The sequence below is a fragment of the Streptomyces sp. NBC_00457 genome (assembly GCF_036014015.1).
Classification (GTDB): Bacteria; Actinomycetota; Actinomycetes; order Streptomycetales; family Streptomycetaceae; genus Streptomyces.
Genome location: NZ_CP107905.1, coordinates 113,093 through 170,103, shown reverse-complemented (window position 1 = coordinate 170,103; position 57,011 = coordinate 113,093). Strand labels below are relative to the sequence as shown.

General features: G+C 68.1%; 51 protein-coding genes and 2 pseudogenes (1 of these 53 cut by a window edge). 30 read left to right on the top strand and 23 right to left on the bottom strand.

Annotated elements, in window-relative coordinates; translation table 11 throughout:
* The 9 genes from OG828_RS00865 to OG828_RS00825 form a co-directional block, all read left to right on the top strand.
* Positions 1 to 846 carry the 3' portion of a carotenoid oxygenase family protein gene (locus tag OG828_RS00865; protein ID WP_328499729.1) on the top strand. The gene continues 495 nt to the left of window position 1, outside the view, so 846 of the gene's 1,341 nt are visible here — the last part of the coding sequence; its start codon lies beyond the left edge, outside the window; its stop codon occupies positions 844 to 846.
* Positions 847 to 952: 106 nt separating this feature from the next.
* Positions 953 to 1,309: a hypothetical protein gene (locus OG828_RS00860; RefSeq protein WP_328499728.1), complete on the top strand. Its 357-nt coding sequence runs from the start codon at positions 953 to 955 to the stop codon at positions 1,307 to 1,309.
* Entirely contained in the window at positions 1,306 to 1,605 is a 300-nt protein-coding gene (locus OG828_RS00855; RefSeq protein WP_328499727.1) for a hypothetical protein, read from the top strand. The genes OG828_RS00860 and OG828_RS00855 overlap by 4 nt, the downstream gene beginning before the upstream one ends.
* A 516-nt stretch (positions 1,606 to 2,121) precedes the next feature.
* The gene (locus OG828_RS00850; protein ID WP_328499726.1) at positions 2,122 to 3,981 is read left to right on the top strand and encodes an NAD(P)/FAD-dependent oxidoreductase; all 1,860 of its coding nucleotides are present in this window, start codon (positions 2,122 to 2,124) and stop codon (positions 3,979 to 3,981) included.
* 155 nt (positions 3,982 to 4,136) lie between these two features.
* Positions 4,137 to 6,119, top strand: a complete 1,983-nt coding sequence (locus tag OG828_RS00845; RefSeq protein WP_328499725.1) for a CRTAC1 family protein — start codon at positions 4,137 to 4,139, stop codon at positions 6,117 to 6,119.
* On the top strand, positions 6,116 to 7,132 hold the full coding sequence (locus OG828_RS00840; RefSeq protein ID WP_328499724.1) for an enediyne biosynthesis protein: 1,017 nt from the start codon (positions 6,116 to 6,118) through the stop codon (positions 7,130 to 7,132). The genes OG828_RS00845 and OG828_RS00840 overlap by 4 nt, the downstream gene beginning before the upstream one ends.
* On the top strand, positions 7,129 to 12,981 hold the full coding sequence (locus OG828_RS00835; RefSeq protein WP_328499723.1) for a type I polyketide synthase: 5,853 nt from the start codon (positions 7,129 to 7,131) through the stop codon (positions 12,979 to 12,981). Before OG828_RS00840 ends, OG828_RS00835 begins: the two co-directional genes overlap by 4 nt.
* Entirely contained in the window at positions 12,978 to 13,460 is a 483-nt protein-coding gene (locus OG828_RS00830) for an acyl-CoA thioesterase (RefSeq protein WP_328499722.1), read from the top strand. The genes OG828_RS00835 and OG828_RS00830 overlap by 4 nt, the downstream gene beginning before the upstream one ends.
* A 106-nt stretch (positions 13,461 to 13,566) precedes the next feature.
* Positions 13,567 to 14,043: a flavin reductase family protein gene (locus tag OG828_RS00825; RefSeq protein ID WP_328499721.1), complete on the top strand. Its 477-nt coding sequence runs from the start codon at positions 13,567 to 13,569 to the stop codon at positions 14,041 to 14,043.
* 360 nt (positions 14,044 to 14,403) lie between these two features.
* On the opposite strand, the gene OG828_RS00820 is transcribed toward OG828_RS00825, so the two are convergent.
* Positions 14,404 to 14,745 carry a histone-like nucleoid-structuring protein Lsr2 gene (locus tag OG828_RS00820; RefSeq protein ID WP_328499720.1) on the bottom strand — a complete coding sequence of 114 codons (342 nt, stop codon included), beginning with the start codon at positions 14,743 to 14,745 and terminating at the stop codon, positions 14,404 to 14,406.
* Between the two features lie 273 nt (positions 14,746 to 15,018).
* Positions 15,019 to 15,474, bottom strand: a complete 456-nt coding sequence (locus OG828_RS00815) for a transposase family protein (RefSeq protein WP_328504773.1) — start codon at positions 15,472 to 15,474, stop codon at positions 15,019 to 15,021.
* Positions 15,475 to 16,017: 543 nt separating this feature from the next.
* On the opposite strand from OG828_RS00815, the gene OG828_RS00810 reads away from it, so the two are divergent.
* Both OG828_RS00810 and OG828_RS00805 read left to right on the top strand, forming a co-directional pair.
* Positions 16,018 to 16,956, top strand: coding sequence for an SDR family oxidoreductase (locus tag OG828_RS00810; RefSeq protein WP_328499719.1), 939 nt, complete (start codon positions 16,018 to 16,020; stop codon positions 16,954 to 16,956).
* A 3-nt stretch (positions 16,957 to 16,959) separates the two neighbouring features.
* Positions 16,960 to 17,533: pseudogene (locus OG828_RS00805) on the top strand (IS110 family transposase); the annotation flags it as partial.
* Between the two features lie 65 nt (positions 17,534 to 17,598).
* Here the strand turns inward: OG828_RS00805 and OG828_RS00800 are convergent.
* From OG828_RS00800 to OG828_RS00780, 5 genes are all read right to left on the bottom strand, one after another.
* Entirely contained in the window at positions 17,599 to 18,888 is a 1,290-nt protein-coding gene (locus OG828_RS00800) for a cation:proton antiporter (protein WP_328499718.1), read from the bottom strand.
* A gap of 366 nt (positions 18,889 to 19,254) precedes the next feature.
* Positions 19,255 to 20,223, bottom strand: a complete 969-nt coding sequence (locus OG828_RS00795) for a hypothetical protein (protein ID WP_328499717.1) — start codon at positions 20,221 to 20,223, stop codon at positions 19,255 to 19,257.
* 589 nt (positions 20,224 to 20,812) lie between these two features.
* Entirely contained in the window at positions 20,813 to 21,352 is a 540-nt protein-coding gene (locus tag OG828_RS00790; RefSeq protein WP_328499716.1) for a carboxymuconolactone decarboxylase family protein, read from the bottom strand.
* A gap of 223 nt (positions 21,353 to 21,575) precedes the next feature.
* Entirely contained in the window at positions 21,576 to 22,421 is an 846-nt protein-coding gene (locus tag OG828_RS00785) for an alpha/beta fold hydrolase (RefSeq protein WP_328499715.1), read from the bottom strand.
* A gap of 552 nt (positions 22,422 to 22,973) precedes the next feature.
* Entirely contained in the window at positions 22,974 to 23,300 is a 327-nt protein-coding gene (locus OG828_RS00780; RefSeq protein ID WP_328499714.1) for a hypothetical protein, read from the bottom strand.
* 292 nt (positions 23,301 to 23,592) lie between these two features.
* Here OG828_RS00780 and OG828_RS00775 point away from each other — a divergent pair, with 292 nt between their 5' ends.
* The 7 genes from OG828_RS00775 to OG828_RS00745 all read left to right on the top strand — a co-directional run bounded on the left by OG828_RS00775 (position 23,593) and on the right by OG828_RS00745 (position 31,833).
* Entirely contained in the window at positions 23,593 to 24,315 is a 723-nt protein-coding gene (locus tag OG828_RS00775; RefSeq protein WP_328499713.1) for an SDR family NAD(P)-dependent oxidoreductase, read from the top strand.
* Positions 24,316 to 25,300: 985 nt separating this feature from the next.
* Positions 25,301 to 26,797: an outer membrane protein assembly factor BamB family protein gene (locus OG828_RS00770; RefSeq protein WP_328499712.1), complete on the top strand. Its 1,497-nt coding sequence runs from the start codon at positions 25,301 to 25,303 to the stop codon at positions 26,795 to 26,797.
* Between the two features lie 809 nt (positions 26,798 to 27,606).
* Entirely contained in the window at positions 27,607 to 28,233 is a 627-nt protein-coding gene (locus tag OG828_RS00765) for a TetR/AcrR family transcriptional regulator (protein WP_328499711.1), read from the top strand.
* Positions 28,234 to 28,435: 202 nt separating this feature from the next.
* The gene (locus OG828_RS00760; RefSeq protein WP_328499710.1) at positions 28,436 to 29,368 is read left to right on the top strand and encodes a hypothetical protein; all 933 of its coding nucleotides are present in this window, start codon (positions 28,436 to 28,438) and stop codon (positions 29,366 to 29,368) included.
* A gap of 541 nt (positions 29,369 to 29,909) precedes the next feature.
* The gene (locus tag OG828_RS00755) at positions 29,910 to 30,128 is read left to right on the top strand and encodes a hypothetical protein (protein WP_328499709.1); all 219 of its coding nucleotides are present in this window, start codon (positions 29,910 to 29,912) and stop codon (positions 30,126 to 30,128) included.
* Positions 30,125 to 31,012: an XRE family transcriptional regulator gene (locus OG828_RS00750; RefSeq protein ID WP_328499708.1), complete on the top strand. Its 888-nt coding sequence runs from the start codon at positions 30,125 to 30,127 to the stop codon at positions 31,010 to 31,012. The genes OG828_RS00755 and OG828_RS00750 overlap by 4 nt, the downstream gene beginning before the upstream one ends.
* An 11-nt stretch (positions 31,013 to 31,023) precedes the next feature.
* Positions 31,024 to 31,833 (top strand): hypothetical protein, encoded by an 810-nt coding sequence (locus tag OG828_RS00745; RefSeq protein WP_328499707.1) that lies wholly within the window; start codon positions 31,024 to 31,026, stop codon positions 31,831 to 31,833.
* 302 nt (positions 31,834 to 32,135) lie between these two features.
* Here the strand turns inward: OG828_RS00745 and OG828_RS00740 are convergent, their stop codons facing one another.
* The 9 genes from OG828_RS00740 to OG828_RS00700 form a co-directional block, all read right to left on the bottom strand.
* Positions 32,136 to 33,386 (bottom strand): MFS transporter, encoded by a 1,251-nt coding sequence (locus OG828_RS00740; protein WP_328499706.1) that lies wholly within the window; start codon positions 33,384 to 33,386, stop codon positions 32,136 to 32,138.
* Positions 33,387 to 33,598: 212 nt separating this feature from the next.
* Positions 33,599 to 34,561, bottom strand: a complete 963-nt coding sequence (locus OG828_RS00735) for a nucleoside hydrolase (protein WP_328499705.1) — start codon at positions 34,559 to 34,561, stop codon at positions 33,599 to 33,601.
* Between the two features lie 67 nt (positions 34,562 to 34,628).
* A complete protein-coding gene (locus OG828_RS00730; protein ID WP_328499704.1) occupies positions 34,629 to 35,189 on the bottom strand; it encodes a non-canonical purine NTP pyrophosphatase in 561 nt (186 codons plus the stop codon).
* Between the two features lie 17 nt (positions 35,190 to 35,206).
* Complete coding sequence (locus tag OG828_RS00725) at positions 35,207 to 36,469, bottom strand: YqcI/YcgG family protein (RefSeq protein WP_328499703.1); 1,263 nt, start codon at positions 36,467 to 36,469, stop codon at positions 35,207 to 35,209.
* A gap of 94 nt (positions 36,470 to 36,563) precedes the next feature.
* A complete protein-coding gene (locus OG828_RS00720; RefSeq protein WP_328499702.1) occupies positions 36,564 to 37,223 on the bottom strand; it encodes an HAD family hydrolase in 660 nt (219 codons plus the stop codon).
* Between the two features lie 102 nt (positions 37,224 to 37,325).
* Positions 37,326 to 38,117 carry an MTAP family purine nucleoside phosphorylase gene (locus tag OG828_RS00715; RefSeq protein WP_328499701.1) on the bottom strand — a complete coding sequence of 264 codons (792 nt, stop codon included), beginning with the start codon at positions 38,115 to 38,117 and terminating at the stop codon, positions 37,326 to 37,328.
* A 1,009-nt stretch (positions 38,118 to 39,126) separates the two neighbouring features.
* Positions 39,127 to 39,756 (bottom strand): hypothetical protein, encoded by a 630-nt coding sequence (locus tag OG828_RS00710; protein ID WP_328499700.1) that lies wholly within the window; start codon positions 39,754 to 39,756, stop codon positions 39,127 to 39,129.
* Between the two features lie 36 nt (positions 39,757 to 39,792).
* The gene (locus OG828_RS00705; protein ID WP_328499699.1) at positions 39,793 to 40,953 is read right to left on the bottom strand and encodes a serine hydrolase domain-containing protein; all 1,161 of its coding nucleotides are present in this window, start codon (positions 40,951 to 40,953) and stop codon (positions 39,793 to 39,795) included.
* A gap of 454 nt (positions 40,954 to 41,407) precedes the next feature.
* A complete protein-coding gene (locus OG828_RS00700) occupies positions 41,408 to 42,091 on the bottom strand; it encodes a hypothetical protein (protein WP_328499698.1) in 684 nt (227 codons plus the stop codon).
* 351 nt (positions 42,092 to 42,442) lie between these two features.
* Between OG828_RS00700 and OG828_RS00695 the strand changes: the two genes are divergently transcribed.
* From OG828_RS00695 to OG828_RS00680, 4 genes are all read left to right on the top strand, one after another.
* A complete protein-coding gene (locus tag OG828_RS00695; RefSeq protein ID WP_328499697.1) occupies positions 42,443 to 42,958 on the top strand; it encodes a 2'-5' RNA ligase family protein in 516 nt (171 codons plus the stop codon).
* Positions 42,955 to 43,257, top strand: coding sequence for a hypothetical protein (locus OG828_RS00690; protein WP_328499696.1), 303 nt, complete (start codon positions 42,955 to 42,957; stop codon positions 43,255 to 43,257). Before OG828_RS00695 ends, OG828_RS00690 begins: the two co-directional genes overlap by 4 nt.
* A 217-nt stretch (positions 43,258 to 43,474) precedes the next feature.
* On the top strand, positions 43,475 to 44,287 hold the full coding sequence (locus tag OG828_RS00685; RefSeq protein WP_328499695.1) for a nucleoside 2-deoxyribosyltransferase domain-containing protein: 813 nt from the start codon (positions 43,475 to 43,477) through the stop codon (positions 44,285 to 44,287).
* A gap of 4 nt (positions 44,288 to 44,291) precedes the next feature.
* Positions 44,292 to 44,420, top strand: coding sequence for a hypothetical protein (locus OG828_RS00680; RefSeq protein WP_328499694.1), 129 nt, complete (start codon positions 44,292 to 44,294; stop codon positions 44,418 to 44,420).
* Between the two features lie 51 nt (positions 44,421 to 44,471).
* Here the strand turns inward: OG828_RS00680 and OG828_RS00675 are convergent, their stop codons facing one another.
* A complete protein-coding gene (locus tag OG828_RS00675; protein ID WP_328499693.1) occupies positions 44,472 to 44,675 on the bottom strand; it encodes a hypothetical protein in 204 nt (67 codons plus the stop codon).
* An 88-nt stretch (positions 44,676 to 44,763) separates the two neighbouring features.
* On the opposite strand from OG828_RS00675, the gene OG828_RS00670 reads away from it, so the two are divergent.
* Positions 44,764 to 47,646 carry an ATP-binding protein gene (locus OG828_RS00670; RefSeq protein ID WP_328499692.1) on the top strand — a complete coding sequence of 961 codons (2,883 nt, stop codon included), beginning with the start codon at positions 44,764 to 44,766 and terminating at the stop codon, positions 47,644 to 47,646.
* A gap of 152 nt (positions 47,647 to 47,798) precedes the next feature.
* Here OG828_RS00670 and OG828_RS00665 read toward each other — a convergent pair whose 3' ends face one another.
* Positions 47,799 to 48,320 (bottom strand): hypothetical protein, encoded by a 522-nt coding sequence (locus tag OG828_RS00665; RefSeq protein ID WP_328499691.1) that lies wholly within the window; start codon positions 48,318 to 48,320, stop codon positions 47,799 to 47,801.
* An 872-nt stretch (positions 48,321 to 49,192) separates the two neighbouring features.
* Between OG828_RS00665 and OG828_RS00660 the strand changes: the two genes are divergently transcribed.
* The 4 genes from OG828_RS00660 to OG828_RS00645 all read left to right on the top strand — a co-directional run bounded on the left by OG828_RS00660 (position 49,193) and on the right by OG828_RS00645 (position 51,693).
* On the top strand, positions 49,193 to 49,885 hold the full coding sequence (locus OG828_RS00660) for a PASTA domain-containing protein (RefSeq protein ID WP_328499690.1): 693 nt from the start codon (positions 49,193 to 49,195) through the stop codon (positions 49,883 to 49,885).
* Between the two features lie 464 nt (positions 49,886 to 50,349).
* A complete protein-coding gene (locus OG828_RS00655) occupies positions 50,350 to 50,565 on the top strand; it encodes a hypothetical protein (RefSeq protein ID WP_328499689.1) in 216 nt (71 codons plus the stop codon).
* Between the two features lie 502 nt (positions 50,566 to 51,067).
* Positions 51,068 to 51,325: a hypothetical protein gene (locus tag OG828_RS00650; protein WP_307841093.1), complete on the top strand. Its 258-nt coding sequence runs from the start codon at positions 51,068 to 51,070 to the stop codon at positions 51,323 to 51,325.
* Positions 51,322 to 51,693, top strand: coding sequence for a fic family toxin-antitoxin system, toxin component (locus tag OG828_RS00645; protein WP_328499688.1), 372 nt, complete (start codon positions 51,322 to 51,324; stop codon positions 51,691 to 51,693). Before OG828_RS00650 ends, OG828_RS00645 begins: the two co-directional genes overlap by 4 nt.
* 129 nt (positions 51,694 to 51,822) lie before the next feature.
* On the opposite strand, the gene OG828_RS00640 is transcribed toward OG828_RS00645, so the two are convergent.
* Positions 51,823 to 52,197 (bottom strand): peptidase inhibitor family I36 protein, encoded by a 375-nt coding sequence (locus tag OG828_RS00640; protein ID WP_328499687.1) that lies wholly within the window; start codon positions 52,195 to 52,197, stop codon positions 51,823 to 51,825.
* A gap of 188 nt (positions 52,198 to 52,385) precedes the next feature.
* A complete protein-coding gene (locus OG828_RS00635; protein ID WP_328499686.1) occupies positions 52,386 to 52,691 on the bottom strand; it encodes a DUF6355 family natural product biosynthesis protein in 306 nt (101 codons plus the stop codon).
* A 290-nt stretch (positions 52,692 to 52,981) separates the two neighbouring features.
* Here OG828_RS00635 and OG828_RS00630 point away from each other — a divergent pair, with 290 nt between their 5' ends.
* Positions 52,982 to 53,926 (top strand): LysR family transcriptional regulator, encoded by a 945-nt coding sequence (locus OG828_RS00630; protein ID WP_328499685.1) that lies wholly within the window; start codon positions 52,982 to 52,984, stop codon positions 53,924 to 53,926.
* 436 nt (positions 53,927 to 54,362) lie between these two features.
* Here the strand turns inward: OG828_RS00630 and OG828_RS00625 are convergent, their stop codons facing one another.
* Positions 54,363 to 54,494 carry a hypothetical protein gene (locus tag OG828_RS00625; protein ID WP_328499684.1) on the bottom strand — a complete coding sequence of 44 codons (132 nt, stop codon included), beginning with the start codon at positions 54,492 to 54,494 and terminating at the stop codon, positions 54,363 to 54,365.
* A 43-nt stretch (positions 54,495 to 54,537) separates the two neighbouring features.
* On the opposite strand from OG828_RS00625, the gene OG828_RS00620 reads away from it, so the two are divergent.
* Positions 54,538 to 54,978: a VOC family protein gene (locus tag OG828_RS00620; RefSeq protein WP_328499683.1), complete on the top strand. Its 441-nt coding sequence runs from the start codon at positions 54,538 to 54,540 to the stop codon at positions 54,976 to 54,978.
* A gap of 17 nt (positions 54,979 to 54,995) precedes the next feature.
* Positions 54,996 to 55,214 (top strand): hypothetical protein, encoded by a 219-nt coding sequence (locus tag OG828_RS00615; RefSeq protein WP_328499682.1) that lies wholly within the window; start codon positions 54,996 to 54,998, stop codon positions 55,212 to 55,214.
* A 6-nt stretch (positions 55,215 to 55,220) separates the two neighbouring features.
* On the opposite strand, the gene OG828_RS00610 is transcribed toward OG828_RS00615, so the two are convergent.
* Both OG828_RS00610 and OG828_RS00605 read right to left on the bottom strand, forming a co-directional pair.
* Positions 55,221 to 55,871 (bottom strand): hypothetical protein, encoded by a 651-nt coding sequence (locus OG828_RS00610; RefSeq protein WP_328504772.1) that lies wholly within the window; start codon positions 55,869 to 55,871, stop codon positions 55,221 to 55,223.
* Between the two features lie 316 nt (positions 55,872 to 56,187).
* Positions 56,188 to 56,310 (bottom strand): annotated as a pseudogene (locus OG828_RS00605) (IS5/IS1182 family transposase); the annotation flags it as partial.
* Positions 56,311 to 57,011: the final 701 nt, after the last annotated feature.

The window sequence follows — 57,011 nt, the reverse complement described above, 5'->3', positions numbered from 1 at the left end:
GCCTACTATCACGAGCCGCCGTACGTCCTCTACCTCGTCATCGGCGCGGACGGCACGGTACGCAGAACGCTGCCGATCGCGGTGAAGAGTCCGCCGATGATGCACGCCTTCTCGCTGACCGAACGCTACGCGATCTTCTACGACCTCCCCGTCGCCTATGATCCGGCCGCCGCAGCCGGCGGCTCGCGCGTCCCGTACAGGTGGCGACCGGATCACGAGGCCAGGATCGGTGTGCTGCCGCGCGAGGCCGATGCGCCCGATGTGCTCTGGATGAATGTCGATCCCTGCTACGTCTTCCATCCGGTCAACGCCTACGAGCGCGCGAACCGGATTGTCATCCACCTCGTCCGCCACGCGCGGGTCTTCGACCGCGAGCCGCTCCGGCCGGGCGAGTCGGCTCCCACGCTCTGGCGGTGGACGGTCGACCCGCGCAGCGGCACGGTCGTCGAGGAACAGCTCGAAGAGTACGTCGAGGAGTTCCCCAGGATCGACGACAGATATAAGGGCTCACACAATCGGTACGGCTTCGCTGTCGCCATGTCCCCGTGCGAGAGCGGCGGGTACCTCGCCGGCCCCGGACTCCTCCGTCACGACCTCATTGGCGGCCGTACGGAGACCCACCGGTTCGGGCCGGGCCACGAAACAGGCGAGGCGGTGTTCGTACCGCGCCGTCCCGACGCCGCCGAGGCGGACGGCTGGCTGCTGAGCTTCGTTTACGACGCGGCGGACGACCGCAGCGAACTGGTGGTTCTGGACACGGCCGACTTCACTGGAGAGCCGGCAGCGGTCGTGCGTCTGCCGGTGCGAGTGCCGCACGGTCTGCACGCGGCGTGGATCGCGGACTGACGGACACCGCGGCTCCTTTTCGCGATCGGGTCAATTTGGAAGAAGGCGCGGGCCGCCGCGGTCCTTAGTCTGCTCAGAAGTGTTCGACTGGCAGTGAGGAATGCTCATGGCGCTGAGGGTGCTCGGGCGTGCCCGGGGGGAGTTCGAGCACCCTGCGGTGTTCTGGTTCGGCGTGCTCGCGTGCACAGCGGGTGCCGCGCTGCACCTGCCGATGAACTTCGGCGCGCGACATGCAGAACCACATGTCCGGGATGCAGCCGGAAACGCCGCCGTGATCACAGAATTGGTGCTCATCGCCGTCGGACTGGTCGCGGTGCTGTACGGCGTGTTGCCCGCGCGGGGACGAGAATCAAGAAGTCGGCGCGGCGTATCCGTGTCACAGCCGTCGACGACGCCCCGATACGCGCTCAACACGTCGCGCCGCTCGTGGTCCGCGCCATCGCGATCACGATCGACGTCATGAAGCCGGCGACGCTGTCATTCGTCGCGCTGCGCTCGCGCGGTTCGGGCCTCGCGGCCAGCATGACCAAACTCGGCGAGGGTGCTGATCATCGCGACCGTCGTTGCCACGACCGTTCCCTCGATCGCGGTGACCGCGGTCGTCGGCGCGGTGCCGCTGCTCCTGGCGGCTGCCTGGTCCTGTGGATGGGACTCGCGACCAAGCGCCGCAGTCTGGAGGAGATCACCGGCGAGCTGCTGGCCACCGACGCCGCTTGGCCCGCTCACCGAAAGCCGGTAGCCGAACGCCCCGACGTCTGAGGGCGCCGGGCCGTTCCGCGTGCCGATCCGTGCCGGCGTGCTACGAGCACAACATCACCCCGGGGCTGTGAAACCGGCGCCCACCCGGCACGAGAGCCGGGCCATCAACCTGCCCACGAGCCGAAATCTCCGCTCTCAACGAAAGGGCTCATCAGCAAACTGACGGGCCCTCATGCATGATCGGGGTTAACGAACGGAGATGTTCCGGGCCGGGAATCACCGAGGGTTCGGTGACGGCATTGGGCATGTGTTCTTCCTGGAACGACGCATAGCGACCGCGCGGCGCGGTCGTCAATGGCGAATATCAAACGCATTCGCAAGGTCTGCTTCTCCGTTCCTGCCCTCGACCGGTTTTGCGAGGCTCGGCATCTTCAGGATTGCGCTGTTTCGGCGCCGGCGGCCTTAGCGACGGCAAGGCAAGAGAAGCCCCCACGCAGGTCCGGGGGCCATCCTGGTGACGGCGGGCAGGCGCTCTCACGGATACTCATCCACGGACACCGCGATTATGGGGAACCCATGGGCACTCAGCGATATGAAGTGGCAATCCTCGGGTCGGGAATCGGCGGCTCGATGCTCGCGTGCATCCTCGCCCGGCACGGAGTCTCGACTCTCCTGCTTGAGGGAGCGAGCCATCCGAGGTTCACCATCGGCGAGTCATTGATTCCGGAGACCGGCCTACGCCTGCGTATCGTCGCCAACAAATACGGCGTCCCGGAGATCGGGTGGATCGGCACGTTCCACAAGCTGCGCAAACACGTGAGCAGTAATTGCGGGGTGAAGCGCTCCTTCGGCTTCATGTATCACCGTGACGGCGAGGAGAACCGCCCCGAGGAGATCAACCAGTTCGGGACGCTGACACCGCCCGTCGGCCCTGACTCGCATCTGTTCCGCCAGGACACCGATGCCTTCCTCGCGGCGCTCTCGGTCAAGTACGGGGCGACGTTCCGCTCCCAGACGCGCATCTCCGACATCACCTTCGGGGACGACGAGGTCGAACTGCGCGCGGCCTCCGGCGAGACGTACCGCGCCAAGCTCCTGATCGACGCCTCGGGCATGCGGTCGATGGTCTCCGACCAGCTCGGCATGCGCGACGAAGTGCCGCGCTTCCGTACTGACACACGCACCATCTACACCCACATGATGGGCGTCAAGAGCGCGGATCTGCTGTTGGACCCCAAGGGTCGGCGCGGCCTGATCTCGCCGCTCGGTCAGTCCACCATGCATCACGTCTTTGACGGCGGCTGGATGTGGGTCATCCCGTTCAGCAACCACCGCGACGCCACTAACCCGCTGACCAGCGTGGGCCTGATGCTCGACCGGCGCAAGCACCCTGAGCCGCAGGGGACGCCGGAGGAGGAGTTCCGCCGGATCATCTCCGCCTACCCGACGATTGCACGGCACTTCGCCGAGGCGAACGCCGCACGGCCGTGGGTCAGGTCGGGCCGCATCCAGTACTCCTCGCCGCACCTGATCGCGCCCCGCCTGATCCAACTCCCGCACGCGGCCGCGTTCATCGACCCGCTCTACTCGAGCGGCATGTCGGTGCTCATCGCTGCGGTCGACCTGATCGCCGAGTCGCTGCTCAAAGCCGTCGAGGAGAACGACTACGCGGTCGAACGGTTCAAGTTCATGGAGGACGTGGTCAACCGCGGGTTCGACCACTACGACACGATCGTGTCAGGGTCGTACGACTCGTTCGCGAGCTACGACACCTGGAACGCGTGGAACCGCAACTGGGTGATGGGGAGCCTCCTCGGCACGTTCGGTCCGCTGTCGCTGCTGATGCGCTACCACAAGACGAAGGACCGCTCGTACCTGGAGAAGACCACCGAGCCGAGCCGCATGGGCGTGCTTGGCAGCCACCTGCCGGGCGTCGTCGACATGGCGCGGGCCTCGCGCGCAGACATGGACGCCGCGATCGCAGGCCAGATCACCCACCGGGAGGCGAGCGAGCGCATCTTCGCCCGGTTCCGCGCGATCGACTTCCTGCCGCCTTACATGGGCTTCGGCGACCCCAAGAAGACCGCCACGGCGACGTTCACGCTGATCCCCGGTGCCCGCCACGTCACGTGGTACCGGATGCACGGCGACCCGGTGTACCGGGACAACTGCACCTTCCCGCTGATGACGTACGCACGTGACGGTGCGGCCTTCGTGCTGGGCGAGGCGCGCGAAGGGTGGCGGCGCAGCTTCTCCGCCCTGCGCGACGTCTTCTTCGCCGACAACAGTGACTGGCGCCACGCCGCGCCGGCACTCGATGCGCACCGAGAGCTCGTGACGCCGGTTCCGGCGCTCGTGCCCTCCGTGGACGAACCGGCCGAGCTCGACGGCGTCGAGGCCCCCCGGAGCGCGGCCTCGCCGACCGGGATCGGCTGAGCGGGCCGTGCCGGGCGTGGACCGCGTGCGACGGAACACATTCGAGGCCTCACACCCAGCCTTATCCGACTGCGTGGTGTTCGGGCCACGTGTCCGGCTGCCCATCCGAGGAGACGCCCCGCACCTTATGACCGTTGTTTCGAGAGGAGAGCGCAGTGAGGCTGAGTAAGCGTCTTCGTCGGCTGGTGCCGGGAGTGCTGGCCTTTGTTGTCGGCGTGTCGCTGTTTTTCGGCGCAAGCAATGCGGTCACGGTGTCCGGCGGTCCGCAGACCGCCGCGCAGTACAAGTTCCAGGAACTGCCCATCGCGCTGCCGCCCGGTTACAACGACCAGCCCATGAACACGATCCGGGAGGTGAACCCGGCGTACCAGAAGATCCGTTCCTGGATCTCGGCGGTCGGGGCGAGCGTCGCTATCAACGACGTCACCGGCCACGGCCGCGCGAACGGCATGTGCATCGTAGACACCCGGACGAACTCGGTGATCGTGACGTACACGCCCACCGCGCCGGCGGCCGACCGGTTCACGCCGTTCACGCTGAACCCGGCGCCGCTGCCGTACGACAACACGATGGCGCCGACCGGCTGCGCGGCCGGCGACTTTACGGGCGACGGCCGTATCGGCTTCCTCGTGACGTACTGGGGACGGACCCCGATCCTGTTCCTGCCGAAGTCGACCGCCACGACGCCCTCGCCGAGCGCGTACGTGCGGCAGGAGCTCGTGCCCTCGCAGTCGTCCGACGGCAAGTACCACGGCCCGCGCTGGAACACCGACGCCGCTTACGTCGCGGACCTCGACGGCAGCGGGCACCCCTCGATCATCATCGGCAACTACTTCCCCGATTCGGACGTGCTGGACCCGAACGGCCTGAAGAACGTTTCGATGACCAACAGCCTCTCGTCCGGGGACAACGCCGGCGGTGACCACGTGCTGCGCTGGAACGGCGCGACCTCGGGCCCCCACCCGACCGTCGACTACGTCAAGGAGGAGGGTGCGATCCCGTTCGAGATATCGACGGGCTGGACGCTCGCGATCTCCGGGGCGGATCTCACCGGTGACGGCCTGCCGGAACCTTATATCGCCAACGACTTTGGCCACGGCCACCTCCTGTACAACGAATCGACCCCGGGCCACATCAAATTCAGCGAGGCCAAGGGCCGGCGCACGGGGACGACTCCCAAGTCGTTCGTGGTCGGAGACGGCTCCTTCAAGGGCATGGGCGTCGACTTCGCCGACTTGAACGGCGATGCCAGGTTCGACTTCTACGTCCCCAACATCAACGTCGCCTGGGGCCTGCAGGAGAGCAACCTGCTCTTCATCAACAAGGCCGCGAACGACGCCGACATGAGGCAGCAGCTCAGCAAGGGCGTCGCCCCGTTCACGCAGGAGGCCCAGCAGCACGGCCTGGCGTGGACCGGCTGGTGCTGGGACGTCAAGACGGGTGACTTCCGAAACGACGGCGAACAGGACGTGATCCAGACAACCGGCTTCATCAAAGGCACCGAGAATCGGTGGAACTGGCTGCAGGAGGCGGCCACCGAGAACGACGTCCTGCTGAGCAACCCGGCGATGTGGCCCAACTTCCAGCCCGGCGACGATGTCTCGGGCCACGAGGCCCTCGCCTTCTACGCCAAGAACTCCAGCGGCACCTACGTGAACATCAGTTCCGAGCTGGGCCTTGCGGTGCCGACCCCGACCCGCGCTGTCGCCACCGGCGACACGACCGGCACCGGCACCCTGGACTTCGCCGTGGCCCGGCAGTGGGGACCGCCGGCGTTCTACGCCAACCGGGCGCCGGAGCGCGGCAACTCGCTCGAGCTCAAGCTCTACCGTCCGTCTACCGATCCGGCCAAGGCCGGCAAGGGCCTCGCGGCCATCGGCACGCCCGCGTACGGCGCCCAGGTCAAGATCACGACGCCGCAGGGCACCCAGATCTCCCAGCTCGACGGCGGCGGCGGCCACGTCGGTTTCCGCAGCTTCGATGTCCACTTCGGGATCGGTTCGTACAGCGGCCCCGTGTCCGTCGACCTCCAGTGGCGTGACGTCGACGGAGGCCTCCACCAGCAGGCGCTGAAGCTCAAGCCCGGCGTCCACACCCTCATGCTCACCGACACCGCCCAGGAGGTTTCGAGCCGATGACCGCTGTCGCGCACCCCTCTCAGGCCGACACCGCTCCGTCGAGCGCGACGGCCAAGCCCGTAAAGCCGAAGCCTGATCCGCGGTATCTCGCGCTGCGCAACTTCGCTATGTCGATCACCGTCTTCAACGTGTTCGGCTACACCCTGCTCGGCTTCGAGCAGCCCTACCTGTGGCCGGTCTTCGCCCTGCTGACGGGCTACGCGACCGAGATCACGTTCGAATTGATCAGCGCGTGGGCGTACCAGCGGCGTCCGCGGTTCCTCGGCGGGGGAGTGCGCGGTCTGTACGAGTTCCTCCTACCGGCGCACATCACCGCCCTCGCCGTCAATATGCTGCTCTACGCCAACAACCAGATCCTGCCTGTCATCTTCGGCGTGTTCGTGGGCGTCGCAGGCAAGCACGCGTTCCAGGCGCCCATCAACGGGCGGATGCGGCACTTCATGAACCCGTCCAACTTCGGCATCACGATGGTCCTGGTCTGCTTCAGCTGGGTCAGCATTGCGCCGCCGTACCAATTCACTGAGAACGCGAACACGTTCTTCCGGGTGATGATCGCGCTCATCATCGCCACGGCCGGCACCGTCCTCAACACCATGCTCACCCGCAAGGTGCCGCTGATCGTCGGCTGGATGGGCGGCTTTGCCATCCAGGCCTTCGTGCGGCACGGCATCTGGGATGTCGCGCTGTTCTCCGCACTGGGCTCGATGACGGGCGTCGCGTTCGTCCTCTTCACCAACTACATGATCACCGACCCGGGCACGACGCCGATGTCAGGGCGCGCCCAGTTCATGTTCGGCGGCTCCGTCGCGTTCGTTTACGGGATCCTGATGGAACTCGACATCACCTACACCCTCTTCATCGCGCTCACGATCGTCTGCGCCGCCCGCGGCCTCGGCTGGTGGGGTGCCTCCTTCGTCCAGCGCCTGCGGTCCAGGCGTAAGCCCGACGCCACGACGGTGAACGGGGAGGTGCCGGCTCGGGTGCCGGAGACGACGGGGGCGATGCGGGCATGAGCGGTCACCGGATTGCCGTGGTCGGCATCGCCTGTAGATACCCCGACGCGGACTCGACCGAGCAGCTCTGGCAGAACGTCCTCGCCGGTCGGCGCGCGTTCCGCCGGCTGCCGGACGAGCGCATGAACCTCGACGACTACTACTCACCCGACCCGGCGGCGCCCGACCGTTTCTACACGCGCAAGGCCGCCGTCCTCGAGGGCTTCGAGTTCGACCGCATCCGGTACCGGGTCGCAGGCAGCACCTTCCGGTCCACGGACATGACCCACTGGCTGGCACTGGACACCGCGGCGCGCGCCCTGCAGGACGCGGGTTTCCCCGGCGCCGAAGGGCTGCCGCGGTCGGCCACCGGCGTCGTGATCGGCAACACCCTGACCGGTGAATTCAGCCGCGCCAACCTCATGCGGCTGCGCTGGCCGTACGTGCGCCGCACGGTCGGCGCCGCCCTGCGCGAGCAGGGCTGGGACGACGCCGCCCTCGGCACGTTCCTGGCCGGGCTCGAAACGCGCTACAAGAGCGCCTTCCCGCCTATCGATGAGGACACCCTGGCTGGCGGCCTCGCCAACACCATCGCGGGACGCGTCTGCAACCACTTTGACCTCCACGGCGGCGGCTTTACCGTCGACGGCGCCTGCTCCTCCTCGCTGCTCTCGGTGGCGACCGCGGCCAACGCCCTGGCGACCGGCCAGCTTGAGGTGGCCATCGCGGGCGGCGTGGACCTGAGTATCGACCCGTTCGAGGTCATCGGCTTCGCCAAGACCGGCGCCCTGGCGACCGGCGAGATGCGCGTGTACGACCGCGCCTCCAACGGGTTCTGGCCCGGCGAGGGCTGCGGCATGCTCGTGCTCATGCGCGACGAGGACGCAGTCGCGCGCGGCCTGCGCCGATACGCCACGCTCGCCGGCTGGGGCTACTCCTCCGACGGCAAGGGCGGCATCACCCGGCCCGAAGCCGCCGGACACCGGCTCGCGCTGCGGCGCGCCTACGACGCCGCCGGATACGGCATCGAGACCGTCGCCTACCTCGAGGGCCACGGCACTGGCACCGCCGTCGGCGACGCGACCGAACTGCGGGCGTTCAGCGAGGCGCGCCGCGCCGCCGACCCCGCGGCGCCGGCGGCGGCGATCAGCACCATCAAGGGGAACATCGGCCACACCAAGGCGGCTGCAGGCGTCGCCGGCCTCATCAAGGCGATCCTCGCCGTGCACCACGAGGTCATCCCGCCGGCCACCGGCCACCTCGACCCCCACCCTGAGCTGACGGGGGAGCGGCCCGCGTTGCGTGTGCCGCTCGAGCCGGAGCCGTGGCCGGTCGGCTACCCCGTCCGCTCCGGCGTCTCGTCGATGGGGTTCGGAGGCATCAACGCACACGTCGTCGTGGAGCACGCCGACCGCGCTCCCGACGCCGGGCTCGGGCCGACGGTCGAGACGCTGACGCGGTCCCGGCAGGACGTCGAGCTGCTCCTGGTCGACGCGGAGAATCTCTCGGCTCTGCGCGGTCGTGTCGCGCAGCTGGCCGAGCTGTGCGGCAGGCTCTCCTTCGCCGAACTCGGCGACCTCGCGGCCACACTCGAGCGCGAGCTGGGCGACCGTCCGCTCCGCGCCGCGATCGTGGCCGGCGATCCCGAGGAGGCAGGCCAGCGCTTCGCCACCCTGCTGACGATGCTCGACAACGGGGCCCGATCCGTCCTCGACGTCACGCGCGGCGTCTTCCTGGGCACCTCCGCGCGGCCGCCGCGGATCGGATTCCTCTTCCCCGGGCAGGGAGCAGGCCGACGCGGAGACGGCGGAGCGCTGCGGCGGCGGTTCGCCGACGTGGACGAGCTCTACCGCACCCTGCCGATGCCCTCCAGCGCCGACCTGGTCGCCACCGAGAACGCCCAGCCGAGGATCGTCACCTCGTCCGTCGCGGGCCTGCGCGTGCTGGCCAGCCTCGGCATCGAGGCCGTCACGGCCGCGGGCCACAGCCTCGGCGAGCTGACCGCACTTCACTGGGCGGGCGCGATGGACGAGGCCGGCCTGCTCCGCGCGGCTGCGGCGCGTGGCCGCATCATGGCGCAGGCGAGCGACGGCGGCGGCGCCATGGCGAGCGTCGTCGCGCCACCGGAGGCGGTCGTCCCACTTCTCATCGGCGAGCCGGTCGTGATCGCCGGTTACAACAGCCCCCGGCAGACGGTCGTCAGCGGACCGGCCGACGCCGTCAAGCGGGTCTGCGAACGCGCCGCCGGCCAGGGCTACTCGGCAACCGGGATTCCGGTCTCCCACGCGTTCCACTCACAGGCCGTCGCCCCGGCGGCCACCGCGTTCCGCGACCATCTGCGGGGCGAGTCCTTCGCACCGCTCGCCCGGACCGTGGTCTCCACGGTCACCGGCGCCGTCCTGCCGGCCGAGACCGAAGTATCCGCCCTGCTGACCCGTCAGGTTCTCGACCCGGTGCGTTTCACTGAAGCGGTCCGGGCGATGGCCGAAGAGGTCGACCTCCTCATCGAGGTCGGGCCCGGCAGGATCCTGCGAAGCCTTGCCGGAGAGATCGCACCCGGTGTGCCCGCGGTGTCGCTGGAGGCCGACAGCATGTCGCTCTCCGGACTGCTGCACGCGGTGGGCATCGCGTATGCGCTCGGCGCGCCCGTCCGCCACCATGTGCTCTTCCGCGACCGCTTCACGCGGCCGTTCCCGCTCGACAAGAAGTTGCGCTTCCTGGCCAGCCCCTGCGAATCGGCGCCGGAGAGCGATCTGCCGGGTCTCGATCTGCCAGTTCTCGCAGCACCTGACGCTGCGCAGGCTCCCGTGGCGCAGGTTCCCGACGCGCCGACAGCGGGAGACGGCGTCGACACGCTGGCCGTCCTGCGGCGACTCGCAGCTGAGCGGGCCGAGCTGCCTCTCGAGGCGGTGAGCGCGCAGAGCAACGCCATCGACGAACTCCACCTCAGCTCGATCACCGTCGGGCAGATCGTCACCCAGGCCTCCCGGGAACTCGGCCTGACGACGCCGCTGGCGACCTCGGCGTTCGCGACGTCGACGCTGGCGCAACTGGCCGAGATGCTCGATGAACTGCGCGAGACCGCGCGCGCCGGAGACGAGCACGCCACGACCGACATCACCGGCGCGGGCCCCTGGGTGCGCGCGTTCTCTGTCGATCTCGTCCCAGCCGAACCCGGGCCGGCGGTCACTGCGCCGGCCGACGGTGACTGGCAGCTGTTCGCCGCCGACAGGCACCCCCTCGCGCCGGCCCTCCACACCGCGCTGCGGCAGGCCAGGCTCGGTGGCGGGGTGCTGCTCTGCCTGCCGTACGGCTGCGACGAAAGCCACGTGCCAGTGATGCTCGCCGCCGCGCGCGGCGCCCTCTCACCCGGCGCGCCGGGACGCTTCGTCATCGTCGGCGACCGGCGGGGCGCGGCCGGTCTCGCCAAGACGCTCCACCTCGAGGCCCCCACCGTCGCCACGACCCTGGTCACCCTGCCCCTGCCGGAGCCGATGCCGGCCGAGCGTGTGGCGCAGATCGTGCCGCGCATCGTCGCCGACATCGCCGCGACCGCGGGCTTCAGCGAGACCGTGTACGACGAGGCCGGAACACGCCGCATCCCGCTGCTCCGCCCACTGCCGGCGCGGCACGGACCCGGCGGGCCGCCCGCCCTCGGCGCGCAGGACGTGCTGCTGGTGACCGGCGGCGGCAAAGGCATCACCGCCGAATGCGCGCTCGACCTGGCGCGTACCACCGGCACGGCGATCGCGCTCATGGGCCGCTCCGCCCCGGAGGCCGACCAGGAGCTCGCAGCGAACCTGGCCCGCATGACCGCCGCAGGCGTGAGTCACCGGTACGTGCGCGCCGACATCACCTCCGCGGACGAGGTCAAGTCAGCGGTCGATGAGGTCCGCCGGACGCTGGGGCCGGTGACGGCGATCCTGCACGGCGCCGGCCGCAACGTGCCACACGCGCTCGCCAACCTCGACGAGTCCTCCTTCCGGCGCACACTCGCGACGAAGATCACAGGGTTGGAAACCGTGCTCGCCGCCACGGACCCGGCCACGCTCCGGCTCCTGGTCACCTTCGGCAGCATCATCGGCCGAGCCGGACTGCGCGGTGAAGCGGACTACGCCACGGCCAACGACTGGCTCACCGACCTCACGTACCGGATCCGCGACGAGTACCCGAACTGCCGCTGCCTCGCACTGGAGTGGTCAGTCTGGTCGGGCACCGGCATGGGCGAGCGCCTCGGCGTGCTGGAGTCACTGATGCGCGAGGGCATCCGGCCGATCCCGCCCGATGAAGGCGTCGCCGTCCTCCGGCGACTGCTCGCCGACCCGCATGCGCCCACCTCGGTCGTGGTCATGGGCCGCGCCGAGAGCCTGCCCACCATCACGCTCGAGCCGCGCGAGCTGCCGCTGCTGCGCTTCGTCGACCGGCCCCGCGTGCACTATCCCGGCGTCGAGCTCGTCGTCGACGCGGACCTCTCCGCCGACGACGACCTCTACCTCGCCGACCACCTGCTCGACGGCGATCTGCTCTTCCCGGCAGTGTTCGGCATGGAGGCCATGGCCGAGGCGGCCGCTGCGCTGACCGGCCGACCCGGCCCCCCGGTGCTCGAGGATGTTGAGTTCCTCCGTCCCATCGTCGTCCCCGTCGACGGGAAAACCACGATCCGGATCGCCGCACTCGTCACCGAGGAGGGCACCGTGCAGGCGGTGATCCGCAGCGACGAGACCACCTTCCAGGCGGATCACTTCCGGGCGACCCTCCGTTTCGACGTGCCAGCACCGGACGACACGGCGCCCCCGGCGGCGCCCGCGGCGGTCCGGGTGCCGCTAGCGCCGATGGAGGATCTCTACGGCCCGGTGCTCTTCCAGGGCGACCGGTTCCAGCGGCTCCTGGGCTACCGAGACCTGGCCGCGAAGCGCTGCGTGGCCGACCTCTCCAACGCGGCGGCCAAGCCGTGGTTCGGCGGGTTCCTGCCGTCCAACCTCGTCCTCGCCGACCCGGGCACACGCGACGCGCTCATGCACGCGATCCAGTGCTGCGTGCCCGACGCGACCTTGCTGCCCGCCGCCATAGAGCGCCTCCACCTCGCCGATCCGGCCCGCATGCGCACGCTCGATCGGGTCACGCTCCACGCCGCCGAACGCTCCCGCGACGGTGACACGTACGTGTACGACCTCGACGTCCGCGACCCGGCGGGCGCGCTCGTCGAACGCTGGGAGGGACTGCGGCTCCAGGCCGTCCGCAAACAGGACGGCGCGGGACCATGGACGCCGGCGCTGCTGGGCCCGTACCTCGAGCGCCGGTCCGCAACGGTGCTGCCGACCGCGCTCCGCACGGCCGTCTGGCCGGACGGCGGCGAGGCCACCGGCGACGTGGCCGGTCGGCGCGGGAGGACCGTACGGGCGCTCGGCCTTGCGCTCGGCCGCGAGCCGTCCCTCAGCTACCGGCCGGACGGCAGGCCCGAGGCCGACGGAGGGATCGAGGTCTCCTCCTCGCACGGTGCGGGCGTGACATTCGCGGTGGCCGCGGAGCGGGTAGTCGGGTGCGACGTCGAGGAGGCCGTGGAGCGGTCGGCGCAGGAGTGGACCGACCTGCTCGGCGCGGAGGGATTCGCCCTGGCCGAACTCGTCGCCAGCGAGCGCGGCGAGGACCTGTCGATCGCCGCCACGCGCATCTGGGGCGCGCAGGAATGCCTGCGCAAGACCGGCCACGTGCGCGCCGGGTTGGTCGAGGTCTCCGAGCCGACGGCGGACCGTTGGGTCGTACTGCGCTCGGGTGCCGCCCGGATCGCGACGTTCCCCACGACGCTGCGCGGGCTCGCCCAACCTGTGGTCTTCACGATGCTGACGGAGTCGAAGGAGAGCGGTAAATGATCACGCGACCGTACTACGAATACCGGCATCTCGTCGGGTTCGAGGAGACCAACCTCGTCGGCAACGTCTACTACGTCAACTACCTGAGCTGGCAGGGGCGGTGCCGCGAGATGTTCCTGCGCGAGCACGCGCCCGACGTGCTCGACGAGATCCGCGACGATCTCAAGCTGTTCACTCTCAAGTGCGAATGCGAGTACCTGGCGGAGATCACCGCATTCGACGAACTGTCGATCCGGATGCGCCTGGAGGACCTCACGCAGACCCAGATCGGGTTCGCCTTCGACTACGTGCGACTGCGCGACGGGCTCGAGGACCTGGTCGCGCGGGGGCGGCAGCGGATCGCGTGCATGCGCGGCCCCAACACCGACACCCGTCCGGCCAAGGTGCCCGCCTCGCTGCGCAAGGCACTGGAGCCCTACAGCGCGGCCGCTCCCGCACCCCGGCCGCTCGTGCTCGCCGACGTCGTGAACAGTGACTGACGCCATGGCCCACTCCGACCAAGCGTCCGTCACGGGACTCGCGACATCTGGCGAACGAGTTCCGAGTGACGGGCTGGACCGGAATACTGAGCTGGATCGAAACGGCATGCGCCGCGTCCTCGGCCGGTTCACAACCGGCGTCACCGTCGTGACGACCGGCGGTGCCACGCCGCACGGCATGACCGCGAACTCGTTCACATCGGTGTCTCTGAACCCGCCGCTCGTGCTGATCTGCGTGCTCCGTGAGGCGGCCATGCACGAGGCCGTCCTCGATCGCAAGTCGTTCGCAGTGTCGGTGCTTTCAACGCACCAGGAGGATCTGGCGCGCTACTTCGCCGACCGCCGCCGCCCTCGCGGCATCCAACAGTTCGCCCCCATCGAATGGTCACCCGGCCGTTTCACCGGATCCCCCGTCGTGGCAGGCTCCCTCGCCTGGCTGGAGTGCTCCCTCACGGCCACTTACGACGGCGGCGATCACGCCATCTTCGTCGGCGAAGTCCTCGACATGGGCGTCCGGGACGAGCACGACGCCCTGCTGTTTTACGACGGCGGCTTCCACGCTCTGCGTACCAAGGAGGCGTGACACGCCGCCGGTCCACCCAGTACGTCGGCGGCGAGGTCGGGCCGCGCGAGTCGAGGACGTGATCGGCGCCCACGGCGCGCACCGTCTCGTGCTTGCCCGGCGAGGCGGTGGCGATCACCGTCGTGCCGTAGTGCTTGGCCATCTTCACCGCTGCCTGGCCAGTCCCGCCGACTGCCTACTGTAACTCCCTATTGCTGCGGTGATATCACGGCCGAGATGCCAGTTCGGACGATGCACGAGATCGCAGGGCAACTTGGTGTGAGCTTCGAGCGGCCCTCGTGTGTGCTACGGGTGCGGTCATTGACCGCGAGATGCCCGGTAGCCCCGCAACAGCGGGGGCCACCATCTACTGGACGAGTGTCAGCGAGCCTTTTCGTAGGCCTCGCGGACGGAGGCCGGAACACGACCGCGATCGCTGACCTCGAAGCCGTTTGCCTTCGCCCAAGCCCGGATCGCCGACGAGTCGTCCCTGCCGCCAGTCGACGCCTTGGACTTCCCTTTCAGCTTCGCGGCACCGCGAATCCTCCGAGCGCCGTCAGCATGGAGAAACGGATTCAAGAGCTCAAGGAGCTTCTCGTAGTTCTCATCCGTGAGGTCGATCTCGACCCCAGCTCCGTCGATGAGGATGCTGTGCGTGGCGATTTCCGACGATTCCTCGCCGGTCAAGTCATCCACATATGTTGTGACTACCTTCTGGGCCATGAAGGGGATCGTAGAGCACGTTCAGCCACATCCGGCAATCACAAGCGGTCGGGCTCCTGTACCGCTATTTCTCCGGACTGACACGAAGTCATCGAGGTGCTCAGGCTGCAGCCCCTCGCGTAACTCGATGATGGTGATCGTGCCGTTGGTTTCGTCGATACAGCGTTGCAAGTAGGGCTGGTACATGTCGAGGCGGCTGGGGCGGGAACTGCGTCCGGTAACCATGTCCTGCCGGCGGGCGGCGCGCGCATACTGCTGGACGGTATGCCGCCCTCAGTCAGGTGGCGGGCGATGACACGGAGCCCCATCCCCTTGCTCAACAGGCCGTGGACCAGGGCATGGTGGGCGCGCATCCGCTCTCCTCGCCGACCGGTAGGCGAGGAGAGCGAGTGCGGCTCGACAGCGAGTGGTGAAGCGCGCGTGCGAAACGGTCAGCTGCGCGAACGGCTCGGCAAAGGTGCGGCGCGAATCAGTTCGCGTCGCCGCAGATGAAGCGCCGGACCCGCAGATGACAACACCCTGCCCACCAAGCGGAAGATCCCTCAACTTGCGTTGGTAGGAGTCATGCACGCGTTCCGAGAACCCACCGCAGTCCGGACAGATTGCGCCCGCCGCCCGGTCTCTCGCTACTGCGTCGACGGCACTGAAGACAGCGTTCACCGCCTCGATGTCCACGTCGTCGATCCCGTCGAACAGCAGCGAGTCCCAGAACGATGAATCGGCCTGCATAACCAGCACAGTCACCGGTCGCAGTCGACGACCGTGAAGGCCCGGAGAGACCTGATGGAGCGTCACTACCGTCTGTCTGATGGCGAAGCGTACGCCGTCTCACGCGAGATCACCCCCTCGCAATCGAACACCGCGATGACCTTCCGTGTCCCCTCCCCAAGATCTGTGCCAGAGCCGGAACTACGACGTCATAGCCGCCCCAGTGGCTGCTCGTCGGCCCAGCCAGCCGGCACCGCCGCGGCTGCAGGCAGCACCATGGAGGGTGCCCGCGGCCGGGTGATATCCCGCCGATTATGGGTCAACGTCGCCGGCGTGGTCTGCTACCGCGCCGGATGCCGCTACCGGTTCTTCTTCAACCTGCATATCTGGCACGGGCGCCGGGACGAGCCGACGGCGTTCTCCCGGGCAAGTACTGCGACATGATCGTCATAAGTTCTCCGCCCGGCTGATTCCGTCGTCCTAATTCGCACACTCCTGTTGCGGATCATTGGTGGAGGGTGGCAGGCTGCAGCGGTCGAGGCAGCCATCACATCGGGGGATTCCATGGCGACGACGCAAAAGCCGTTAGATGACCGCATCAAGGTAGCGCTGATCACCGGCACCAGCAGCGGCTTCGGCTACTTAACCGCGCTCACCCTGGCCCGCGCGGGCCACCGCGTGTTCGCCTCCATGCGCGACACCCGCAACGGCAACGCTGGCCCCGCGCGGGAGCTGCGCACTGCTGCGGCCAAGGAGGACCTCGCCCTCGAGGTGGTCGATATCGACATCCGCGACGACCATTCCGTCGAGCGCGGCGTCCGCGAGGTCCTGCGGCGCGCCGGGAGGATCGACGTCCTCGCCAACAACGCAGGCATCTTCTATCCCGCGATCCTCGAGACGATGACGATCGACGACGTGCGTGCCGTCTTCGACACCAACGTCTTCGGCCAGCTGCGCATGTACCGCGCCGTGCTGCCGGCCATGCGCGCCCAAGGGGAGGGCTTGGTGGTCCAGACGACCTCAGCGCTCGGCCGGATCGTCCTCCCCTTCATCGGCGCCTACGTCGGCACGAAGTGGGCCATGGAGGCGATGGCCGAGACCAGCCGGTACGAGCTGCGCCGGTCCGGCGTGGACCTCGTCATCCTCGAGCCCGGAGCGTACGACACTGACCTCGCCGACCCCAACGGCGTGCGCTACTACCGCCGCTACCGCGACAAGCTCGGGCGAGAGGACGCCCGCCGCCTCGCCGAATACGGCGACCTGGCAGACCGCGCCGAGGGGCACCTCGTCGACGAGCCGGGCCTGCCGGACAACCAACAGGTCGCCGACGCGATAGCCGCCTTGGTCGACACCCCCAGCAGCGAGCGGCCGGTGCGCCTGCCCGTCGCCGGTGCGGCGGACTTCCTCGGCGAACTGCAGCGCGTGCACGCGGACCTCCAGCGCAAGGCGATGGTGAGCAACGGGTACGAGGACCTGCTGTCGGGCGGTACCACGTCCGGGTGACGCCTGGTTCCGTTCGCCCTCAGCCTGGAGCGCGCCCTCGGATCCCTGGCTCGACCATCACGCGTCACCTGGCTGCTGGAACGCTACGGATCCCCGGCCGCGCTGCGAAAAGGTGGCCGCCGCAGGCTCATCGAGGTGATCCGGCCCAAGGCGCCCCGGATGGCGAAGCGGCTGATCGACGACATCTCCGAGGCCCTCGACGAGCAGACCGTCGTCGTTCCGGGCACCGGCACACTCGACATCGTGATCCCCTCGCTGGTCCGCTCGCCCGGCGCGCGGTCCACGAACAGCGAAGGGCGACGGAAGCCCAGATCACAGCCTTGCTCCAACCACGAAGCCGTCGGGCACCTCGATCCACGGCGAACACGCCCCCCGAGGCGGCAACCGGCAACTCAATCGCTCGATGTTGTCCGCGTTCGCCGCTCTGCACGATCCCGCCGCCAGCACCTACTACGACAAGTGCCGGAGCAGAGGAAAGACTCACATACAGGCCAGCCTCCGGCTCGCCCGGCAACCGATCAACGTGCTGTTCGCGACACTCCGCGACAGCACCCGCCACGAACCCAGAACCCCACGCCTCGCTTGGCGAAGACATAGAGGTACCCCTGCTGCACTCTCGCGTCGGGTCCGGCCGATCGGGATTCAGGCAGGTTCGGAGTCAGGGTCGACACTTGGGCGCGGGTCGCGGAACACAGCCAGTGCCCGCCGCCGATCCCTCTCCTCCTCGGTCACCAGGATGTGCGGCATTGCACGGCGCAGGATCGGCGGTGCCATCAGCGAAGTGCTGATCGCCACGAGGATCACGATGGTGTATGTGGTCGTATCGAGGACGCCGACGTTGAGCCCGACCGTGGCCACGACGATCTGGATGACTCCGCGGGCGTTCATCCCGCCAGCGAGGGCCAGCGCCTCCCATCTGGTCAACTTGCTGGACAGCGCACCCAAGTACGCGCCGGCGAACTTGCCAGCCACCGCGATCAACAGCGCGACCACCGCGGCGAGCAGCGGGACCGGACGGGTGAGGATGGTCAGGTCTACCCGGAGGCCGGCGGTGGCGAAGAACAGGGGCGCGAACACCGACACCACCACCGCCCGTAACGGCGCCAGTCGGCCGAGGTCCGCGATCTTCGCCGAGCCGATCAACAGGCCGCCGAGGAAGGCGCCGAACACCGCCTCGAAGCCCATGGCTTGGGTCGCGGCCGCGCTCAGCACAATGACCAGGACGGCGGTCGCGATCGTCGGGCCATTCTCGGGTGAGCGCTGGCACCGTGCGAAGGCACCGCGGACGAGGGGGCGGGCGACGCTCGCGGTCACCAGGACGGCGAGCACGAGCAGGCCCACCGAGGACGCCACCGTCCAACCGCTCACGCCGGTCGTGGCCATCGCGGAGACGATCGAAAGAAGCAACCAGCCGACCACGTCGTCGATCACGCCCGCGGCAATGGTCAACTGCCCAATATTGCGGTGCAGCAGATTCATGTCCGAGAGCGTCTTCGCGATGACCGGCAGGGCACTTACACACATCGCCACGCCGACGAAGAGTGCGAAGGCCTCCCGATTCACCGAGCCGGTCAGCAGCGAACGCGGCGCCGCCAGCCCTGCGATGACTCCGGCGACCAGCGGGATCACCAGTCCGGCGACACCCACCCGGAGCGCGACGCTGCCCTTGCGCCGCACGAGCCGGAAATCGACCTCGATGCCGGTGACGCCGACGAGCAGCACCACACCGATCTGCCCAATCGCGTCCAGGAGGTGGAATTGCGAGGCGGTATGGGGAAGCAGCCACGCGGACACGGACGGCGCGAGATGGCCGAGCACCGTCGGCCCGAAGAACACCCCAGCACACAGCTCGCCCACGACGGCCGGCATGCCAAGGCGGTTGGCCAGTCGGCCGAGCAGCAGCGCGGCCGAGAGCAGCAGCCCGACCTGCAAGAGGAAGACGAGCAGCGCATGCGCGGCGATCGGCGGGGGTGGGGCCACGGTGGTCTCCGTACGCGGCGGGGTTCGGATGAGTGGTTGAAAGTGGTGCCGGGCTTGCTTCCGCGTACGGCGTGCCGGGTCGAGTGCTACATCGTTTCCACCATCCCGGTGCCGGGACCTGAGCCCGCTGCTGGGCCAGGATGTCGGCCCGGCCCGGGGACGGCGGCGGGGAAGCTGGTCGTCGGTCAACTCGCAGCGGAACAGCGTCGCGTCAAGGTCGAACAGGGCAGTCGACAGGGCCGGGACGGGCTGAGGCCACGGAATCGCTCAAAGCCATGTGCGGCTGGTGGTGTTGCCAGCACACCTCAGGTCACACACTTACGCAGCCCACGGAGCGATCGGATACCAAGGGATAATCTCTCGGCGCGCGAGCAAGCGGACGTCCCAATACAAGAACGTGAAGGCACCAGCAACGATAAGGGTGACCGCCATGAACACGGCCGCGCGCCCAGGCTTTGCCATCCACGTCTGCAAGCGGGCGCCTGAGGCCACGGCCAGTACGATGAAAATCACAGCCATGATCGCAATGTTCCCGACCGACTGCAGCATGAACGCCGCTGCGCCGTACAACGGGTTCCCACTCTCGGCTGCGTCCCGAAACAGTTGCCGAAAGAGTGGATAAGGGCGCCCGATGAGGAAGCCACCGATCAATGCGCCCATGAACACTGTCTGCGCATAGGGAAACCGACTGTGCAGGCGCAGGAACGGATCGCGGAGAAACCCAAGCGAGCTCAGCCCCATGTAGAGCATCGCCAATCCAACGATGCCGAACGCCACCATGCTCTGCACCGAACGGCCGGACAGGACTCCCGGCATGTTCTCGGCCTGAGAGAACTGCGGCATCGAAGTACCTACGATCCCGACCACCGCACCGTAGACAGCAGACACCGCGAGCATGCCAAGCGACATCCAGCCCAACGGCTTCAGCGACTGCACCAGACGACCCCACCGGCTACCAGCAGCGCCAAGAAGAGGGGCGACCGCACCGAAAGCTGCGATATTGCAAGCGGTGAACGTGCCAGCGAGTCCCGAAGTGAACGCGAAGACGATACCCGCCATCGCACCGGAGATCGGGGCTTCCGGGTCGTGCCCGAGCACGGTCCTTGCGACATTGCCACCGATCGTCTTGTCCACAAACTCTGCGGACCACACCACCGTCAGTAGAAATCCTGCACCAATGCTGAGTAGCAGGATAAGCCAGCGTTGTTCAATCGCCACTCCACCGACAGGATTTGCCTGCTTTCCAAGATCTTGGTGGGAGACCGATAGCTCTTCACTGCGCGCCACACTAGACTCCCTCGATTTCCGCCGTCAGATGAACGAGTCGCGCACAGGGGCACGTACGTCCCTCGCCCTCGGAGCGTAGGCGGCACCCGGGCAGGAGGTTTCTTTCAACTTGCTGAACCAACGGCAGCATCCATAGTCATTGCGCGATCGCGAGCTGCCTGGTTTGCCGGTCTTGGGTATGCCGTGACGACGATCATCTGCCTCCCCCGAGGCGTGCAGGGCCTACTGAGCGTTTGGTCCTGTGATTGGTGTTTGGTTCCGGATCAGGTTCCGTGCCAGTTGAGGAGGGCAGGTTGCCCTGGGACAGGCTGCTGGAGAAGGGCTCGGATCGGACACCGTCCGCGATGGCCGGCGCCCGTGCAACTCGGAGGCGAGTTGCACGCCGTGCCGGGTAGGGGACCACACCCGCATCGGTCCGGCCTGCGGCAGGGTGATCTGGTCGACCAGCATCTCGTCGTACACGCCCAGCGCCAGCCGGTCTTCGCTGCCCCCACTGATGACCCTCGGCGCCACCGACTTCACCGGTGGCCGGCTGCGGTGCAGCAGGTGCCGGTGCCCCCACGGTTTCGACGCGGCGTGGGCGGGCGTCTCAGGTCTCGGAGGCATACCCCTGGGCGACGATCAGCTTCGCACCCTCCTCGAAGTAGCCCGGATCGTCCGGAAGTTCGGTATCGAGGCAGGTGACGTAGCGGTTGTACATGCAGAACGCGGCGGCGATCAAGACGGTGTCGTGGATCTGCGCGTCGTCGCTGCCGGTCGCCCGCGCGGCGGCGACTGTGTCGGCCGTGAGGGGTCGTACCGGCCCGCATACCTCGGCTGCGATCCGCAACAGTGCCCGCAGTCGCGGTGTGATCGGCGCGGTGTCGGGATTTGCGAGCACGGCGTCGACGAGCTCGTGCCCGCCGTCGAGCTGGGCGGCGGCGAACGCCCCGTGCGAACCGGAGCAGAAGGGCGTGGAGTTGAGGTGGGACGCGTAAGCGGCGATCAACTCCCGCTCCCCGGGCGGAAGCGACAGGGGGGAGCGCAGGAGCGTCTCGGCTAACTGGCTGAGCGGGGCGGCGGTGTCCGGCCGCTGGATCATCAACCCGCGGATCCCGGGCTGATCGTTGTCGATGGCGATGTGCGGCATGGCGGATGTCCTCTCGCGAGCGGAACGGCGTGGCAGTGATATGGGTCCGCTCCATGTTCCGCCTCCGTAGGGGGAGTGGACTACTCCCTGAGTGTTTCGGGCATGTCCACGGGTCCGTGTCGAGGGCGGAGGGCCACAGGTGGGGTCAGGGCAGGCGGGGTGCTGGTGGTTGAGACCGTCGGGAGGAGCGGTCCGGGCGATGCGATGCGGCGAAGAGAGCGGGTCAGTGCCCGGCCGCATGCTGGACGAACTTCGTCACCGCGGCGGCGACGGCCTCTGGTGCGTCCATGAAGGGCCAGTGCCCGCTCTCATCGAGGATCACCAGTTCGGCGTCCGGGAAGGTACGTCGCTGGATCTCGGCCTGCGCGACGGGCAGGTACGGGTCGTGGGCACCCCAGATCACGAGTGCGGGGCGGCGCAACGGCCGCAGCACGGCGGAGAGCGGCCCTGTGGCTGCCGCGGCATCGGTCGCCCGGTAGAGGCGCAGTACGGCGCGGCGCGTGCGGCGGTCAAAGTCGTCGTACATGCGGTCCATGAACTCCCGCGGAAGGCCTCGCGGATTGCCGCGGCGCAAAAGGGCACGGAATGTGGGCCTGGTGGCGGTAGCCATGAAGAGCTCCCCCAACACCGGTGTGCGCCAGATCCGGGCCAGGGCGTGCCAGCGGTAGCCGAAGAGCACACCCGTATCGATCAGCACGGCGCTGGCGAAGCGCTCGGGGTGGGCGGCGGCCCACGTGAGGCCCCAGGGGCCGCCGAAGTCGTGGACGACGAGATGGGCGTGGTCAATGCCGAGGGTGTCGAGGGCCGTGCCAATGAAGGCGGCGTGCCCCTCGACAGCGTGCGGGAAGTCGCTCGGCTTGGCGGCTCGACCGAAGCCGGGGGCGTCCCATGCCACTGCGCGGCACTTGCCGCCGATGCTGTCGAGGAGTCCTATCCAGTCGGCGCTGGAGCCGGGGCTGCCGTGGAGGAAGACGACGGCCTCGCGATCGTCGGCCGGGCCGGACTCGCGCAAGACGGTGCGGATGCCGGCGACGCGGAGCTCACGTTCGCGAATGGACGAGGTCGTCATGGGGCCACCCTTTCGTTCGGTGTGACGGATATTCCCTGCGGGGCGGCTGTCGGCGAGCCTGCGGCGCAGTCGGCTGGGGGCAACCCGCAGCACCATGGCGGGCCGCCGCAGACGCCAAGGCGGATCGACCAGCGCGCCCACCCGCAGAACTGCTCGGTGACCGCGGGATCGTGGGCGCCCGCCGCCTGCAGCTGACCGACGTACGCGTTGACGACCCGCACCCGAGCGGGCGCGGCCCCGCCACCTCGGGCAGCGACAGGTCACCGCCCACGGCGAGCTGCCAGGCCACGGTGGTATTCCTGACGGCGATCCGGAAGAAGCGCCGGGCGAGGTTGGCGCCGCCGCGGCGAGGCATCGGCTCAGGGCTCGCGCCTCGAGCGCCTCAACCGATACGCCCTGCGTGGAGAGGGGGTTGAAGCTAGCTGCACAGCGCTTCCCCGGTGACCAGTAGGCGCGTGGGGGAGCCACCACCGTGTGGTCGCGCACTCTCCGCATCTCACACCTCCGACGCCGGATTCAGAGCGCGGGTCCTCCTGGGACTCAGCATCGCGCTCATATGCGCCCCAGGTGCCCGCCACCCCTGAACTTCCGCCATTTTTCCGTGTGTTGAGATGCCGACCGGGCCTGAGCAGTCGGGCGCCCTTGGCCTCCAGTGGTCCCCGGCCGAAGAACTGACGCCCAGTCGGATGCCGGGCTGCCTGCGTGACCGGCCACCGGGACGGCGAGCGCGAGCAGGCCCACCGAGGACGCCACCGTCCAACCGCTCACGCCGGTCGTGGCCATCGCGGAGACGATCGAAAGAAGCAACCATCCGACCACGTCGTCGATCACGCCCGCGGCAATGGTCAACTGCCCGATATTTCGGTGCAGCAGATTCATGTCCGAGGGGGCGTCTTGGCAATAGCCGGCAAGGGACTCATGCACATCGCCACACCGACGAAGAGTGCGAAGGCTCCCGATCGTTCCGCGCACATTCTTTGTCGATCGAACAAGATCTCCTTGACCCGCGCCAGAACGCCATGGGACGATTTGTTCGTCGATCGACAAAGAAAGTTGGCCCGGTCATACAGAACTCGCCTGCACGGCCATGTCGGCGAGCGGGTGCAGGACCAGGGGCCCTCAGGCCAGGCCCCACCACCGCACGCCACGGCATCTGACAGGGGAGAAGAGCATGGGCATCGAAGGCAAGACTGTGTTGGTGACAGGGGCCAATCGCGGCATCGGAAAGGCGCTGGTCGCCGAGGCCCTCGCTCGGGGGGCGGCACGGGTCTACGCCGGCACGCGCCAGCCCTTGGCCGACGCCGACGCGCGGGTGACGCCCCTGACGCTGGACATCACCGACGCCGCACAGATCCAGGCGGCCGCCGGACAGGTCGAGTCGCTCGACATCCTCATCAACAACGCCGGCATCATGCTTCCCGACATCCCGTTCGACCCCGCCATTCTCGAACGCCATATGGCGGTCAACTTTCACGGCACCAACGCCGTGACCCAGGCGTTCCAGCCCGCCCTGGTCCGTTCCGGCGGCGCCATCATCACCATGAACTCGGCGGCCGCGCTCTCACCCCTGCCGCCTTTCCCGTCCTACTCGATCTCGAAGTCGGCCCTGTTCTCCCTGACGAGGACGATGCGCGCGTTCCTGGCCGGGCAGGGCGTCAGTGTCCACGCGGTCCTGGCCGGCCCCATCGACACTGACATGACGCGCCAACTCCCCATCCCCAAGTCGTCCCCCGAATCTGCCGCCCAGGCCATCTTCGACGCGGTGGACAAGGGGGAGGAGGACATCTTCCCCGACGCCACGATGGCGCCCATGACCGACATGTGGCGCAACGGCCCGGACAAGATCCTTGAGCGCCAGTTCGCCGAACTCGCGCAGGGAGCGCCCCCGGCGTGAGCTGGGCAACAACGGCAGGGGGAAGCAGAGAGTCGTAACAACCGGACCGCCCCACCCCCCCCGGGGGGCGGTCCGCCCATCCCGGGCAAGCACGGGGTACGAACGAAGGATCTCCCGCGGGTGCCTGCGCCCGCCGGGCTGTGCCGGGCGTGGAGCAAGCAAGGGCACCGGTACCCGGTTGCGACGTCCCGGTCACCGGATGCGCCGTGGCCGTGAGCGGTCGCCAGCGATGATCGTGCAGCGTCCCGGTGTGGCGCCGGGCCGGCGGCACGGTGCGCTCCCTGGTCGGCTGCGAACCTCCCGGCTCCCCGCCGCTGCCGCTCCGAGGACCTGGGCATCACCTGTCAGCCCGATGAGACCGCTGCGGCCATATTTGGAAGCAACCATCGCCTCACCTGAGGCGATCGCGGCGATGAGCGCTCTTCCCGACCGTGGGGAAGAACGCGTCCGCTGCGTCTTGACGGCCCTCGGCGGGAAAGCAGGCCTGGGCTGCGGGTGCTCCCGCACCTCACCCAGCTTCCGACGCCGACCGGTCAACCGCCGAACTCCGGCGCGCACCGCGCCGTTGGCACCCGCCATCGGCACCGCCCGCAACTGCTCCTTCAGCCGAGCCCGCGTTCACATCACCTCAGCCCGCTCGGCGGGCTCCATCGGTTCTGCCGCGCCGCGCACCAGGCCACGCGGTCCACGTGCGCGGCGTCCGCCTGTAGTGGCCTGAAACCGCGAAACCGCTCCCGCACATGCACCTCTCACCAGCGACGGCATCTGCCGACACAACAACAAGCAACTCAGCAAAACGGGGGGATGGAACATGACAGACCGACCTGCATCGGCGACGAGAAGGTACGACACGCAACCACGATGGTGGCGCCGTCGAACTGGGATCTTCCTCGCGGTACTGGCCCTGGCGGCAGCGACGGTGTATAGCCTCCCGAAGACCACAGCGGACGCGGCCACCGCGGTGACAAAGGCCCAAGAATGGCCGATGTTCGGCCAAAATCCCAACAACACGGCGAGCGTCCCGGTCGATCAGCACAGCCAGATCACGACGACCAACGCAGGCACCCTCGCAAAGAAGTGGACGTTCACGACCGGCGGCGATGTGTCGGCGCGTGCCGCCGTGACCCGTGGCTCCGTGTACTTCCCCGACTGGTCCGGGCACCTGTACGCGGTCAAGGCCAACAGCGGCCGGCTCATCTGGTCCCGGGACATCCTGACGGACTATCTGCCGGGCGTTTTCCCCAATCCGCCCGCCAAGGTGGTCTCCCGCACCACGCCCTACGTCGACCCGAGCACCAACACGATGTACATCGGCACCCAGCAAGGCGCCTGGCTCCTCGCCATCGACATCACCACCGGTGCCCTCCGTTGGAAGACCCAACTCGACACCCATCCATACGCGATCGACACCGCATCACCGATCGTCTACCAGGGCGTGCTCTACGTCGGGGTCTCCTCGACCGAAGAGACCGCGGCCGACAACCCCAGCTACCCCTGCTGCAGCTTCCGCGGCAGCGTGGTCGCGCTGAACGCGAGCACGGGAGCCCTGAAGTGGAAGACCTCCACGGTACCGACCGGATACACCGGTGGCGCCGTCTGGAGCAGCACCGTCGTCCCGGACCCGGCCAGGGGTGTCGTGTACACCACCACCGGCAACAACTACAGCACGCCGACTGCGCCTGCCTACACGTCCTGCATCAGCAGCGGCGGCACTCAGGAATCGTGCCTGTCCCCGGACGACCATTTCGACTCAATCGTCGCCTTGCATATGACGGACGGGTCGGTCGCGTGGTCACAACGCCTGTCCAACGGTGACGACTGGAATCTGGCGTGCCTGTCCGGGCCCCCCGGACCGAACTGCCCTCAGCCGACAGGCTCCGACTACGACTTCGGCAGCGGCGTCAACCTCTTCACCATCCAAACGGCCAGCGGCCCCAAGACTGTCCTCGGCGCTGGCCAAAAGAGCGGCCTCTATGCCGCCTTCGACCCCGACCGCAACGGTGCGGTCCTGTGGGCCACCCAGGTTGGGCCAGGCGGGCCACTCGGCGGGATCCAGTGGGGTTCCGCTACGGACGGCAACCGGATCTACGTAGCCATATCCAACTACCAGGGCCAGACCTACACCCTCCAGCCATCGGGTCAGACAACCAGTCACGGCTCATGGAGCGCACTGGACCCGGCGACCGGGAGAATCCTCTGGCAGACCCCGGACCCGGGCGGAGCCTCGGATCAGGGGCCGCTGGCCGTGACTAACGGCGTCGTGTTCGCCCCCTCGATGGCCGGTGCCGGCAACAACATGTTCGCGCTCAACGCCGCCACCGGCACCATCCTCTGGAGCTTCGCCTCCGGCGGATCTGTGCTCGCGGGAGCCGCGATCGCCAACGGCACCGTCTTCTGGGGTTCCGGCTACAGCAACATCCCCGGATTCACCGGCAACAACAAGTTCTACGCATTTAAGACGTGTGCCGCGCGGCGGTGTTGACGGCGTCAGCCCGTCGAGGCCTCTGCGCGGCCGCCGACGCCATCACACCACCGGGGAAGGGCATGGAGAAAATCGTCCCCCTCGGGCGGGTCGCCTGGCACTCGGCTGACACCGACGCCCGCCGCACGAGCGGCTCCCGACGTCAGTGACGAAGGCGGCTCCAGGTCCGCAGGCGCCCACGCGCCGGCACCCGGAGCCGCCCTCCGCAGTCTTTGACCAGGTCGCCAGTCGAACGTTCCACATCCGGCCGAACCAGCTCTCACGGACCGCCGCAGTGCCCGCCACCGCTGCACGCTCGCCGCAGCTGCGACACGTGATGGCCGCCACCGGCCTCGACGGGGGCCGGTGGGCCGGAGCGACCGCTGGCGTGGATGAGCCCGTGGCGACGGGGGCGCGCCACGGGCAATGACGTAATCGTCGCATCTGCGGCACGGGCCGACACGCAGCCTGAGGCACCGGGCTAGATGGCAGCCTTGTCGCGAACCTGGCGAGCGCCTCAGGATGATCCCCGCGTATTGAGCTGGTGGGCACATGTCGAGGGACCCGGCGTTGGATGTCGGCGAAGTTGACGCCGGATGCGGTGGCCCGGATCAGGACCTCTCCCGGGCCTGGGCTCAGTACTGGCGCGTCGGCGATCAGGCGCAGGTCCTGCGGGCCGCTCAGCGACGTCTGCCGCACGCATGATCGTGGGAATGTTCATGATGATCGCCTCTGTTTTGTTTATCGAACGACCAGCCATGCGCTCATAGCCCCCGAAGCAGGTCAAGGTAAACTTGATCGAACGACAAAAATGAGGAAAAGGCATTCTGATGGCCACTCGCGGCAGGCCGCGCACATTCGACCCGGACACCGCCCTGCACCAGGCGCTGGAGCTGTTCTGGGAACGGGGCTACGAGGGCACCTCGCTCAACGACCTGGCCCAGGCCATGGGAATCGCCTCGGCCAGCATCTACGCGTGCTTCGGAAGCAAGGAGGACCTGTTCCGGCAGGTCATGGCGCTCTACGGCACGACCTCAGGTGAGCGGCCCAGGCGCGCGCTGCGCGAACAGCCGACCGCGCGCGCCGCGTTCCACGCCATGCTGCGCGCCGCCGCCGATGAGATCACCCGTCCGGACGCGCCGCCCGGCTGCATGCTCATCCTGGCCGCGCCCACCGGCGCCGTTGAGAACCACGCGGTCCGGGAGTTCCTGGCCGACCTCCGGCGCGACATGCTCAGCACCAACAAAGACCGGCTCGCCCGCGGCGTCACCGACGGCGACCTCGCCGTGCCGCCCGCCAGCCTCGACGCCATCGCCCGCTACTACACCACCGTGGTGCAAGGCCTATCCGTACAAGCCCGTGACGGCGCCACTCGCGCCGAGCTGGAAACGGTCATCACCTGCGCGATGGCCGCTTGGGACACGCTCACCTCCGCGCCGTCACACCCAGCGAGCTAGATATAACCACCGGCAAGCCGGACGACGTTGGCCCAGGCGGCTTGAGGCGGCCCCACTCTGTCCCCCGAGCCGGTCACGGACGGGGCCGACTGAAGACGCCTCGGAGCCGGCTTCACAAACCGGGGCCCGCTGGAGTCGCCTTGGTGGGGCCGGACGGATGAAGGCGCCGTAGCCACCCGCAGCGGCCGTCTACGCTCTCGGCATGCAGCGCAGCGATGTCACGCGGGACGGCGGCACGTGGATCGGCCTGTCCCTGGACATAGAGGACCGCCACCCGCCGGGGCTGTGCGTGTTCAGTGCCGGGCTGCGACTGCTGGTCTCCCAACTGTCGCAGCCTGTACTGCTCGCCATTGTCGACGAACACCTCCAGGGCGTGGACTTCTGGCGCACGGATGAGTACCGCTCCTTCGTCCCGCCGTTGCGTGCGGATGTGGGGCGCGCTCTGGCGGGCAGCCCGGAACGGTGGGCTCACCGATTCGCGCAGTACCTCATCGACTCGCCGGACAGCCCGTTGCACGAGGGCCGATGGCTGCTCTCGTGTGAGAGTCCGCTCCGGCGCTGGCGCCACGCTGACGCTTCCCATGCTGAGTACTGGAGCGCGATGCTCGTCGATGGCCATCCGGACGGATACATCGACTGGTTTCTTCATTCCCATTCATGGGAGGTCCTTCCGCTGCGCCCGATGCCCGGTCCCGGCGACAGCCGGGTCAAGGCGTACCGCAAACAGGCCCGTGAAGGGACGCTCCCGCCCGTCCTGTTGTGGTGGGTCAGCGGCCTTGACTGCCATCTGATCCTCGACGGTCACGCGCGGCTTGCAGCGGCGATCGCCGAGTCCGTCGAGCCTCCGCTGCTGCAGTTGCACCGCACGGTGCCGCGCGATGACCTGGCCGCGCGCATCGATGAATCCGTGGGCTTCTACGAGGACGAACTTGCACGCTTCGCCGAACTCCGAGCCGTCCACGGTCCCGCCGTCCCGGATGGCGCCGCCACCGCCGGCCCACAGCTCGTGCGCCTCCTCCACGACCTGAACACCGCGGAACAGCCCACCTGGGCCTGGCCCCTGCCCGGCCGGGAGGGCCAGTGGCGTCGCATCGCACGCGAGGTCACCGCCGGCCAGGACTGGCCTCGTATCTGAGCCCTGCCGAATCCTTCCCGCCAACCGTCACGTCCGGGCGTACCGCCGTACCGCCAGACCCGTGCACACCGCCACGAAGGGCCGCCTCGCCCAGGCAAGCCTCGTCCGTCACCAGAGCCATGACACCGATCGCATCGCCCGCGTCTGCGTCGGTGAGGGCCGTTGTCCGGGCGTGTGCTCGCAGGAGCGCGGGGTTTGAGGGAGGCGCCGTGCGGTCCCCTCTTGGGTCCTTCTTCAGCACAGGGGACCGCACGGTGGTGCGGCGTCGAGTGGCGCCCCAGGTTTCCATGATGCGGCATGCGCGACGGGGCGTGGGCAGAAGTGACGTTTCACCCTCAAAGGGTTGAAATATCTGTCGTTCTTGCCCGCGGGGTGAGGGTAGCGGGGCCCGGCTCTTTCCCTGCATTGTTCCGTAAGTCCATGATCACGTGGCGGGGTGCGGGGCGGGCACGTAATGCTGGCGTCGCCTTCCTGACGGCGCTTCAGCACCGCTGTCGGGGAGGGCTGTTGATGTGAACCCCGCTCACAGAAATCCGATGCGATGTCGAGTAAGAAGGTGGTGACCGTTGCTGTTCTGGTGGCGGTCCTCACGTGGAGCACGGTGATGACCGTGCTGGGACAGGTCGCGGCCGTGGCCGCTCTGCTCCCGTCCTTGGGCCTGCTCGTGCAGCAGATCGTTCAGGCCCTGACCGCGCCTGACGGGTCCGGGTCTCCCGCAGGGCCCGCCGCAGCAGGCGGCGGACAGGAGCCGCCCCGATGATCTGGTCCCCCGACGCCGGCGAGCCGCCCCCGCCGGAGGCCTACGGCAAGCGGGGCCGCAAGCCGGCCCCGATCTCCGAGGATGCGGGTCTGTCGCACCGGGCCTGGCTCGAGCCGGTGCGTGGCTTCCTCTTTGCCAGTGGCCTGACCCTGGGCGACCTGGTCGACCGCTCCGGCTATTCCAAGACCCGTATCAGCGAACTGCTGCGCGGCAACGGCTACTACCCTGCCTGGGAGATCACTTTCAGTGTGATCCGCGCGTTGGGGCTGCCTGTGCAGCCGATGCGCCGGCTGTGGAGCGCGGCGGCACGCGAGGCGGAGAAGCCGCCCGGCTGGATCGCACAGTGCATCGAGCAGGTCGCTGTGCAGCCGGAGGCCCCGCCGATAGCCCACCAGGCGTTCACCGAGGCGGTGGCCGACACCTACACCGCCTACGCGCGCGCCTTCCTGCTCACCGAACACCGCGCCCGCTGGGTGGTGGCGGAGACCTTCGACATCCTGTGGCTGTGCTGGAGTCAGGCCGCCACCAGCGAGAACATCAACCGCTACGCCTGGCACCTGCTGCGCTCACGCGTCATGGCGCGCGCCCACCGTCGCCCCGACGGCGCCCCCGACCTGCGCACCGCGGTCTTCTCCACCGCCGAGGTCCACGACGCGGCGCCCGACCACCTGGTCGTCCTGAGCGAACTTGTCGATCTCTTCGATGCGATCGGCCGGCTCCCGCACGACCAGATGGACGTGGCGGTGCTGCGCTACCTGTGCGAGATGCCCGACCACCAGATCCCCGACATCCTCGGCCTGAGCCCCGCCATCGCCCGCGCCGTGGACCACCACGCCCGCGCCGCCCTCGAATGCCTGCTCAGCCCACCCAGCACCCGGGAGTGAACCCAGCCGCCATGACCCCCGTCGACGCCCTCCTCGCCCGCGCCCGCCTCCACCACCACCCCCGCGTCCCCGCCGACACCGTCGCCTACGAGGACACCCCGTATCTCGATCCCGACCCCGAACAAGCCCCGCTGCCCGAGGACGCGGCCGGCGACCACGCCGCCACCCGGCATCTTGATGACCTCTGCGAAATCGTCGTCACCACCGTCGCCCCCGGCGCGCTGGAGTTCCTCACCGACCAGCTCCCCGAACCCTCCGGCGCCTGGCTGCTGGGCTGCGCACTCCACCTCGCCGGCGTCGACGACGGGGCCCGATTCTGGTGGCAGTACGCCGCCGGCGCCGGCAACACCCCCGCCGCTTACTGCCTCTCCCTGCACCACCACGCCCGCGGCGAAGCTCACGCCGCTGCCTTCTGGTACGACCAGACCGGCCTCGACGCGGCCACCGACTCCGACACCCTCACCGTCACCGGAGTCCCGCCCCTGCACCACTTCACCTTCGACGCCAGCGTCCACACCGTCCTGCGCATACTCAGTCACCTCACCGCCCCCGGCGAGCGCCGCCGCACCCACCGCGCCGACGCCATCACCAACTACGTCGCCCAAGCCGTCACCCGTGGCCAGCGCCGCCACCCCGGCGTCGAAATCCCCGTCCCCGAGCCCCGCTTCGCCGACCGCGTCACCTTCATCCTCGACGCCACCCCGCCCTGGACCCGCCGCGCCGCCCCCGTCTTCAACCCCGCTCTGCCCAGCCGGAGAGAGCACCACCGCACCGCCGGCATCCGCGCCCGCGATGCCGCTGTGGAAGGCGCCAAGGGATGAGTGCAGCCGCACACCAACAGCGGCTGTCGTGGCGGATGGATACGGTGAAGGTGCCTGGTGCCGGTGGTGCTTTTAGGCTGAGTGTAGGATCTCGCAACTCGCGTCCGATGCGTGTTCCCGTGACCTGCTACTTCAAGCGGTGTCTCACGCTGGGTCAAGCCCGCCAGTCTCAGGCGCGTGTCCAATTCCCCGGACCTCGAGTCACCCCCCCCGTGAAGGTGGGAAGCCCGCAAGGGCGCATGCGGTCGGCATAGATTCGCCGACCGCATGCACCACGGCACTTGAGAGGTGTCACCCGGCGCTCAATGGGCGTTCTGCGGCTGTTCGGAAGATTCTTGAGCCACCAGGTTCTTCGCGGGGATAGCGTCGATGATCCAGATGTTGCGCTGGCGGTCGGCCAGGAATGCCGCAAGTGCGAGTAGGAGTGCTCCCGTTGCGACGATGAGAACGACCAGGAGGGCACCTTCGACGCCGTGAGTTTCTGCAAGGCCGCCGGAGACGGCTTGTCCGGCGGCTGTGCCGAGGGGGCCTCCGGCGCACAGGATGGTCATGGCGACCGCGGCCCGTTCTGCGGGGGCGAGCCGTTCGGTCAACGCGTACAGGCTGATCATGTAGGGAGCGACGGTGAAGCTCGCCAACGCGACGGCTGCGGGCAGGGAGGCCAGTTGCGTGCCGAAGAAGAGGACCATCATGCCGACGAAGAGTGCCGCGGCGAAGCAGACGTAGCGGGCGCGCAGGGAGAACCGCTGCGGGAGCCAGGCGCAGGCGAAGCCGGCCAGGGCGCTGCCGATGCCGAACTCGGCGTACAGGAGACCCGCGGCGCCGGGCTCGTCGGTCGTGTCGGCGTACACGGTGACGGCCGTCTGGACGGCGCCGAAGATCGCTCCCATGGCGACCATCGCCAGGAACATGACGGCCAGCGGACGGCGTGGCAGGTGCGGCTTGTCCTGCTGTCCCGAGGGCTGCTGGTGGGTGGTGCGGTGGGCGTAGATCAGGGCGAAGGGGAGGGTGCTCGTTGCGATCAGAGCCATCGTCACGATGGCGGGTGCGAGGGGGCTGACCGCTGCGAGCAGCCCGACGAACGCGGGGCCGGCGACGAAGCTCAGTTCATCGGCGGATGCCTCGTAGGACAGAGCCGCGGACAACAGGTGGTGCTTGTTGCGGGACTGCACCAGTCGTGACCAGTGCACCCGGACGAGGGGGCCGACCTGAGGCTGGGTCAGGCCGACGAGAGCGGCCGCGGCGAACATGCTTTCCCGGCTGCCGTGGGTCGCGGCCAGTAGGGCGGCCCAGGCGGCGAAGTTGGCGATCGCGGCCACAGCTCCGACGGTCCGGTGACCGTACCGGTCGGCGAGGGCCCCGACGAGCGGGCCGCCGATGGCGATGGCGATGCTCTGGGCCGCGCTGGCGAGTCCGGCGAAGGCGTAGCTGTGGGTTGCTGCCTGGAGCAGGATGAGGGTGGAAAGGGCTGATGTCGCGTACGGCAGGCGGGCTAGGAATCCCAGGGGGAAGAAGCCGACGCCTGCTACACGCAGCAGAGAGCGGTAGGACACTGATGTCTCCATCGGGCACGTCGAGGAGACGCGCCACCCAGCCACCAACGCGTCGACGAGCCCGATTCTGATCATCAACGTAGCGGAGGCGGCTGAGGGCTGTACAGGTGCCTCGACCGAAGCGATTGGAACGATGCGGGCCGACAGTGGCCGCGTGGGGCCACAGCCAGGTGGGTGTCCCTGGATAGCCGGGTCAGTGCGTGTGTGGGCGGTTAGGAAAGGCCGCCGCTCAGCTTGTCGAGGAGGAGGTCGCGAAGTGTGTCGATGTCGGCGTCGAGCGCCACATCGATCTCGCGTCCGGTCCGTTCGTTGTCGTATCCGGAGCGGGTGTCGATGACGGTAGCGCCGCGTGCAGCCGGGGAGTTGCACACGACATCGACCGCCAGCCGTCGGCACTTCAGCGTGCCGGGCCAGATCGCCTCGGCTACGGCGACTGCATCATGCAGCACGAGGCCGTCCACACCGAGTTCCCGCTGGTAGTGGGTGCGGTAGGGGGTGGAGACGGAGACCAGGGAGGCACCGGCGGGGCCGGAAGCGGCGAGAGTCTTGAGCCAGCGGTCGTCCACCCAGGCCCGGTGTGTCAGGTCGATGGGCACCAGGGTCGTCGGCACGTCCGATTCGACCAGGACGCGTCGGGCTGCCTCGGGGTCGCTCCACACGTTGAATTCGGCTGTCGCGGTGACGTTGCCGCCTGATGCCGCCCCGCCCATCACAACGAGGCGGCCGATGCGGGAGCGGAGCTCGGGGTACACGGCCAGGAGCAGAGCGATGTTGGTCATGGGCCCGATTGCCGCGATCGTCACGGGTGTCTGTGCGGTTTTCAGGACGCCGGCCAGTACTTCGACGGCGGGGCGGGCCTGCTCGGTCCCTTGTGGGGCGGGAAGCGATTCTGATGCTCCTCCGAGGCCGTCCTTGCCGTGGGCGTATTCGGCGCAGTGGGGGTGCGGGTAGACGAGTGGGCATTCGGCTCCCCTGGCCACTCGTACGTCGTCGCGGCCGCACATTGCAAGCACTCTAAGGGCGTTGCGCGTGGTCTGGTCTACGGCCGCGTTCCCGAACACGGTGGTGACGGCGCGTAGGTCCACGTAGGGACTGCGGGCGGCCAGGGTGATTGCGAAAGCGTCATCTATGCCGGGGTCGGTGTCTATCACGAGGGGGACGCGCTCTGAGGTCACTGCATTCTCCATCCTGCCAGAGCTGGTGTCCTTCATCTTTTCGCGTGCTTCGAGGAGCTCCTGGTGGCTATCTGTCCGAGGCTACGAACTTCTCGTTCAGCCACGCGTTTGCTTTTTCCAGCGGCCGCCTGCGCATGGTCACGAACATTCTCTCCGAGAAGCTCATCTCGGCCAGGGTCTTTCCTGACCCTTCGACCTCAAATATGGGGGTCCAGCCTCCCAATTCACCACGCGGAGCAACGATCTTCCCCCGGATGCGGTCGGTCCATACCTGGACCTCCCCGTTGTATCCAACGCCGACCGAGCTTACGGCGTCAGCTCCGCAGTTTTCCCCTTTGAGTGCGGTCAAGCGCGCGATTTCGCGCGCCCCCATGCCGTCGACGAACCATTTCACGAGCGCACCTGGAAGTGAATTCCAGGAGTCGATCTCCAAACCCGTGTCTTCGACTATCACCGGATCGTCCCAGGACAGCTTGAGGACCTGCTCTAGCTTGTGTCTGACGACTTCGTCCGGGGTCAGGGCCTGGATCTCGTCTATTCCGATACCTATCCCATGTATCTGAGGGATGACCTCTTTGGCCTCTTCCAGCTTGATTGAATTCGTGCTAGCGAATAGAACTTTTCGCACTGTGTCAGTGGTCCTAACTATGCTTCGTCTACTTGATACCACTTCGGTGATTCGGCGCGACCGTCCTCGGCCTGCAGGAATCTTCCGGGTTCGGGTTCCTTGGAATTGTCGTACGGCTGGAATCCGTCCCGGAATCGCTGCCGTATCTGCCCTCGAATTTCACGCCCCTTTCCTCCCATCCGGCGATGAAATGAGCTGTTGGGCTGTAGGAGGATGAAGATCCTGTCTCGCACCTCGTAGGTGAAACGGTTGTGGCCGGGGCCATAGAGAGGCGCGAACACCGGTACGAAGTAGTCCTCGCCGTCAAACGAGAAGCGCCACTTGTCCTTCAGGAAGTCCTCCTCCTGGAGGGACCGGGATTTTGCCTGGTCGCACTGCATCAAGGTTTCGATGACTGTGCGGAGAAGGCCGCCCAGCTGATTCATGTCCTGGCAGAAGCCGTCGGCGGGGAAAGAGTAGATGAACCCGTCCAGATTTTCACGGAGAGCGGCGCGAGTGAAGTGATGGAGCAACCCAACGGAAGACCTGATGTGTTCTGCCACCGATAACGATCGGTCGTACTCGGGAGCGCCCCACAGGTTGGCTGTGACAGCGAAAGGGCAGTAGGTGCGGTTAGCGATGGGGGCGAATTGTTTCACGGCCGCCGCATGCCTAGGGTTGTGCTCTCCTCCGGAGAACGCGTTGAGGGCGCGGTCGTGGAAACCGTTCTCAAGCACTTCTGCGAGATCCAGCTCAAGGCAGACGCCGATATCCAGCAGAGATATCTGGAATTCTGCTACCACCTCGGACAGGGGCTTGAGGGCGTCTTGCGTGGCGCTTCCGTAGCCGTAGCCGTACAGAGCGATGTTCCGCATGATGTCGGTCAACGACGTCCTGGCTAGCGTCAGGAGCGCTGCCGCCTTCTGGTTTCTCCCTGCCGACCTTCGGTCTTCGATTAGTTTACTGATGGTCGCATTGTGACCGAGGTCCTGATACGACTTTTTGAGGGTCACTCCGTAGACATCGGCTATCCGCGAACTCGTCGTGTAAAGGCCGGCAACCGACAGTCCCACGGCTGACAGGTCACGACAGTCGACGGCCCTCTCCAGGTTGGAGCACATGTCGAGGAGGTGGAAGGCTGCGGAGAGCGGACCGGCTCCGCGACCCTCACGCAGGGACACCCTCTCCACGGCGGCCTGAACCTGCGCCACATGGAGTTTGGATGACGGGCGGGATTCCGATTGAGATCCGGTGACGACAACCGAGCTTACGGCGGTCCGCCCCCCGTCGTCCCTGTTCACTGAATCCTCGTTCGCAACCACTGATTTTCCGCCCCTCGCCGCGTAGAACCTGATTGAAGTCGTTTCATCTCTGGCCGGTCGTGCTGGCTCTTCGCTAACACTCGAAGTGTTTGAGGATTTCCGGGAGGGTCCGGATGACTGGCACCGTGAGACGGTCGAATTGGCGCAGGTCCTGTAGGGCATTTAATGTGTCATGGAAGATGACACATCTCAGCCCTGCGCTCTGCGCGGCCAGTACGTCGTCAACGGTATCACCGATCAAGATCACGTCATCGGGAGAAGGATCCCCGAGGGCGGTAAGATGGGCCTTGAGGTGTTCTGCCTTTGTGTCCGCCCCGTAGCCCTTGTAACCATCGACGCGTATGAAGCGGTCACTGATCCCGTACCTTTCAATCTCCGGAATCAGTTTCTCGTGGGGATGCATCGACAGCAGAGACTGCGTCCGGCCGACTGCCGCCCACCTTTCAAGCACCTCGCTGGCGTGAGGCGACAATGTCAGATGGACCGCCAGCTCCCGATAAGCGGCCTCGAAAAACTGCTGGATAGCACGGTGGTCGGCGTCACTCAGGGGACGCTTCGCCAGTCTTTCGAAGAAGGTGGGTATCGGTCTCGTGAAGTGCTTGCGGTGATCCTCGATGGTGACAGCAGGGAGGCCGGCACAGGCGAAGGCCGCGATGACCGATCGCATCATGATGCGGCCGTCACCGAGTAAGGTGCCGTTCCAGTCCCACACGATATGAGGGGTGCGTATCATTCCCATTCCCTGCGCATGAGCGTTTCACCAACGAGGCGGCGAGGGCCCGGAGCGGTTACTCCAGGCCCTGGCTCTCTCCCTGGCCGATCGGACGAATCCCGGCTACTTCTCGATTGGCGCGGCCGTGGCGCAACGGCAGTGCACATGGGCATCGGAGCCGCTGTCGCGCAGCGACCGGGTCATCTCGGCCACGATCTGCCTGAACCGGGCGGCATGCTGCCTGCGCGGTTCGTGCCAGTCGTGCGCGCTCATGTCGTGGTCCGACAGACCCGCGCCGAGCGTGATCACGCCGGCGAAGGTCGCGAAGCACATGCCCGCCTCTCGCGCCATAATGCAGTCGGTCCCGTTGGTGTGGCCGATGACGTCGCCGCCGAGCTGCGCGAACATCCTCACCTCGGCCCGGGTTTCGAACCTCGGCCCGGGGACGCACACGCAGCAGCCCCGCGGGGCCATGTGGAGCCCCAGGCTTTCTCCTGCACGAATCATGTGTGCCCGCAGGTTTGGGCAGTAGGGCTCGGTCATGTCAGCGAAGCCGAACCGGTCATCCGAGAAGAAGGTGAACTGCCGGTCCTTCGTGAAGTCGATGAACTGATCCAGGACGAGCATGCTCCCGTTCGGGACCGAATGCCGCAGCGTCCCGACCATCGCCGTGGTGAGCACCATCCGGACGCCTGCCCGTGACAGCGCGTCCATGTTGGCTCGGTAGTCAATCGCATGCGGAGGAACGGGGCGTCCGGAACTGTTTCGGGGCATCACGATCAGCTCGTACCCGTTTAAGGTTCCGACGGTCGCCTTCACCGAACTGTCGCGCGTCGGCAGCTGGACTTCTCTGGCGTTGTCCAGCCACTCGCTGGCGTCGACATCCTGGCTTCCGACGATTGCAAGCTCGGCCATATTCTTTGCTCCTAGCGATGACTCGAATGAGCACAGAGTGATTCGTCAGATATTTCTGACGTGGAATGGAAGGTGCTAGGTGGCGCGTCATGGCAGAGGACACGGGTTAGAATTTCGGGTCCTCTGTAGCGGTCTATGAAGGCTTCCCCGACGTGATGACTTCCTCGTGCAGAACCCGGGCCCCCTCAGACCTGCATGCGCCAGCGGACGTGCCATCGCCCGGTAATGGAAATTCATCATCCCTGGGCGGTGTCTTTCGACTCAATCTTTCGACGCGGATCACGCTAACAAACATGATCCGCGCAAAGGCATGCGATTTTGAGCCTCCTTGCAACCCGCATGGCGGTGCCCGCAGTGCTTCAGCGCCGCTTCTGCCTCATGGGTCCCGATGGAGGGCGGTGGTAAGCGTTTTCCCTGCTCGCAGGCGCATTCGGGAGCACTGAGCGTCACCGACTGGTCACACAGGGGTCTCACAGGGTGAGACCCCCGCAATGGCTGGATAGGCCACGTTGACGGTGATCCGTATACAGGATCCAGATCGTCGATCTCTCCCGACACGACCGGGCGCGGGTCGTTGCAAGAGACATAGAGTTGCGCTCGCGGCAGGCCAAGTCCGGAGCGTGTGCTGGTCAGGGCAACCGAGAGCATGCACACCACCTGCAGCATCATCTTGTTCATGACTTCAGAGAGACGCGCAGGCTGCGGCTCACGGAGGTTCGGCTGCAGCGTCGACGGACCTTCGGTGAACGCTGGATTGCCAGTGCTTGGCGAGCATGTTTCAGGTCGTGGTGCCCGAGATGCCAGTGTCAGCTGCGAAGCGCGGGACGGGTTGCTCCAGCATCTGTCGGCGATGGGGCCCAGGGCCCGCGGCCTCGGGACCGTGCGGGCATGACTGCTTGTCCAAGTCCCCCGTTGCCGCTTCCAGTAGCAACGGGGCAGCCGCATCGCCGCCGCAGCTCCAGCAACCGACAGCCGAGGGGCACGCACCGCCGTCCCTCGCCCGGAAAGATCACCTCCGCCTCGGGCGGCCCGGATAGGACCCGGCGGGGCGGAGCTGAGTGCCGTCCTTGAGGAGTGCGAGACGAACGGTGGCGAGGCTGGTCCCCTCCCGGTCGGCGATGGCCTGGAGGGAGAGGCAGTCGCCTTCGTACCACCGGCGCCACTGTGCTGCCCGGGCGGCGGTGTGCTGGGTGCGGCGGAAGCGGGGCGGGCTCCAGTCGACCGGGTGCTCGGAGAGCAGGTGGACGACATGCGCGGTGGTCGTCTCCAGGGTGCGGGCGAGCTGGGCTATGGAGAAGTCGCTGCCGGGCACGGCCTGGTGGAGCCGTTCAGGGCTGATGCTGTGCGGGTCAGGCCCAGGCAGCTGGAGGCCGTGCAGCGCATGGTCGGGGAGCTGGGGCGCCCACTGGACGGGCTCGTCGATGCCGTGCTCGTCGAGGACGTGTCGTGCGGCGTGAGGGAGGAGTCGGGTCCCGTTCGAGTCGGTACTTCCGGTGCGGCGCTTCGCGTCCGGCCCGGGCCGTTTACCGGAATGCCGACGGCCGCGGCTGGTCGCAGCCGACTGGGGCCGGTTGCTGGTGGACGAGGTGGCGGATGGGCTGCCGGTCCGCGAGTTCCGCCGGTTATCGGCCGGAGGCACTGTTCGGGCTCGTAGGAGCCCTCCACCGGCTGCCGTTCACCCGCCCGCGCGGACGGACGGGAGGACTTCGTGCTCCAGGAACGTGCGCAGGTCGACGTCCACGTTCTCGTGACCCTCGCGGGTGTTCCCGGTGACCACCACGACGATGTCCTCTGCGGGCAGCAGGTAGATGTACTGGCCCCCGTGCCCCCAGGCGAACGGCGTGGCGCGGCCGCCGATCCGGCGGTTCCACCACCCGTGCGCGTAGGAGAACCCGTCGCCGGCGGAGGTGACCGGACGCATCGACTGCGCGGCTGTCTCCCGGGGGACTACCTGCCGGCCCTGCCACCGCCCCTTGTTCAGGTAGAGCAGTCCGAACTTTGCCAGCTCCCGTGGCGTCAGGTAGAGGTTGTAGCCACCCGAGTAGACCCCTTGAGGGTCCCGTCCCCAGTGCTCGGCGGTGATCCCGAGCGGATCGAACAGGTACCGCTGGGCGAACCCGCAGGTGCTGCTGCCGCTGGCCCGCTGGAGCACCGCGGAGAGCAGATGCGTGTTCCCCGAGCTGTAGTTGAACGCTTTGCCGGGCTCGTGCTCCAGGTCCCGGTCGACTATCGCCTTCACCCAGTCGCGCTGCTTCTCGACCGTGTACTCGGCCTCGTCCTCCTTCCACTGCCACCCGGCGGTCATGGTCAGCAGGTGCCGGAGCGTTATCCGCCGCTTGGCGGCCGGGGCGTCGGCGAAGTACTCCGGCAGGTACCGGCGCACGGGGTCGTCGACGCTGCCGATGAACCCCTGCCGCACAGCGATCCCGATCAGGGCTTGGAGCATGCTCTTGGACGACGAGTGGACGTTGTTGCTGTGGCCCCTGTGGCTGCCGTGGAAGTACCGCTCGGCCACCAGCCGGCCGTGCCGCACCACCAGCGCGCTGAACACCGACCGCTCCCGGCCGAGTCGGCGCAGCCCGGCGTCCAGCACCGCCGGGTCCATCCCGGCCGACTGCGGGGAGCCGACGCGCCAGCCGTGGCCGGGACGGGGATCGATGCGGGTGCGGTTGGTCTCGTAGAACGTGCCGTTGTCCTCCGGCGTCTGCCAGATCCGGTCACAGTCCACGCCGGACCCGGTGGTCGCGGTGCGGGCGGTCGACGGGCCCAGGACAGGCTGGGCGAGGACGAGCGCGGCACCGAGCAGGAGGGCCCGTGGCCGCAGGTAGCGCGTCATGGCGGTCTGCTCTCTCCGGGTTCGCGTGGTTCCCCCTGACAGTCGCGAGGGGGCACTCGGCCTACCGGTGATTCTGCCGCTATCGGGAGCGAGACTTCCGCGAAAGCCAAGTTGACTGAGAACACCGACCCGCGGCGATCTCAAACGACCTGGCACCCCAGCAGGTCAGCGGCTCTCCACCTGTCAGACGCCCTTCGACAGGACAACTCCTGTCCCGTCGTGCCTTGTCACCGAGCAGGGCCCAGGCGAGGCAGCCCAGGCACCACCACACCCACGCCTGCTCGCCGACGCGCACCAGGGAACCGGTCCACAGGAGCATCGTCGCCACCAGGAGGTAAGGGAGACCGCAGAACGCGGTGCCACGCCCGACGCCGATGTGTTCCCGGCGGCGCTGCCGGAGCGACAGGCGGCCCGCCCGGTTGGCCGCCAGGTCCTGCGGGGTAAAGCCGAGCGCCTAGGCCAGCCGGATACCGGGCGAGGCCCCCTGCTCGGTGACGGGCTCCGCTTCTTCGCTGTCGACCGGCTCCGCCGACAGCAGCAGCGGCCCCGCGCCGCGCCTGATCGGTTCCAGCCAGTAGAGCCGGTAGGGCCCCGGCGGCGGCAGCGGCGGCGCCCCCTCGGCCACCGGCACCGGCTGCTCGCCCACCCGCGCCTCGCGCCGCTCATCGGCCTGCTCCGCCACCTGGACGATCCGGCCCATCGCGGCGCCGATCCGCGGAGCGGCCAGGGCGGCGGCCCTGCGGCGGCGCCACCGACGGAGCTCACGGTGTTCACGGCGCTTCTCGCACCGCTTCCCGCCCTCGGCCACCAGCAACCCTCCCATCACCATCACCATCGCCGGAAGGAGGAGCACACAGATGACGACGAAGGCCAAGGCGAAGACGGAGCCGAGGAAGCCGCGGTCGTCGGCGTGGTCCATGGCGTTCACGGCCAGCACCGCCAGCACGAAGCCCGCGATGATCAATACCCACCCGGCCACGATCAGCAGAGGCCACCAGACGAGCGGGACACGGGAGTTGCCGATGATCATCGCCCGCTGAGCAGGCGTCACCCTACCCTCGGCGTTGGCCGCCACCAGGTCCGCGTCGGCCCAGTCGGTCCAGACAGTCCGGTCGGCTCTCTGCGACTCCCTGTCCATGTGTCCTCCGTCCCCCCCTCCCCCCCCCCGAACTCCCTTGGAGTTATGCCCCGAACTCCGGTGGAGACACTGAATATCGAGGCGCGGTGACGCAGAATCGAGGGAACCGCCCGGGGGCTGAGGGGCATCGATATAGGCGCGGGACTGCAGACGGAGCAACCGCGCCCGCGCGCCGGAACCGGCTGCCCGGTCTGCGTTGAGAATTTCCCCAGTCTTGCACCGTTCCTGGCCGATCTGGAAGCAGGGGATGAGACGAACCCCCGGGACAAGATCGTGAGACAGAATGCCGTGGCTCCTGAATGAGACAGCCGAGAGAAGCGCAGGTCGCCACGTCCGAACGGGACATTCCGAATGAGGGCCTACAACAAGGGACTTGCCCCGCCGGGACTGCAGAACGTGCCGGTGCAGTGGATGCACTGCACGGTCCTGCACGCCGTCGGCCTGAGCGTCACCAGCGTCGACGTGGACGCGCTCCTCGAGGAAGTCGGGAGCTACGCCCAGACAGTGCAGCCCTTCACCCTGACATTCGACCGGCCCGCCGTGGGCAACGTCGCTGTGGAGATCAGCGGATGGCCGGGACGCCCGTTCAACGAGATCGTGGAAACCCTCACCCAGGCGACAGCCCGCACCGGAGCCGCCTTCAAGGCCGCCCCGAGCCGCTACCCCCACATCTCCCTCGCCTACACCGCAGACGGCGCTGAAGACGTCGACGCGGCCACCCTCAAGGCCGCGCTCGCGGACATCGGGCACCCGCTGTCCGGGACCGTGGTCGCGGACCGGCTGCACCTCGTTGAACAGTGGCACGACGGCGCCCACATCGTGTGGAACCCGATCGCCGAAGTGCCTCTCGCGGGAGTGAGGGCATGAGAGCGTTTCCCGGACCCATCCCGATGCACGGTGACACCGTCCAGGTCACTACCGACATCACCACGGTGACCATCGCCGGGAGCATCACGTCCCAGGGCGTCGTGCGCGGCGGCAAAGGGTTCGTTGAGCTCACCCTGCCCGATGGCGACCCGCAACAGCGGCGCGACCTGGAGCGGGCCAAGTGGTACCAGTACAAGCTGTACCGCGGCAGTGAGCTGCTCTACCTGTCTCCGCTCCTGACACTCAGAGAGACCCGAAGGGCCGAAGACGGGGCCCTGGTGGTCACAGGATCTCCCTGACCGGCACCCGCCGCCGTTCCCGAACGACCAAGTCGTAGCCCGCCGCGCGGGCGCTTGGGCTGCCGGGACGCCACGTCGCCGGGCACCGGTGTTGGCCAGCACGACTCATGCGATCACCCTCCGCCGACCACCCACCTCAGCGCCAGCAGCACCCGGCCGCCCGTCGGCTTCCGGGAAGGGCTACAGCCCGCCCGGCCCGGTCCGTACGCTGAGCGGCGTGACGGATCTTCAGCACCTCGCCGACGCCCTGGCCACCGACTACCTGCACGGCCGGTGGCAACCGGAGCCGACCGAGGAACACCGCACGCGCATCCTGTCCGCCGGCGCCAGCGCGGACGGCGGCCTGGACCGCCTGGGCGACGGAGGCGTCATCACGGCCGCCGCGATCACGCAGATGCTCCGCCCGGCCCTCACCGAACGGGACGCGGAGCAGTGGCGCATAGCTGAAGTCCTGCGCGCCTACCCGGACGGCGATCCCCTCGCGCAGGCCCTCACCCGGGACCTGGTGCACGCGATCGCCGCCGACCACCACCCGGGCCTCACCCCGTACGCCGACCGCTACACCGAGGCCCCCGCCCCCTACACCGCCACCGCCCCCACGGTCTTCATCGCGGGCGGGATCACCGGCGTGCGGAACTGGCAGCTGTCCGCAGCCCTCCAGCTGCTCGCCACCAGCACGGCGCACATCCTCAACCCCCGCCGTTCCTCCTTCCCGGGCCACGAACCGGCCGCCGCGCGCGAGCAGATCGCCTGGGAACATGCCGCCCTCGCCGCCTCCGACGTGATCCTGTTCTGGTTCCCCGCAGGCGCCGTGCAGCCCATCGCCCTGTACGAGCTCGGAGCACACACCGCCCAGGGCGCGGCGATCGCGGTCGGCACCGACCCCGCCTACGAGCGGCGCCTGGACGTGGTCGAACAGCTCCGCCACGCCCGCCCCGAACTTGAGGTCCACGACTGCCTGCCCGCCACCGTGCGCGCCGCCACCGCCCTGCTCCCGGCCACCGCGCACCCGACACCCACGGGACGCTGACACGATGACCCGATCCACCAACACACCGCTGCCCAACGGGGCGTGGCGGCGCCGTGCACCCGCACCGCTCCGGATCGCTCTGCAGCTCACCGTGGGCGTCCTGGCCGCTGTGCTCGCGTACGCGGCGCCATAGAAGGAACGCCGCCGTCGACTTGGCCGCAACTGCAGCCAGCATCGGCGCTACTTAGGGCAACGGCCTGTCGGGGCAGAGGCCCCCGCAGAGGGTGGTGAACTCTCCGGCTTTGGCGGGGAGATGGGAGGCCTCCCAGGGCAGCGGCTTGGTGGGTGCGGTGCGGCCGGGCTCGGCTGCGGAGGCGCCGGATACGAAGCCCATGGTGAGTGCCACGGCGGCCAGCAGGCCGGCGGACAGACGAGCAACAGTGCGCATGAGTTATCCCCCTTGACTTAAAGCCGGGCAGCCAGGTCAGGCCGCCCCTGCGGTCATCCTCGCGGCCGGTAGCTTTCAGGGCTTCGCGATGGTGGTTTTCGTTCGGCTGGCGGGGCACGTCCGGCCGACCACCGTGCACAATCTGAACGTGGCCAATCAGAGGACACCTCCCGAGGTAGGCATCTCGGTCCGTGAGGCCGAGGTCCTTGCCGCACTCGGTGAACATTTGACCAACGCCGAGATCGGCGCTCGGTTGTTCATCTCTATCCGCACCGTTGAAAGTCATGTCTCCTCGTTGCTGCGCAAGCTACAGGTGGACGATCGCCGTGCCCTGGCTGCTGTATCGGCGAACCTGCTCTCTGATCCGGAGGGCGCGCCGGCCGCAGTCGCGGCGCTGCCCTCGCCGTTGACGCCGTTTGTCGGGCGGGTGGCCGAGCGGGCGGCGCTGAGCAAAGCGCTGCGCGAGCATCGGCTGGTCACGGTTGTGGGACCGGGCGGGGTCGGCAAGACCCGCCTGGCCCTGAGCGTCGCTGCTGAGGCGAACGATCGGTTCGCCGACGGCGTTTGGTACGTCAACCTGGTACCCGTAGTCGACCCATTGGTGATCGCGGCGGCGATTGCGGACGCGCTGGGCCTCGGGGAGAGTGCGGGCCGCTCAGCGACGGACAACGTCCTGGGCTGGACGGCCGGCCGGGAAACGCTGCTCGTGCTGGACAACTGCGAGCACCTGCTGGACGGCGTGGTGGTCCTGCTGGAACGGCTACTGGCCGGCAGCCCCCGGCTGGCGGTGCTCGCCACCAGCCGGGCCAGGTTGCTGGTGCCCTTCGAATGGGTGTTTGCGGTGCCCGGGATGTCCGTCGAAGCCGACGACAGCGGCCCCGGTGACGCGGTCGAGCTGTTTGTTGGGCGGGCCTCGGCCGGCGGGAGCCTGCTGACGTCCGACGACAACAAGCGCATCGCCGCCGTCTGCCGGTGCCTGGACGGCATGGCGCTGGCGATAGAACTGGCCGCTGCCCGGTACGCGTCGCTCGGACTTGATGGGCTCGAAGCCGGGTTGGCCAACCGGCTGCGGCTGCTGACCGGCGGACCACGGATCGATGACCGGCACCGTTCGTTGCGCGCGACGCTCGACTGGAGTTACGCGCTGCTGGCCCAACCCGATCAGGCGGTGCTGCGCCGGATCTCGGTTTTCGCCGGCCCGTTCACCGCCGGCGCTGCGGCGACGGTTCTGGCCGGTTGGCCGCCGGAGCCGGCCGGCTCCATGGCGACCATCCTGGCCGGGCTCGCCGACCAGAGCTTGCTGATCGCGATCGCGGAGCCGAGTGGAACTCGCTACCGCGCCTTGGAAACGATCTGTGAGTACGGCGCAGATCGGCTCGAAGACGCCGGCGAGTCGGACCAGGCACTCTCGCGCCACCTCAATTGGTGTCTGGATGAAAGCGCAGATCTCCAGGTCACCTCCCGCGAACTCGCCGGTTCCTGGAGAGGGGCGTTCGATCGGGTTGCCGACGAGTTGCGGGGTGCCCTGGCCTGGGCGGCCGGCAACACTGAATACCGTCCCGAGGGGTACCGGTTGGCGATCGGGTTGGCCGAGCTGGCCTTCACCCGGGGCATGCCCGGGGAGTCGCAGCGGTGCTACGAGCAGGCGGCCGAGCTCGCCGCGGACGACTTGCTGGCCGCCGGCGCCTTGCGCTGTGCGGCAGGTGCCGCCGAGTCTCGGCATTTCGGCAACGACGCGCTGCGGCTGCGCAGGGCTGCGGCCGACGCAGCGATACGAGCGGGTGATCGGGTTGGCGCGGCTGGTGACCTCGCCCGGAATGCCGAGTTCATCAACCGCGCCCCGGGGCTGATCGAGACCAAGCCCGCGGCCGGAGAGGTGGAGGCGCTGATCGCCGAGGCGTGGACGCTGGCCGACAGCGACCTGGCTGCGCAGGCGCGCCTGCTCACCGCCGAGGCGTGCAACGGCGCGATCGCCGATCCGGCCACCCTCGAGCTCATCGAGCGCGCGCTCACGCTGGCCCGCCGCATCGACGACCCACTGATCGAGAGCGCCGCGCTCGACCAGCTCACCGCGGTGCAGCTGGGCCGCGGCGAGGTCCGAGCCGCGGCGGCCAGCGCGATGCGGCGCACCGAGCTGCTGGCCCCGCTGCAGGTGACGGCCACGACCGGGTTGGAGTTCTTCGACGGGTTCGGCATGGCCGACCATTGCGCCGTCGCCGCCGGTGACCTACGAGCCGCGAGGAGACATGCCGAGCGCCTGCGGGACCTGCCGTTCTACCGTGAGGAGGGCCACTTGGCGACCAGGCGGATGCTCGTCGTCACGGCGCTCGCGGGCGACTGGGACGAGACGATCACGCTGGCGGAGCGTTTCCGCGAGGGGTGGGGCCGGGCCGGCCGGCCGCGTGCGGGCAATCTCAGGAGCGCCGCGTATGCGGCCGCGACGGTCCACGGACTGCGCGGGGACGACGACGCCCGTGCTGTGTGGCTGGACATCATCGATGCCCTCGGGACGCCGGGCCGCTCGCCGTCACCGCTTCGGTACGGCGAATTTTTCGACGCCTTGCTCCTGCTGCACCGCGGTCTGCCCCAGCAGGCGGTGCAGGTGTTGCACACGCCTCCGGGGCAGTTGACGGACTGGTACGACAGCGTGTGGCGTACCTGGTACGCCGCCGTGTGGGCCGAGGCAGCAGCCCTCAGCGGGCACCAGGACGCCGCCGCTCGCATACAGCGCGCGCGCCTGGTGACGGTGGGAAACCCGATCGCCACCGCCATCGTCGACCGAGCGGCGGTCTTGGCCTCAGGAGACGTCGGCCGCGACGGTTTGACCGCCGCGGCCGCTGCCCTGGAGGGTGCCGGCTGCCGCTACCAATGGGCCCGGGCGCTCGTCTTCCTCGGCGGGGAGCAACGAGCACGTGGCGAGTCCGAGCTGGCGAGGATGGGTGCGACGGCTATGGCCTGGCCTCCACAATGATGTTGAACGGGGTCTTGGTCGCCCGCCGCACGTGGCTGAACCCGACCTCGCGCAGCACGGCGGCCAGTCGGCGTTCACCGGCCTGCGCACCCAGTCCCAGTCCGACTTCCTGGGCCGGCGAGCCTGGCGTGCAGATCACCGTGGACGGGCCGTCATAGGTTCGTCCGACCGGGTTCAGGTTCTGCTCCAGTACGTCGCCGGCGTTCGGCTGGACCAGCAACAGCGTGCCGTCCGGTGATGGAGCGGTCATGCTCTGCCCAGCCGACGCCCGCGCCGGTGCGGAATGCGTCGACGAATACCTCGTGGTCGGCGTAGCACGACGTGATGGTCTCGAAGGTGCTGCCGAGGACGATCGGGCTGTCTTCGTTCGCGACGACCATGGCCTGTTCCGCCGGTTCATAGGTGCCGCCGCCAGCCAGGTTGTAGACGACATAGCCGCTGGCTGCCTGGTTGCCGAGCCACGCACGGACATGGCGCTCAGTGGTATCGACGCATTGCGCCAGCACGGACGAGGTGATCGGCCCGGCGCCGGCCATCGCCTTGTAAAGGCCCAGCCGGTCGCCGATGTGCAGCAGCAGCCGGGAGATGGCTGCCCTCATGTCAAGCACCGCCTGTCCGACGAACGCCTCGAGTTTCGCCTCGTCGATCGTCGCGGCGGCGGTTGCTGTGGTCATTGGTGTCCACGCTCTTGGGTGCAGGTCCCCGATGGATCTGCGTGAAGGAGCGTGCTCGCATGCCTGGGTGCAGCGCATCGGTGCCGAGCACGGATGCCACCACGCAATCCTCGGGTCCGTGGCGGGCACGGATGTCTGATAGCCCGCTCTGGCTCAGGGTTGGCACCAGCCACAAACGGTCGCTGGTTGAGCACCCTCGAAGGAGCATTGAAGCTGATCCCACACCACGCCGTTGCCGCCCTGGCAGCCGCTCAGCGCACCAGCATGCCGGCGCCAGGCGCGAGCCTCATGGCTGGCTGAGCACGCTCTTCGCCATCGGCAACGGACCCGCGCTTCGGCTACCCGACGGTCGCCGCTGCGCCAGTTCCAAGGACTGCTGTCCACACCACCCGAGCCGCCGGCAGCCATGACCACGGCTGACGTCAGGGGCTCTGTCCACAATCGGGCTCCCAGCAGCGAACGGCGGGCACGTTGATGCCCACACCGCCGGGATCGTCCGGGATTCCCTACCCATTCCGCCGCCGCGCAACGCTCATCAGCAGACCGACCGTAGCCACGGCTGCCGCCACCGGACGTAGCGCACCTGCGGCGCGCATGGACCCAGGCCAGACCCACCGGCCCGTTCGGTCCAGACCAATAGAGAGAAGGACATCGTGAAGGCACGCAGCAAGATCTTCGGGACGCTGGTGATGGCCGCATCGGCCGGCGCCTTGAACATTCGTTCAATGGGCGCGGGCCAGGCTCACGGCGTAGTTCGCCGCGGCTTTGGACGTAGAGGGCCTGGTAGACGGACTCGTGGACCACGTGCATCTCCGGCCGGTCGGGAGTATCCACCGCAGCCGGAGCGCCGCGCACGTCAAGAAGGGGGAATCATGGAACAACCATCGAATGTGGCACACCACCAGATGCCCGGGAGGATGGCCACCTGGCTGCGGAGGCGGGCAGGCCGGTGGGCGCGGTCGCCCAAGGCCGGGGTGCTGGTTGTGGTGGCGCTGCTGGCGACCGCCTTCGCCGTGACACCCGCGCACGCGGACGACCCGGGGCTGAACTGCGCGCTCACTGCGACCGCCTCGATCACGGTCGCGCCATCACCAGTGGTGTTCGGGCAGAACGCCCAAGTGCAGTGGAGCGCCACCGGCGTGAACTGCTCCTCCGAGAACGCGTTGCAGATCAGCGGACCGGGCTTCAACCCGTCGACGGAGATCTTCCCGGTCGCCGGCGGTTCGCGGTCGGTGCCCATCGGCTTCACCGGCACCGCCACCTGGGACGTGACCGTGCTCGACCTGTCGTCGGACACTGGTTTTTCCAGGCACCTGGCATCCCTCACGGCCTCGGTCACCGGCGTCACCTTCGTCCCGGACCTGACCGGCGACACCCGGGCTCAGGCCAGGCAGGCGCTGTCGAACGCGGGATACATGCTCGGCGGCGTGGGCAGTGCCGTCGACTGCAACAACGTACAAAGGGTGAGCAGTCAGAACCCCACCGCGGGTACCCCTCTGGTACGGGGGTCCTCGGTGTCGATCACGATCGGCACGACGCCCACGCCACCCAAAGTGTGCCCGTGACGGATCAACTGCCCTCCACAAGCGCCGGGACCGCGGAACTCGCGGTCCCGGCGCAGGCGTGTAAGGCCGCCTATGGTGCGCATGCGTCTCGCCGGAGCGGAGACACGGAGCCCGCCCCGGGGTGTCGACGAGCTGCAAACGGATTGTGGACGGCCCTCGCCGCCTGTCCCGCCCGCAGGAACTGACTCGACAGGGATGGCCCGCACCGTGACCCGTGGACCAGCCCTTCGAGGCTCTTGGCCATCTTGACGGCTCACCGGCCATGCCCGTGCCGTCGCCGCAATCTCACTGACGGCCGGGCTGTCGGTGCCCACCCGTACCCTGTCGCCCAAGCACGTGCGACAGGAGGGCAATGTGGCCCGCAGCGGGATCAATAAACGCGAGCTGGATAAGTGGACGGACAGCCTTGCTAAGGAGGCCAAGAAGACAGCCTGGAGCGCGCCCAACGACGGCACCCTGCTCGTATGTCTGCACAGCTCGATGCCACCGTCAGCGCGCTTTCCGGCGGTGAGTTGACCGAGAGCAGCGGCTATCTGGACCGGTTGCTGCTCGGCGATCTGCTGGTCGCGTGCCCAGCGCATGCGGTTGCTGCGGCTGCTGAGCACTGTGCCGGTCACCACGCCGATCAGCGTGGCGGCCACCCCGCCCACAGTGGTGACGGTGATCCTCCAGTCCAGTGACATCCAACTCCCCCTCGTGGCTGTCGTACTGGACGACTCTGCCCTCCGCGCTTGTGGGGGTATACGGAGGAGTCTGCGCAACGGCGGCCTTTCGGCCACCCCACGGTGGAGGTCAGCCGATAACACGGCGGCGGGCCACGGGCTGCCGGAGAGAAGGGTGAGCACTGCCGCGGAGACGGCAACATGGACGGCCAGTAGGAGGATCACGGCCGCGCGCAGGCTGACCAGCGGCTCCTGGGTGCGGTCGCATGCGGGGTTTATGGCGCTCCGAGGCGGCCAGCGTGCCCACTCGTGGCCGAGGTGCCGCTGCCGCCCACTCCGAGCGGCCCGCCGGACAACGCGCTCGGCCACGCCCCCATGGTCGCGTCCCTCGGGCTGCTGCAGCTGGGGCAGTGGTGGTTCCAGGAGCATTACGACTGCTTCGACGAGACGTACGGGACATCGCTGCCTCCACGGCCCGGCGGTGCGCCCTGGACTGCTACCACCCTGCTACCATGCTGGTGTGACTTCCACGAAGAAGCAGACACAGGTCCGGCTGGACGAGGACGTCCTCGCGGCTGGCAAGGCCGCCGCGCACGCCCGTCGGCTCGACTTCAACAAGTACGTGGAGCGCCTCATCATCGAGGACACCACGGGCGCCCGCGCCGCCGGCATGGCGGCCGCCCAGCGCCTCATCGACGAGCACGGCACATTCCTCGACGATCTGGAGCGGCAGCTCGACGCGCCGTACGCCGACCCGCAGTCGGGCGCCGCCGCGTGATCCTGCACGTCGACGAATCCTGGATCCTCGAAGTAGCGGAACGGGCCGGCCACCACGACCCCAGCGTCGACGACTACGGCGTCCCCATCGCTGCCGTCGCCCGCCACCGCGGCGAACTCCTCGACACCCCTGTCTACGACGGCGCCTACGCCCGCGCCGCCGCGCTGGTGCACACCCTGGGCCGCTGCCGCTGGCTGGAGCGCTCCAACCTCACCGTCGCCTGCGCCGTCGCCGTCATGTACCTCGAGGCCAGCAACATCCCCGTCAACCCCACCCGCGAACAACTCACTGCGCTCGCCCACGAGCTGAACAACCCGCGCTGCACCGCAGGCCGGATCACCTCCTTCCTGCGCACCTGGAAACCTTGATCCCGATCCGGGTGGTGATCGCCTCAGGCCACCGCGGCTCAGTGGGCCGGGGGAGAGTGGCGGCGTCGCTCGCGCTGATTGCCCGGCACGGCGCCACCAGAGGCCTCGCGACGTCAGTCAGGCCGCGCGTCAGCACTCCCCGCGCCACGTGACTCCCGTGATCACGACGCCTGGGGAGACATTGCCGCTGTACGTGCCGGGGCCGGGGTTGTAGTGGACGCAGAACTTGTCCTGCAGCCCCTGCCAGTCGTAGTGGATGTCGACGTGGTCGTAACCGGGGGACGGGTAGCCGTTGTTGAAGAACGACTGGTAGTACGCCCACCCGCTCCAGTTCCCCGCGGTCCGCACCACCATGGGGCCTGTGCGGTCCGGACCCTGCCAGGCACAGAAATAGCCCCGGGGGCAGCCCGGCGGGTCCGGTTCGGCCGAGGCGCTGGGCGCGGAAGCGAAGACCGCCGCGACGGCGGCGGAGACGGCGGCGATGCTCACAGTACGAACGCGCATGACTGGTCCTCGAAACCTGTTGCCGTGGTCGGTGGTGGTCGTGCTGTGCGGCCGGGTGGGGGAGGCGGGCGGCCTGCGTCGGCCTGCCCGCCTCCCCGGTCCGCACGTGCGGTGATGCATATGGCACCGCGGTGTTTCCGCTGTGTCATATGGCGGTGTCGACCGCCTTGGCGGACTGCCGTTGTGTGTCAGCAGTCCCCGACGTAGTGGGCGAAGTCGATGTCGTCGGTACTGCCGAGGTTGGTCTCACCCGGTCCGACGCATTGGTAGCGTTCGGTCGTGGTCCAGTCCAGATCGATCTCGATGATGATGCGATTGGTGCCGCAGTGGCCGTAGTAGGCGGTGCCCCCCGCCTCGTAGTAGCCGCATGCCATGGCGGAGACGTCTCCCGCGGGCGCGGCCTGGGCGGTTGAGGTGAGCGCCGTGCCGGCGAGGGCAACGGCGCTGACGACGGCCGCGGCGATGCGCAGCGGACTGCTGACTTTCTTACCCATGAAACTCCTTGACGACTGGTCCAACGGAACGATGTCCAGCTGGTGATGCTCTTCTCCTGTGGCGAGCACCGGTGTCGAGGCCGGGGCACGGGGTGCCGGAGGAACACGTGCGACATGCGAGATGCCCGGCAGACAGTGCCTGTTGCCGTCGTGCGGACATTGCAAGGACATCGCCCGTGTCCGCCGGTTCCTCCGGCGTTTCGGGCGACATCAGAAGGATGCAGGAGGGGGCCATGGTTGTCAGCGGGTTCGATCATGGAGATTCCTCGCCACACGATAAGGAGGACGTTATGGCGCCAGGCAGGGGGGCCAGAGCGAGGCTCGTGGGCGCCGCGGAACCCAGCGTTCACCAGTTACGGCTGTTTCTGACGCTGGGCGAGGAGCTGCACTTCGGCCGCGCCGCGGCGCGCGTGTTCATCTCCCAGTCCGCTCTCAGCCAGCAGATCCGCGACCTGGAGAAGCGGCTGGAGGTGCAACTCTTCCGCCGTACCAGTCGCACGGTCGAACTCACCACGGCCGGAGAGGCGCTGATTCCCGAAGCCCGGAAGGCCGTCGCGGGCATCGACCGGCTCCGCCGTGTCGCCGGTGCGCAGTCCCGTCAGCTCTCCGCCAGGCTCACCGTGGGAACCATCGGGGCCGAGGCCGCCATGCCGCACACGCGGGCCGTCCTGCGGATTCTGAAGGAACGGCAACCCGGGATGGAGATCCAGGTGGTCACTCCGAACTTCGTCGACCACATCGATGCACTCTTCCGTCAGGAAGTCGATGTGGTCTTCCTGCGCCCGCCCGTTCCGGACGGTATCGAGACCCATCACCTGGCCTCCGAACCACGGGTGGCCTGCCTGCCCGCCGACGACCCCCTGGCCGCCCTGCCGCGGGTCGCGCTGGAGCAGCTCGCCGACCGTCCCGTGGTCCGCATGCCACCGCGATTACCTCGGGTGTGGCGGGACTTCTGGGCGGTGGACCCACGCCCCGACGGCAGCCCCGTGAAGTACGGGCCGGTCGTCCCCGACATGGAAGCGCTGCTCCACACCGTGGCCGCCGGCGAGGCCATGTGCTTCCTCCCCGCCGCCGCCCGTGACTTCTTCCCCCGCCCCGGCGTCCGGTACGTGGACGTCGCCGGACTGTCCCCGTCCGCCTCGTCGTTGGCCTGGCTCGCCGCCCGCCGTAACGCGCCCACCATCACCGCCGCCCGGTACGCCGCCCGTACGTACTCCCAGCACCCTGGCCACTGACCCGCCGCACACTCCGGTGCTTCGGGACAGGGCACCCTGAAGGCGGCACTGGCCGGGCCGGCACCGCCCTGTTGTCAGTGCCCGCGTCTAGCGTTGTGCCGGCGGGATGGCCCAGCGGCGGAGGCGAACAGTCGACGAATCAGGCATCGCGGTGGTCCTGCTCTCACGGCGACTTCACCTCGCGCGGACTCCTCAACCGGCAGTACGGGGGCTCCCTCCGCAAGGGCATTGCCGCCTCTCCTGCTGGCAGCCACGTGCTGCTGTTCAACCGGGAGGTGGTCAGCATCAGCTCTGGCAGTGTTCACGTCACGCACTATGCCTTCCACCTTGCCCATCGGCCGCCCGGGTGACCGATGACCGGACCGGTCTTGGTCGGGCCGTGTCGGGCGAGAGGGGAACCTCCGACCATTCCGTCTCTAGCGGCGTCCACGGCTGGTCAGCCGGTCACCGGGTCAAGGTCGCCCTCCGTCTGGTGTCCGGAGTCGAGTTCCTGACGCAGGTCTAGGAAGCAGCGCATCGGCGGTCTGCGGATGTCGAGAACGTGCCACCGGCTCCGTCCCAGGGACATCAGCGGCCACCATCGGCCGCACGAGGAAGAAGGAGGAACCGGCATGGCGATTCAGCGGATGGACAACGTCGGCATCGTCGTCGAGGACATGGATGCCGCCATCGCGTTCTTCGTGGAACTCGGTATGGAGCTGGAGGGCAGGGCGGAGGTCGAGGGCCCAGTCGCCGACCAGTGCACCGGACTCGACGGCGTCCGCTGTGACATTGCGATGGTCCGGACCCCGGACGGTCACAGCCGACTCGAGCTGGCGAAGTACCGCAGCCCCGCGGTGATCAGCGCCGGGCCGCGCAACCGGCCGCACAACATTGCGGGCACGCACCGTGTCATGTTCGCCGTCGACGACCTCAAGGACACCGTTGCCCGCCTGCGCCCGCACGGCGCCGAACTCGTCGGCGAGATCGCCCGGTTCGAGGACAGCTATCTGCTCTGCTACGTCCGCGGCCCGGAGGGCATCATCGTCGGACTGGCCGAGCAACTGCGCTGAGAAGGAGGAACCGAGCCATGCAGCTGAACGAGATCATCGAGGTTCTGAACCGTCCGATCAGCTGGGAGCTGCTGGCCCGTGACGTGACCCGCCTGCCTACGCCGCGCTTTCGCACCGAAACAGGAAACGGGAGACCAGTTGTGATCGAGACGATTCGGCCTGCGCTCAAGGGTGCTGCGTCGCAGCCGGGCACCGCGTCCTGCGGGCCCAGCAGCCGGATGGGGTGCGGCTGCTGAGTGGCTTCAGCGGTCGGCGCCTTCGGGCTGCTCCTCGGCCGGAAGCGCAGCTGTCGGCTCCGGTGCCTCGGGGGAGGTGTAGAAGACCGAGCGGCCCTGCTTAGTGCGCTGAGCCAGGCTCTTGGCCACGAGCCCTTCGAGGGTGACGCGCACGACCTTGGGCTTGATTCCGCGCTCGGGATGGGCCTGGCTGAGCGCGGTGGAAATTTCCACCGCGGAGCGCGGTTCGCCCTGCTCGGTGAGGTGGCGTCGGATGAGTTCCACCAGGGTGGGCTGTGTTGTCTTCGCGGCGGCCGCAGCCTTGACCGGGGGCTTCTTGGCGGCGGACTTCCTGGCCGTCGGGCTTCCCTGCGCGGCCGTGGTCCTCCTGGCTTTCGGCTTGCCAATCTGCCCGGCGTCGGTCTTCTTCCGGGGAGAGGGCACTGCGGCGCTCTCGGGCGCGGCCGCGGGCTCAGCCGGTGCTTCCGGGATGCCGAGTGCCTGTTGCATGTTCACCAGCACGGTGTGGTCCTGCTGCAGGGCGGACAGTTGCTGCTGCAGGGCGGTGATTTCCGCACCGATGCGTTCCTGCTCCTTGAGGTTGCGCTCAAGGTCGCCGGTCACCTGGGCGATGTAGTGCGATGTCAGTTCAGTGGTGGTGGTCGTGCTCTCGGACATGGTGTTGACCCTTTCTCGGCTTGCGGCCGTGGTACAGGCTCTGCGGGACGGCTTCATGCCGTGCCGCATCCTCTTGGTTTGTGCTGGCGGCGCTGCAGGGGCGCCGTTGCTGCCGCAAGGTGCCTGGTGTTGAGATAGTACGGACAGGCGGAGCCGGTTGTTCCTCTCGCGTGATGCCCTCTGCCCGGGGCCAGCCTCAAAGCAGCGGGTCTGGTACCTGCCTGGCCCTACCGCAGGGCCGGTTCGTACACGGGGCTGGGGCACTTGCCAGAACGCATCGTCGGTCTCCCGGTTGTGATGCCAGGCCTTACTGGCCCTAACAAAGCCTCTGGACGTGCCGGTGGGTGATCAGGCAGACGGCAAGTCCGAGAAAGGCCTCGTGGATGTCGTCGCGTCGTTCCCAGCGGATCCGTAAGCGGCGGAAACCGTGCAGCCAGGAGGACGGGTCGGCCGCGCGGCGAGGTGTCTGCCGTGGCAGGTCCTTTTCCGCGCGGCCTCCCGCCGAACCGGACGTGATGGTTTCCCGATCATCCGGCTCTCCAGTGACGACAGCGTGAGCGATTCAGGCTGCTCGCGCAGGACACACAACGCCGTTGCGGCGATCTGCATTTCGCATACCTCCCGGGTCTGAGTGTCCGAGTCACCTGGCCCCCTTCGCCCTGTGGACGGCTTTCCCGTCCTCCCCGGCCGGTCGTTACTCCGGCGACTACTACGGGGCCTCCGTCGCCATAGGACTCGCGTCCCGTAGGCGATCCCACGTTCGTCTCTGTCTGTACGTTCTAGCGCGACGTAGGCGTCCCACTCATCTCCTTGAATGTCCTCGCTGGGCATCGCTCCGCACGCCGGAGGTGCACGAGGGCACGATCGAACCCCGTGCAGAGTGCGGCACCGGTTTCAGCTGTCCTTCCGGCGGATGAGAACTTGCATCTGCTGGAGATTGGGCTTCAAACAATCCAGTCTTCGCCATATCGCGCGGGCCTCCCCAGCACACCGTCTCTGACAACTGAGCCCAGTTGCTGGTTTGCTGACATGCTGTTGTCCCCTTCACCTTTCGGATCCAGGTAAGTCATCGGGCCCAGGAACCTCCTTCCGAGTTCCTCCCGGCTGAGCCGGGAATACAACAGAGCGCCTCGTGGCGCA

Excerpts from the sequence above, each read along its gene's own strand:
- OG828_RS00695 (WP_328499697.1), top strand. The coding sequence starts at position 42,443 with ATGAGGGCCTACAACAAGGGACTTGCCCCGCCGGGACTGCAGAACGTG.
- OG828_RS00680 (WP_328499694.1), top strand. The coding sequence starts at position 44,292 with ATGACCCGATCCACCAACACACCGCTGCCCAACGGGGCGTGGCGGCGC.
- OG828_RS00770 (WP_328499712.1), top strand. The coding sequence starts at position 25,301 with ATGTTCGGCCAAAATCCCAACAACACGGCGAGCGTCCCGGTCGATCAG.
- OG828_RS00850 (WP_328499726.1), top strand. The coding sequence starts at position 2,122 with ATGGGCACTCAGCGATATGAAGTGGCAATCCTCGGGTCGGGAATCGGC.
- OG828_RS00655 (WP_328499689.1), top strand. The coding sequence starts at position 50,350 with ATGTCTGCACAGCTCGATGCCACCGTCAGCGCGCTTTCCGGCGGTGAG.
- OG828_RS00625 (WP_328499684.1), bottom strand. The coding sequence starts at position 54,494 with ATGTCCCTGGGACGGAGCCGGTGGCACGTTCTCGACATCCGCAGACCG.
- OG828_RS00780 (WP_328499714.1), bottom strand. The coding sequence starts at position 23,300 with ATGAATCTGCTGCACCGAAATATCGGGCAGTTGACCATTGCCGCGGGC.
- OG828_RS00700 (WP_328499698.1), bottom strand. The coding sequence starts at position 42,091 with ATGGACAGGGAGTCGCAGAGAGCCGACCGGACTGTCTGGACCGACTGG.
- OG828_RS00745 (WP_328499707.1), top strand. The coding sequence starts at position 31,024 with ATGACCCCCGTCGACGCCCTCCTCGCCCGCGCCCGCCTCCACCACCAC.
- OG828_RS00720 (WP_328499702.1), bottom strand. The coding sequence starts at position 37,223 with ATGATACGCACCCCTCATATCGTGTGGGACTGGAACGGCACCTTACTC.
- OG828_RS00760 (WP_328499710.1), top strand. The coding sequence starts at position 28,436 with ATGCAGCGCAGCGATGTCACGCGGGACGGCGGCACGTGGATCGGCCTG.
- OG828_RS00705 (WP_328499699.1), bottom strand. The coding sequence starts at position 40,953 with ATGACGCGCTACCTGCGGCCACGGGCCCTCCTGCTCGGTGCCGCGCTC.
- OG828_RS00660 (WP_328499690.1), top strand. The coding sequence starts at position 49,193 with ATGGAACAACCATCGAATGTGGCACACCACCAGATGCCCGGGAGGATG.
- OG828_RS00755 (WP_328499709.1), top strand. The coding sequence starts at position 29,910 with ATGTCGAGTAAGAAGGTGGTGACCGTTGCTGTTCTGGTGGCGGTCCTC.
- OG828_RS00630 (WP_328499685.1), top strand. The coding sequence starts at position 52,982 with ATGGCGCCAGGCAGGGGGGCCAGAGCGAGGCTCGTGGGCGCCGCGGAA.
- OG828_RS00750 (WP_328499708.1), top strand. The coding sequence starts at position 30,125 with ATGATCTGGTCCCCCGACGCCGGCGAGCCGCCCCCGCCGGAGGCCTAC.
- OG828_RS00715 (WP_328499701.1), bottom strand. The coding sequence starts at position 38,117 with ATGGCCGAGCTTGCAATCGTCGGAAGCCAGGATGTCGACGCCAGCGAG.
- OG828_RS00675 (WP_328499693.1), bottom strand. The coding sequence starts at position 44,675 with ATGCGCACTGTTGCTCGTCTGTCCGCCGGCCTGCTGGCCGCCGTGGCA.
- OG828_RS00620 (WP_328499683.1), top strand. The coding sequence starts at position 54,538 with ATGGCGATTCAGCGGATGGACAACGTCGGCATCGTCGTCGAGGACATG.
- OG828_RS00830 (WP_328499722.1), top strand. The coding sequence starts at position 12,978 with ATGATCACGCGACCGTACTACGAATACCGGCATCTCGTCGGGTTCGAG.
- OG828_RS00665 (WP_328499691.1), bottom strand. The coding sequence starts at position 48,320 with ATGACCACAGCAACCGCCGCCGCGACGATCGACGAGGCGAAACTCGAG.
- OG828_RS00810 (WP_328499719.1), top strand. The coding sequence starts at position 16,018 with ATGGCGACGACGCAAAAGCCGTTAGATGACCGCATCAAGGTAGCGCTG.
- OG828_RS00785 (WP_328499715.1), bottom strand. The coding sequence starts at position 22,421 with ATGACGACCTCGTCCATTCGCGAACGTGAGCTCCGCGTCGCCGGCATC.
- OG828_RS00790 (WP_328499716.1), bottom strand. The coding sequence starts at position 21,352 with ATGCCGCACATCGCCATCGACAACGATCAGCCCGGGATCCGCGGGTTG.
- OG828_RS00855 (WP_328499727.1), top strand. The coding sequence starts at position 1,306 with ATGAAGCCGGCGACGCTGTCATTCGTCGCGCTGCGCTCGCGCGGTTCG.
- OG828_RS00825 (WP_328499721.1), top strand. The coding sequence starts at position 13,567 with ATGCGCCGCGTCCTCGGCCGGTTCACAACCGGCGTCACCGTCGTGACG.
- OG828_RS00610 (WP_328504772.1), bottom strand. The coding sequence starts at position 55,871 with ATGTCCGAGAGCACGACCACCACCACTGAACTGACATCGCACTACATC.
- OG828_RS00820 (WP_328499720.1), bottom strand. The coding sequence starts at position 14,745 with ATGGCCCAGAAGGTAGTCACAACATATGTGGATGACTTGACCGGCGAG.
- OG828_RS00670 (WP_328499692.1), top strand. The coding sequence starts at position 44,764 with ATGGTGGTTTTCGTTCGGCTGGCGGGGCACGTCCGGCCGACCACCGTG.
- OG828_RS00775 (WP_328499713.1), top strand. The coding sequence starts at position 23,593 with ATGGGCATCGAAGGCAAGACTGTGTTGGTGACAGGGGCCAATCGCGGC.
- OG828_RS00840 (WP_328499724.1), top strand. The coding sequence starts at position 6,116 with ATGACCGCTGTCGCGCACCCCTCTCAGGCCGACACCGCTCCGTCGAGC.
- OG828_RS00835 (WP_328499723.1), top strand. The coding sequence starts at position 7,129 with ATGAGCGGTCACCGGATTGCCGTGGTCGGCATCGCCTGTAGATACCCC.
- OG828_RS00615 (WP_328499682.1), top strand. The coding sequence starts at position 54,996 with ATGCAGCTGAACGAGATCATCGAGGTTCTGAACCGTCCGATCAGCTGG.
- OG828_RS00765 (WP_328499711.1), top strand. The coding sequence starts at position 27,607 with ATGGCCACTCGCGGCAGGCCGCGCACATTCGACCCGGACACCGCCCTG.
- OG828_RS00635 (WP_328499686.1), bottom strand. The coding sequence starts at position 52,691 with ATGGGTAAGAAAGTCAGCAGTCCGCTGCGCATCGCCGCGGCCGTCGTC.
- OG828_RS00860 (WP_328499728.1), top strand. The coding sequence starts at position 953 with ATGGCGCTGAGGGTGCTCGGGCGTGCCCGGGGGGAGTTCGAGCACCCT.
- OG828_RS00690 (WP_328499696.1), top strand. The coding sequence starts at position 42,955 with ATGAGAGCGTTTCCCGGACCCATCCCGATGCACGGTGACACCGTCCAG.
- OG828_RS00815 (WP_328504773.1), bottom strand. The coding sequence starts at position 15,474 with ATGCAGGCCGATTCATCGTTCTGGGACTCGCTGCTGTTCGACGGGATC.
- OG828_RS00640 (WP_328499687.1), bottom strand. The coding sequence starts at position 52,197 with ATGCGCGTTCGTACTGTGAGCATCGCCGCCGTCTCCGCCGCCGTCGCG.